This window comes from Moorena sp. SIO4A5, from assembly GCF_010672005.1.
Classification (GTDB): domain Bacteria; phylum Cyanobacteriota; class Cyanobacteriia; order Cyanobacteriales; family Coleofasciculaceae; genus Moorena.
The window spans coordinates 1-45218 of the sequence record NZ_JAAHHZ010000052.1 but is presented as its reverse complement, the minus strand read 5'-3'; the positions used below and the strand labels follow the sequence as shown (position 1 = coordinate 45218).

The following is a 45218-nucleotide window of genomic DNA, read 5'->3' as shown; positions in this document are numbered from 1 at the left end:
TACCGACAGAAGGTCGAGTCTATGCTAGCTCAAGTGTTGCGGAAATTGGAGGCAACTCAGCAACCAGGCTATGGTGTGGGTCATGACCTATTTGGGGTGATGTGGTTAGACGCAACCAGACTCTAGCTTTTGTAGCTTCTTGATACTTTAAGTGGTTAGTAGGTCAGTAGAGATGGTATTTGCTCTCACTGATCTGCTATCCTCATTTTGTTTATCGGTGGAGCTGGGATTATGGCTTTTTTAGTAACCAATGATGATGGGATTGATGCTCCCGGCATTCACGCATTGCACAAAGCATTATTCCAAGTAACAAGCGATCGCATTGCGGTAGTTGCTCCTAAATACCACCAGTCCGGCTGTGGCCATCGGGTCAATATTCGCACAGTGATTCCAGTGGAATGGCGATCGCAGACTGAGGTGAGTGTAGACAGTACGCCCGCTGATTGTGTGCGTCTGGGAGTCAACTATCTCTACGACGATATCGAGTTTGTTGTCTCTGGGATTAATGGGGGCTGCAATCTGGGCTCGGACATTTATCCCTCAGGAACCATAGCGGCGGCTAGAGAGGCCACAATACACCGTCTGAACGCGATCGCTTTTTCTCATTTTAAGAGAACTGACTGGGAGATAGACTGGGAGCTGGCGACGGAATGGACGGTTCGGGTGTTGCACAAGTTATTAGACCAACCGTCTGACCCTGGCACCTTCTGGAGCGTCAACTTTCCCCACCTAGAACCAGACGCACCCGAGCCAGAGATAGTCTTTTGTTCCCTCTGTACCCGTCCTCTACTGACAGAATTTGTAAAGCAAGAGGACGGATATCTTTATGTGGGAGATGACATCAACCGCAAATCTGATTCAGGAACAGACGTTGATGTGTGTTTGTCAGGAAATATTGCGATCGCTCAGGTTAGTTTATGGTAAATTTTGTCAAATAAGCCCGTTATAACATTTATCCTAAGGTCAGGGAAAACCCATTCAACATACTCTTCAAAGGCTTTTCCTGCCTAGATTCTGCGTAAGCATATGCCCTACTTCACAGGCTAGAAGCCTGTGCCACGCACGCTACTTGAGGTGCAGTCACCCCTCAGCCGTTGGCCTTGGGCTTTTCTCTAGACTTTCAATTCTCTAAAATCTCGAAGTATAAAATTCTCTCGCAAGAGATTTATTTTCAGCCCTTAGCTGTCAGCTATCATGCTGTCAGCTAAGGGCTAAATGCTTACAAACCAACCCATTTTTTTTGGTGAAAAAAGTACCCTTGTGGGTACTGCCAGAGTCATAAATTACTTTGTACATTTGAATAGACATCTTCAAAACATATCAAAATTCTTTTTCCTAAGGAGATTCCCATGGCAAATCGTTCAGAGAAGTCCTTTGAGGTTCGCCTTGACGCTGCAAAACTAGCCAGAAGTCGAGACTATCCTACCCATAAAGCCAATGGGGATGAACAGCGACATGCTGATGATCAGTATTTTATGTCCTTTACCAAAGGGCTACCTCACAACCCTGATACAGGGCTACTACAAGACCCACTGGATTTTGTCAAGTTTCGCCGTGCAGTGGATGATGGCTTTATTGATCCCTTCTCTGATCGGGTACGTCATGGTGCCAAATTTGAGGTAGTATTTACAGGTCAAGACTACACTATTAAGCCTGAGACTGACCCTGATCTGCTTGAGCAATTTAGACAATGGGAAGCACCAACTGCAGGGGTTGTCTTTGAGCTAAACGGACCAGATCCACAAGCAGTTACCATGCCTCCGGCACCACCGTTAATCGATGCTAACGGTAAGGCTAACCCAGAGCTAATTTTTGAGATAGCAGAAGTCTACGAATTAGCCATACTGCGGGATCAGCCCCTCAATGACTTTGAGAAAAGAGGAGCGAATAGCAAAATCGAGAGTTCAATCAATCGTCTCAATGCCCTCGACTATATTCGCAACCAAACTGGACGACCTCGGAAGGTGAATTCCAAAGGCAGGCTTGATGAGCAAACCGTATTCCGAGGCTCTTCTCCAGGAGTGGAAGTCGGTCCCTATCTCTCTCAGTTTCTACTGATAGGTAATGTTGATCTCAATGGTGGTGGCAACGTTGCAGAAGGGAAAATTACCTATGGTGCTTTGCAAATTGATCAAAAGGTTCCCATTGCAACACCTAACCTAGATTACATGACCAACATGGAAGACTATGTCTTGGTTCAGCGTGGGATTAAGCAAGACAGAGAAAGCTATGTTTTAGAGAATGATCAAAACCCTAAGCTACCAGATCGTCCAGCTCGTCGGTTTATCTCCACTCCCCGAGATTTAGCTACTTATGTTCATTACGATGCTCTCTATGAAGCGTATCTCAACGCTTGCATCATTCTCCTGGGGATGCAAACACCCTTCGATCCTGGTTTTGATCATCTTTCTGGGGGTGGTGTGGCAGCAGGTAATCCAGCAACCCGTCGCAATGCCGCTGGTTTTGCCCTCTACGGCGGTCCACACATCTTAACTTTGGTTACTGAAGTAGCCACACGAGCACTCAAAGCTGTTCGCTTCCAGAAGTTCAATAACCATATTCGCCTGCGACCAGAGGCATTGGCAGCCCGGATTGAACTATTACGGCGATTTCAAGAGCTACCTAATGAAGCTAAAGCTAGTGTACCCAGAGCATTAATCAAGTACATTAGAAGGTTTGAACGTGAACTAGAAAGTAACGGTACTCTCAAGTCGATTTTGGAACTAGCCAATCAAAATCGCTCTAGATCACAGACTTATCTACTACCAATGGCATTTCCTGAAGGGTCTCCCATGCACCCTGCCTATGGTGCAGGACATGCCGCTGTTGCTGGGGCATGTGTGACCATGCTTAAGGCATTCTTTGATACCAGTGCAGTTTTAGTAGAAACACCAGTCAAAAACTCAAAACCGGGACAACCAAGGACACAGATCAGATTTAAACGCTATAGCCCCAAAGATCAGGGAATTGTGTTCCGTGCCCCTGATCTGTCTGCCTATAAGAAAGGTGAGGCGACACTTGTTTCAGAGCGTACGAGGGATTTTTTGACTCTGGAGGGTGAGTTGAACAAGCTGGCTGCCAATATTTCCATTGGTCGCAATATGGCTGGCGTTCACTATTTTACTGACTACTATGATAGTTTGCGCATGGGTGAAGAAATTGCCATCGGTATGTTAGAAGAACAAGCATTGACCTATTCCACTGATCCCTTTGTGCTGTCTCTGCCAACCTTCGATGGAGACGTGATTCGGATCGGTGCCCGTTAAGCTATCCCTTCCTTAATGAATGATGGGGATTTCTTTGAATACCCATCATTAAGGAGATGGGGAGATGGGGAGATGGGGAGATGGGGAGATGGGGAGATGGGAAGATGGGGAGATGGGGAGATGGGGAGATGGGGAGATGGGGAGATGGGGAGATTTGATTAAGGGTAATTATGTTGGCGTTGCTGAATAATGGAATGATTTTAAGAGTTTTGTGGAATGGGCATCTTGCGTGGAACTGGCATCTTGCCAGTTTCAATATATTTCCGGGCGGGCAGGATGCCCACTCTACTCATATTCATTCAAACATTCAGCAACGCCATTATCCTGACACAATATTAGAAACGCTTTAAATTTGTCCGGATTTCCTCCATTGCTTGATGTGAAAAGAGTATAGAGAGGAAAGTGGGCAAATTATGAGCAATTTATATCTGTTAACAACAAGTCTATTGACTGGAGGAGCAATGTCTGCTCCACCACCACCACCCCTACCTGCCAATCCCTCAGATAGCCTCTCAAGCCTGTTAGTTTCAACAGCTAATAAAGCATTGCAGGCTGGGGTTAGTCATAAGATTGTCCCTACTGTAGAAACCACTGTAGAAAACTCCTCTCCTCAATTTAGTAGTCAATGGCAGAAACGTAGCCCTGCTAAATTATTAAAGTATCAGCAAATAAAGTATCAGCAACGTTTACCCAACTATCGACCTGCTACTCCTTCACCAAAGTCGGGAACGGAACTGTATTACCAACGATTAGCTGCCCTCAGAGCTGGCAAACTTTATACTCGCTTACCTGCTCATAGTTTCTCATCGTTTTGGGCAAAGGGATTAAATCACAAAGGAGTCCCTCTCACAAAACCTACCTATCAGCAATGGAAACAACTCCTGGCACAGGAAGCCAGAGCTGTTACCTACGGACAGGGTAACAATCGTCTGTCTATGGTAGTGGGAGATTCCCTAAGTTTGTGGTTACCCGCACAGGGATTACCTAACTATCAACTTTGGCTCAATCAAGGTATTTCTGGTGAGAATACCAGTCAAATTTTGAGTCGATTATCGGCATTTTCCCAGACTCGTCCTGATACAATTTATGTGATGGCAGGTATCAATGATTTGCGTCAGGGGAAAACCGATCAAGTTATTCTCAACAACCTGCGCCAGATTACTCGTCAATTGCGGCAAAATCACCCACAAGCTCAACTGATTATCCAATCGATTTTACCGACACGAGCTACTGCTATTTCTAATCAGCGCATTCGTAATCTTAATCAACAAATTGCTAAGATTGCTCAACAAGAAGGAGCAGCCTATCTCAATCTTCACAAGTTGTTTACTGATAGTAAAGGTCAGATGCAGCACAACTTGACAACCGATGGCATACACTTAACGCCTCTTGGCTATCAGGTTTGGCAAGAGGCGCTACAGTATACAGAATCGTTGATTGCTGCAAATCGAGCTAAGGCTTTATCACTGTGAACGGGATTGTCGGGAAACTAGTTTTTCAAAATTAGCTTGGGTTTGCTGCAATAGTTGCTCTCTACTATCTGCTGCTTTAGTGAGGTTAGGAACTAATTTGCGGGCGTGGAGTGCCATGTGAAACTGAAGCTCCGCGACATAATCGCTAATGCCTTCACAAGCATGATCATTGTGGGGTTGAGTAGAATGCAAATCCAAAGTGTCCTCCTTGTCTAACTTAACCATTAGGTAGTTCGAGAGCGGGAAAGCTGCGTGTCCAATCAGCCCATAGGAACCGCGACTCGATGTATGTTACAGAAGATATCATGGTATCCCAACGGCATATCTGATTTTGTAATGAAGTTTAAAATATTTGTTACGATTTATATAGTTTAGGTAATTTATACAAAGTTGTTGTCGATTTTGTGGTATTGCAATTCTTATATCCATGAGGTACAAATATCTGGGTTTTAGGGAGCAGGGAACAGGGAACAGGGAACAGGGAACAGGGAACAAATAATGTGTACCTCATAGCTATGAGAAACGCTATATATTTTTATGGGTATAAATGATTTAAAATGATAAGTCTAAGCCTTCAGCGGTCAGCTTATTTTATTAAAAAGCACCTCTTGTACAGTGGCACAGGCTTTGGCCTTGGCCTTTGGCCACGCTACGCGAATGGCCACGCTGTGCGAACGACGCTGTGATCAATAAGCTGATAGCTGATAGCTGATAGCTGATAGCTGATAGCTGATAGCTTAAGACTCAATTAAAGCGATTGACCTTTGGTCACGCTACGCGATGAAGCGTTCGCGAAGCGTGGCCAAAGGCCTCAGCTTCCGCTAAGAGCGATCGCATTACCTGTAGCTGCGGACTGACGTAATGCATCTGCCACTTTGAGAGTATAACAACTATCTACGGTCGAGACATACAGGGGTGTTCCTTTAACTAGATGGTCAATGACCATAGCGGTATCTTTCAGAAACAAACCCCGTCGCCCTGCTACTTCAATTGGTTTGCTTTCCTCTGCCTTAATCAGATTTCCTTGGTCTCCCTCAAACAGCAGTGTGCCTTGGTCTCCATGGACTTCAAAATTCCGTAACCTCTGCCAGAACATTTCCCCTTTACCATAAGTAATATCTGCGATTAGACCACTAGTAAAGCGCAGTTGGGCATTACATAGACAGGCAGTAAAGTACTGATCACCAGCATCCCAAAACTGGGATTGACAATACACAGAAGCGACTTCACCAAACAAGTCTGTAAAGCGGTGAATGCGAGAAAGAGCACCAATGAAGGGAAAGCCAAATAGTTCCAGATTGTATGTCCAGCTGCGGGGTGCAGGGTGTTTGGGGGCAATAGTTACGTAACGGGCATAAACCGGTTGACCAATTTTGGGCAAGGATTGGCGCAAGGCTTGATGCAAGCCCCCTAAAAGCTCAATATGTTCTACATGGAGGAGCTTGCCCTTAGCGTTGGCAAGGGTAATCAGGGATTCGGCATCTTTGGGGTCAAGGGAAAGGGGATATTCAGTGACAACATGTTTCCCGGCATTAAGGGCAGCACGGGCAATTTTGCCATGATCCCGATTAATCGTGCTAATAAATACTAGATCAAGCTCCGGGTGTTCTACCAATTGCTGCCAGGAATCCACCACTGTAGTGCCGTGGGTTTCAGCAAACTCTTGGGTTTTGGCAGGGGTATGACCACAGACAGCCACTAAATGCGATCGCGAATCCGTTTGCAATGTCTGCGCTCGTAGCTTAGCCGCAAACCCAGTACCAACTATACCAGCTTTAATTGGGAGATTAGTAATAGTTTTTATCACAAGAAATGAATTATGAAGGGTTAATGGTTAATGGTTAACGACGAAATAACTGTCAGAGAAATCAAGAGCACTTATGGTATAGTTTTCCCCATCTCCCCATCTCCCCATCTCCCCATCTCCCCATCTCCCCATCTCCCACACCGATTGCTAGATCAGGTGGCGGGAGCTCCTGGTGGTTGGTGCTGGGTATATATATTTGTTTGGGTGCCGTTGTTAGCCCATTGACGATAATCCAATAACAGCTGGTTCATCAACGTTTGCTTAATCCTGACCAAAACGCTTTTGAGCAAACCATTGCCAGTGGTTTCTAAGATTGGCTTGGGAGTAAGGGAAAAAGGTAAGGGCACATCAACCTTGACAGTTAAATCCGCTCTACCGGTGAGCTTAGTCACTCCGTGATCTTCCCAAGGATGCAGTTTTCCGGTTAATTGCAGTGCAAAGCGTTGATTGATGTAGTCCAATCCTATAATTTCACAACCGACAGACCTCAGATGAACAGTAGCGTCAGATTCTGCCCACACTTCTAGATCTACCGTGGGCTGAAATGTCAAGGACATAAAGTGTAATGGATTCATTTTCAGGCGAAAACGCTTCTGAGTCAGTTGTTGGATGCGATTCAGGTCTGCGATCGCATAAACTATCCGTTCCGGCTGACGCAAGTAGTGCTGAATCGGCACAGATTCCTGTGGCACAGTCATTTCCACACACTGGGAAGCAAAAAACTGGGTGGTCATAGAGGAAAAAACACTCAATCGATGTATGGCTTTACTTAATATTAGTTTACAATTCTTCAGTTTTGGTATTATACTTTTCATTTTACCGGAGTATGCTACCCCAGAGAATACTTTTTTTTGTTTTCTAGAGATTTTTCTATCGATTTTTAATCGTCTTTTTCTGCTTCCACGATTCCCTCAACGGTTACTGATACTCTGACCGGTGGGGATAGTAACGATACTATTAACGGTGGGGATGGTAATGATCTAATTGATGGCAAAAATGGCAATGATTTGCTTAACGGCAACGCAGGTAATGATGCGATCGCTGGTGAGCGTGGAGATGATAGACTAATTGGTGGTAGTGGCGATGATAGCCTTTACGGAGAATTAGCTATTACTATCAACCCTAAAAATGATATGATCGCCATTGCATTTTCGTCTTCCTCGACAACAGAAGGTAATAATTATCTAGATGGCGGAGATGGTGATGATATTCTTGGTGGTGGCGGTAACGATGTGATTTTCAGTATTAATAGTTAGTAGTTATCTAAGCATTCAGCTATCAGCCATCAGCTTTCTGTAATAGAGATTAAACGAATGCTTACCTATGTAGACTGTTCCCGTTTGCCTAGGGTGCGCCGTTCGCGTAGCGTGCGCCAATGCGCAATGCGCATAAGCTGAATGCTTACACAAAACTACATAAACATTAACTAACTTTCTCAACTAACCCTAAAGGCAACTCCCCTAACTGTTTCAACTCCAATCCTCCCTCAAATATCTGATCAATTGCCAACATTTGACCATCAATCGTCATAAATTTATGATCGTTTGTGGCTCGAATCACTGAGCCATCTTCGAGAATATATTCAAACACCTCTTGCTCTCCCCGGTTATGCCACTGAGCAATAGGTTGGGTATAAACATAGCCATTACTATCAACGCTATAAACAGTACATAGGATACCTTTTTCGACAATCTCACCAATCGCCATCGGCCCATACTCTACTGTTATAATTTCGGTATCATAGCTGAGACAATATTCAGCAAATTTAATCATTTGGTCAAATAACTCTTCAGCTATGTCTTGAGTCACGCCATTTTTGGTTGAACCATCAATAAAAATTTCCCGATGCTTCTGCATCTCAGCCACTTTCTTCTTACCCATACAATTGTGAGCAATAAAGTCATTGGCAATAAAGTTATGAGTTTCAGCAATACTTAAATCAAAAACCTCCTCTTGGCCAAGATACTTCAGTTCAACAATCTCATCCCATAAAATATCTGAGTCAGCAATGCCTTGGTGACGTGCTAAACTCCGAGTCGCAACTGTTTGCGTTAATTCTTGTCCACTGTTCCCTGTTACCCTTTCCCTGTTACCAACTTCTGAAAGAAGTCTAATGATATTATCAGTTAGCTTACCTTTACTATTCGATAGTTCACGAGTATAGCTAATTGGTAATGTTTTCGCTAAACCGATCGGGCTTCCTATGGTAAACTCCTTCAGAGGCTTCCATCCTAGAGTGGTGTAGAAAAGATGATCATCCGTTGCGCGAATGTGGCGGTTAGTTTTGGTAGTAATCTCCCAAACATCACGAATCCCATTAGGATGAATTTCGATAATTGGTCGTTGGGTAATTTTTTTGGTCTTTAAATCCAGGGAAAAAACCTTTCGTCCCAACCAGTAACTAGATTTAGAAGCAATCTCCCTCAGGGAAACTAAACGACCGGTTGCTGGATCCACGATCTCAGTTGATCCACTCAAACACCGCCTCAGTAAATCCGCTTGACCTAGAGAATAACCGGCCAAATCCTGGGCCATCCGCATGATGCTTTCCTGAAAGCAGTTATGAACTACTACGCCATGAGCCAGAAAGTATGGGGAAGATTGTTCCTCCATTTGTAGATCAAAACACTCCTGTTGCCCACTCTCTTCAACAGCAGTAACATAAACTATCCGAACATCCCAAGTCTTGTAATGTGACTCTTTCGGTCTGGCTAGCGTTGCCTGTAGAGTTCCGTAGGGTGCGTTAGGGACGGGGTCGCCCTGATTTTCCGCCTCGTAGCCAGCTTTGGAACAGCCCGTCCCGTAACGCACCACCGGGTCTAAACTCTTGCTAGCTCCAGGGAATTTTTCATAAACTTGAGAAGCCAAACCATTAGCATTCTTGACGACTGGGTTTACTGGTTTCAGCTCATAGGCAAATTTGTCTCCATCTGGTGTTAAAAAGCGATGGTTTTTACTGGAATAGATAACTGTACCACTAGATAACGTAATTTTCAGGATGTCTTTGATACCACTGCGCCATTGTTTGGCTACCCTTGCTGGCCAAACTTGTTTACCATCAGAGGTTAATACTAGGTCGCCAGATTTAATTTCCTCAATGGGCACATAAGACCCATCGGGCTGATCAATTAACGTACCTTTCGGTAAACATAGAATTCCATAAGTCTCCCTTAAAATAGGCTCTAATAGAGGATGTTGATACTCTACTTTTTCTCGACCATGTTTACGATTAATAAACTGAGGAATCAGACCAGCATCCAGAGGACCAGGGCGATAAAGAGCTAGAATTGAAGAAATATCTTCAATACTGTCAGGTTTCAGGTCTCGCACCACCTGACGCATTCCCGAAGATTCTAATTGGAATACTCCTTCTAACTGGCCTTTTTCTAGAAGGTCGTAAGTTTTTTGAACATATGGGGGTTTTTTCTTCTGTTCACCTTTGGCTAAAATTTTCCTAGATTTAATTTCTTCTAGGGGAATCTCATCTAAATCGAGTTCAATATTTTTAGTCTTTTTAACTAACTCTTTGGTTTTCTGAATAGTCGTTAGGTTCTTCAGTCCCAAAAAATCCATTTTCAGGAGTCCCAGAGCTTCCAGGTCTTCCATAAAATACTGGGTGATCACTGCACCATCATTATTCAGCTGTAATGGCACAATTTCATCTAAAGGGTCTGCTGAAATAACCACACCAGCAGCATGGACACCAGAGGTTTTATTTGTCCCTTCAATCCGAATCGCCATATCCACCCAGCGACGAACTTCCGGATCTTGATCGTAAGCCTCTTTAAACTCTGGTGTTGGTGTCTGATCAGAAATCATCACTGAGAGTTTGGCTGGCTTACCTCGCGCCACTGGAATCATCTTAGCCATACGATTAGAGTCTTGGTAAGCAATTCCTAACACTCTCGCTACATCTTTTAATACCGCTTTAGAGGTCATGCGGTTAAATGTAATAATCTGGGCTACTCGGTCTTCACCATAAAGATGAGTGACATATTTAATCACCTCATCCCGTCTTTCAATGCAGAAATCTGTGTCAATATCTGGCATTGATTTCCGCTCTGGATTGAGAAAGCGCTCGAACAGTAGCCCATGATGTACGGGGTCAATGTTGGTAATTTCTAAGGCATAAGCCACTAGAGAACCTGCTGCTGAACCACGACCCGGACCAACGGGAATATCATTGTCTCTGGCATATTTGATGTAGTCCCAAACCACTAAAAAGTAGGTAGAGAATCCCATCTGCTGGAGCATTTTTAACTCATACTCCAGCCGGGCTTTATACACTGGATCAATTTCACTACGAGAGCGACACTTTAGCCGCTTCATCAGTCCGTTCCAGGTAATTTCTTCTAAATAGGTGTCAGGGGTATAATCCTTGGATACCTTGTAGTGTGGGATGCGAGGTTCCCCCATAATATTGTAGTGCTTGACTTTATCTGCCACTTCTAAGGTATTTGCGATCGCATCCTCTATCACCTGCGACGGTAAATGATCTCGAAACAGCCGTTTCATTTCCTCTGCTGACTTGAGATACTCCGTGCCACTATAGCGCATCCGTTTCTCTTCCGTAACCAGTTTAGCGGTTTGAATACACAGCAAAGCGTCATGAGCTTCTACGTCATAGCAGGAGATAAAGTGGGAGTCATTAGTCGCAATAATTTTAATACCTAACTCATTAGCGATTTTGACAATAGCAACATTAACCACTCGGTCTTCTACAGAGCCGTGGTCTTGAATCTCTAAATAGTAATCATCCCCAAAAACCTCTTGGTACCACTTAGCTACTTTACGGGCTTGATCTAAGTCACCTTTTAGGATAGCTTGGGGAACTTCACCCCCCAAACAAGCACTAGTAACAATTAACCCTTCGTGATATTGCTCCAGTAATTCTTTATTAATACAGGGACGAGCAAAAATTCCTTTTCCTTGCATCCCTTTCAGGTTAGAAATAGTTGTTATTTTTACTAAATTTTTGTAGCCTTGGGTATCTTTAGCTAAGACTACTTGATGATATTTTCGGTAACGCTTCTTGACCTCAATATCCCCATTAATCACATACATTTCGTTACCGATTATCGGCTTAATGCCCTTTTTTAGGCAAACTTTAATCAGTTCAATAGCACCATACATCACACCATGATCTGTCAGTGCGATCGCAGGCATTCCCAACTCAACAGCTCGATCCACCAGTGCTGGTAGCTGAGATGCTCCATCTAGTAGGCTATAATCACTGTGAATGTGTAGACCAACAAAAGACATAGTTACTGTTAATTATAAACCGATGTTGCTGATTAAGTTAATGATTAACGGACCTACGAGCCACGTCTAGTACCCAAAAAAACTAGTATCAAAAAACTAGGACTTATCTTAAGCACGGAAATCAGTTAAACGACTTCCGACCCTTCTCAAATCCGATGGTGCTTTTTTAACCTGATCAGCATTCAAATTTCTGTTAAGTTCGCGAATACGGCGGGACAGCATACGAATAATCTTAATTGCAAATTCTGGTGTCTCATCAATGGCATCATAGAGTTGTAGCTGTGTCAACATCAAACAATGGCAAGGTTCGATGGTGGTCACAGAAGCGGAACGAGGTTCTGCATCAAACAAGGACATCTCCCCAAAGCAGGCTCCTTGCTTGAACTGTGCCAAATTCCGCTCACCAATGTGAACTCTTACCAAACCTGAGACTACAATATAAAGTTCCCTACCCTCTTCCCCTTGAGCAAAGATGGTATGGTTAGAAGGAAAGTCTAGCTCGTCCATCACAGAGGCTAGTCGCATCAGAAAATCGTCCCGCAATTCGTGAAAAATTGGGACACCCCTGATAAAAATTAAACGATCAATGCTAGATAACATTGGTTAGCGGTTAGGTTAGCGGTTGGCTGCTAGGGATTAGCCGTTGTGTAGTAAAATACAAGTTTAACCCATACCGCTAATTGTTGATAGTTAATGGTTAACTAGACCTAGACGTGGAATTAAGATTCAACCACTGTACTGTGGTAATTTCAGACATTATTTCACCCCTAGGTCTACTGTCCACTGCCATCAGAGATTAGAGATGATGCCAGCAAAGTGTACAAACAATAGGCAACTATACTGATCAAACTATCCGATAATCTCTTGTGCTTGAGCAGCTACCAAGGGATCTGGGTCATTCCTAAGCACTGGCAACAACTCTGCACAAGCACGAGGTGACATCTCTTTGAGATAAGCCACAACCGCTTCCCGCACAAAACCGGTAGGATGACGTAGGCAACTCAGAGCCGCTGCTGGTGCTAGGGAGCAGTGTGCTGCTCTGGCCACATGAAAACAACAGGCTAGGGGCCAATCTGACAAGAAATGTCGTAACTCGATTAACCGACGTAAGCGATCGCTTACACTCATGGGTTGATAAGGCACTAAATCCACTAGGGCAGCTAATTTTTCTTTCAGAGAACGCCGGTCTAAAATTGACAAAAATACTTTCTTATTAGGAATATCTAGGGTATTATCCAAAATTTCTAACCCTAGGGCAATGTTTGACCGAGAATGGGATGCTAGATTAAACTCAGCTGCTTTGATGGCACTCGATGGATAAAGAAACTTCATGAGTAAGAAACACACATCCACCAGATCTTGTTGAAGATCATTAAGCCCCTGCCGCAGCAAATCTGCCTCCAGTCCAGCTATTTTCTTTGAGGTCAAATCCAGCAGTGCGCCATAAATTTGACCCAAAAACATCAATTCTTGCTCAATTAAGGCTTCTACGACCCTACGCCCTAACTCGTTCATCACCGCTTCAATCCCAACTTCCCCTGGAATCTTCAGCAGGATCGTGAGAATATTACGACGGGTTGTCCCCCAACTACTCATCAACTGTTGTACCAAATGCTTCATAGCTTCAGGAGTACCCTTCTGAGTTATAGCCTGGAGTCTGCCAATCTCACCGAGAGCCATCCAAGCTTGCCGCCTGACTGGGTCTGGCTTGTGAATATCTTCAGACAAAACCCTCAATAAAGGAATGGCTTCATCCCCTTGCTTGACCAACGCCATACGAGCAGCATTGCGGGTAGAGGTGTAGTAGAGTGCCTTGACTAAAGACGGATAGTACTTTTCAAATCTTTTAGCAGCAATCACCTCTAAACAAGCACAGCGTACCTTTAATGACTTATCCCTTAACAGGTCATCAATATAAACCACCAAGGATTCCAAGTAATCCATCTCTGCCAAAGCTCGGGTACCCATCAACCGTTCTTGCTCTTTTTTTGAGGTGAGCATCCGCCGCAGGGTTTTGACGGCTTCAAATTTCTCTTTTGGTGTACCCCGACCCATAATTAATGCAGCTGCTGTAGCTCTTACAGTTGGGTCAACAGCCGGTTGTAGATAAGGCTTAATTGTCCGAATATTCAGGTCTTCCTGAGCCAGCCAAAGATAGCGCAATGCTAAGGCCAGGACTTCTACTGGTGGTCTTTGATCAATCAACCCAGACACATCTTTTAGACAATCTGGGTTGGGATAGGGCAACATCACCTCTAAACTCTGGCGCTGCAAATCTGTAGACATTTCTCCCAGCAAGGGAGAAAGAACCTTACTCGCTTTTTCCGGAGCCATTTGATACAACAGTTGAATGTAAGCAGAGCGGTTCTTCGGCTCAGTTTTCAGTCGCTTTACCGCTTCCTCAAAGACGGTCTTAGTATCCAGCAAATTGGTATTGGCAGAACCCAAACGTCCTTGCTCAGCATTGATCAGCAGCAATGAACCATAATTAGCCCGCATCAACCAGGTACTCAGCAGCCATAATAGGGCAAAAATCACTACCATTAGAATAAACACCCAATGCCGCAATGGCTCAAAATTGGGGAAAGCCCAATCCAGCAGCCCAATGGTAGCTAAAATCCCAAGACCAGTAATGCCAGTAGTCATGGGTTTGGCAATCCCTTGTACAGTAGTCTGCACCACAGAGCGTAACCCTGATGGTAAGGCTTGGAAGAGTACCGGTTGAACACTAGCAATTAAAGTAAAGCGCAATAGTTCATCAACGAATCGGAGTAAGACTACACTAATAAATAGCCCTGTTATCCAGCTAGGCAACAACCCAATATTAAAATTTAGCCAACTTGCCATGTTAGCTAGGGTAACTAAGCCAATCACAGATAAAGAACCAGGTAATACCATAGCGCTTAGGAAAAGACCAAAGCGATCAATCACCCGACTAGAGATAAACCATTGGGTCACCAGTTCAAAAAGTCCCAAAGTGCCACTGAATATACCCAGAAAACCAGCAATGGCTGAACTATCCAGTTTGTCCTCCAATTGACCCATATACTGAAATTCAATTAGGAGGTACAGGGCTTCCCCTAAGATAAAAAAGGCAAATAAAGGGATGACATACCGTCTGAGGGATTGACTCGGCTGACGCACAGCAAAGTCTGGCTCCATTTCTTCCCACTGTCGTGCTGGGGAGTTAGGAAAGGCTTGCTGGTAGTGCTGACATAGATAAACCAAGATCAGTGCTCCGAGGAGCATCATGCCAGACCCAAAAGCCACCACATTGTTGAGTCCCACTAACAGCAATAATAGAGGTAATGAGAAGCCAGAGAGGACATCAGCTACCAAAAGTCCACTGGAGATGAGGGGATAAGTACGCTTAATTTCCCGAATGTTGAATAATTGATTAGCCGCTACCTGGGAATTAAGGTCATTGAGGATGTACACCGCATCCATCCACAATCGCAATAGAAAGATAGTGACTACAGTAATATAGCCATACTCAATCTCCAAGCCTAGGCGGAACACTAACAAGGGTAAGGCAGCTAGGATTGCGATCGCTACCAAGACTGACCTCAGGGGTAAAATGCTCTGCAACCAGGAGTATAATACTCCCAACCCAGAGCAGATCACGGAACTAGCAATATAAATCACCGGTAACCACTTCGCGCCATATTTCTCTAGAAACAAGGCAATGGCACTGTACTCTAACCAAAGCAGTCCAATGGAAGTGGTGGTATGGAAGGCGAACATCAACAATGTCCGCTCGCCTTCTTCTGGGCGAAGATTCACCCACTCTAGGATTGTTCTAACCCAGTCACCCTTCAGGCGAGTCGGAGATGGCAATTTCATAGAGTCCTTCGTCCTTCGTCACTAGTCCTTCGTCACTAGTCCTTGGTATTTTAAGCTGCTTGCTCCGTGCATACGTATTCAGACATGAATTCCAGGCACCTGCACATGTGGCTACCAATGACTAATGACCAATGACTAATGACCAATCACTAATGACCAATCACTAATGACCAATCACTGATGACCAATCACTATAACCACTATTTTTTGGGGGAGAGCAACATCATCATGTTGCGACCTTCCCGCTTAGGGGCTTGCTGGACTTCTGCCAATTCCTGTAAATCATTAGCCATGCGCTCGAGTAGTGCCATAGCTAAATTACTGTGTTGGATTTCTCGACCTCGGAAGGTAATGGTAGCTTTGACCTTATCGCCAGATTTCAGGAAGCGCTCCGCTTGATTGACCCGCACATTGTAGTCATGGTCTTCTATTTTGTAGCGCATCTTCACTTCTTTGACATCAGCCGTGTGCTGCTTCTTCTTGGCTTCACGGGCTTTCTTCTCTTGTTCAAATTTGTACTTGCCATAGTCCATGATGCGACAAACTGGCGGATCTGCCTTGTCACTAACCAGGACAAGATCTAACTCCTTTTCCTCAGCAATCCGCAGGGCATCTTGAGGTGTGATTATACCCAGCTGTGCCCCATCGGTATCAATGGCTCTAATCTTGGGAAACCTAATTCTTTCGTTAATTTGGGGTAGATCGCGTTGGCGTCTTCTATTATCACTCACAGGCGTTTGTTTATTTTCTTAAGTGGATTAATCAAAAAATAGACTTACTACATACACTTGCCATTTTACTAATTCCTTTCTTGTTTCTGTTCAAATTATTAACATCACGTAGGAAACTAAGGCCGATGGAATAGTTATAACTTACTCCTTTGCCTGATAGGGAAGGCATAATGGACACAAGAAGCTTTGTAAATATTTTTGAAGTTGAGGCAGTTTGTGACCAAATCTTTGCATTGGCAGCAACGAGTTGGTAGTCAAAGGGATTGGGTCTGGCGGGGTTGGCCGATCCGTTATACCTATTTTCGCCCACCCCAACCCCTAACTGTCCAGCCGACAACACCAGTTATTCTGCTTCATGGGTTTGGTGCTTCGGTCGGGCATTGGCGTAATAACCTAGACGTAATCGGTCAACATCATACCGTTTATGCTTTAGATCTGCTGGGTTTTGGGGCATCCCGGAAAGCTGCGGTTGACTACACCATTGACCTTTGGGTAGCTCAGGTTTATGAATTTTGGCAAACATTTATCCAAAAACCCGTAGTGTTAGTAGGTAACTCCATTGGTTCCCTAGTTGGTCTAGGAGCAGCAGCAACCCATCCAGAGATGGTTAAAGGTCTGGTGATGATTAATTTACCAGATTTCCAAGCCCGAGAAGAAGCCATTCCTAGTTGGCTCGGACCGATAGTCTCAACAGTTGAGAATCTAGTGGCATCACCAGTGCTACTCAAAGCCCTATTTTACGTAGTACGACGTCCAACGGTTGTTCGTAAGTGGGCAGGGTTAGCTTATGCTAATCCAGAGGCAGTTACAGATGATTTAGTAGAAATTCTGAGTGTACCTGCCACCGATCCCGGAGCTGCGGCAACCTTTAGTAGACTTTTGAGAGGGATGAGTGCTCCTAACTTTAGTCTACCGGTCAAATCCCTATTACCTACATTAGATATTCCTATGCTATTGATGTGGGGACTAAAAGACCGAATGATTCCCCCCATCTTAGCTCGCAAGTTTGTTAAACTCAATCCTAATTTAGAGCTATTGGAGTTAGATCATGCTGGTCACTGTCCCCACGATGAATGTCCGGAACAGGTGAATCTGATCCTGTTAGAGTGGCTAGGAGCTAAGGTTTGATTATACCCAAAATCCCTATTAGCCGACGCTCACTTGATCAGTGTCAACCTCCGTGCAACCATCTACACCTGAGGCAACATCAACCATCTTATCTAGAACCTCCTGGCTAGCTACTTCTCCTTTCAGCACAACTTTACCGCCAGTTTGAGCAACCCAGAGCCTCTCCTCGTCATCCAGGTCGTTGTCTTGGTCAAAAGCCCAAACAACTCGCTTGGCAAGGCCGCTTTGGTCGTATTCTCCATTTAACCCCAGTCGTTCTGGGGGAATGTCATCTCCTGCTGGTGCATCTTCTGAAGGGGTACTAGCTGCGGCAGCTTCCTCTGGGCTTCCAAATCCAAAAAGTCGTTGTAACCAACCCATAAATATTGTGTTTCACTCCAATCAGTTTTTATCGATTTTTATGTTACCGAGGAATTTGGCAATTAGCTGCCTAGTTTCAGAAAAAATATATCTTTAGATACAGCACACTGTTACTAGAGTTCTTGGTTACTCAAAACCTGGATAAAATGGTAGTTGGTTTACCGTTGACCGTTGACGCTTAGCTTCAAAAAACTTAACAGTTAACCGTTGCTCATCCCTTATCCCCCCTTAAAAAAGGGTTAGTAAACAGCTAGAGAAAATGTCGCAGAGTCTCCCAAAAACTCTTATTATTTGTTAGAATTAAATTATGGTAACACCGACAGGGATTATTATGTAACTTAAATTAAAGCCGAAAACCAAGGGTTTAATAGTTGCGCTCTCTATCCCGGTGGAACCAGCTTTTTTGACATTTTTATGGCGCTCGCGGGATATTCCGTCAGAGAAGCGCGGAGATACCCCCTGGATGTGAAAGCATCTTGCATTGGCGGGCAAAAGTCTATCTTGGTAGACTTTGGTAGCTAAAAAGTATCGGGCTAGTCAACACTTAACCACTCAACAGTCTCACCAATAAATCACGTTGATAGCAATTTAGGCAGCACACGCCCCCACCACTCCCAAGTCAAACTATGAAACATACCCTTTCCGTTTTAGTTGAAGATGAAGCCGGTGTTCTAACTCGCATTGCTGGTTTATTTGCCCGTAGAGGCTTCAATATCGAAAGTCTTGCCGTTGGACCAACTGAGCAGGTTGGTATATCTCGAATTACGATGGTAGTACCTGGAGATGACAGCAGCATTGAGCAGCTGACTAAGCAACTCTATAAGCTAATTAATGTCCTCAAAGTACAGGATATTACCACAATTCCCTGTGTCGAAAGGGAGTTGATGCTGCTCAAGGTTAACACTACTAGTTCCACCCGCTCGGAGATTCTTGAATTAGCCCAGGTGTTTCGTGCCCATATCGTAGATACATCTGAGGAGTCACTAACTCTAGAAGTTGTGGGAGACCCAGGTAAAATGGTAGCACTGACCCAAATGCTGAATAAGTTTGGTATCCGCGAAATTGCCCGGACTGGCAAAATCGCCCTAACCCGAGAATCGGGAGTCAATACTGAATATCTCAAGTCTTTGGAGGCAAAAGTTTAATTAGTCATTAGTCATTAGTCATTGGTCGTTAGTCATTGGTGATTGGTTCGTCTGTTTTGCCTGCAAGCCTTTATGATATGAACCTACAGGAATTGCGATCGCAAATTCTGTTCCCTTACCGGGATTAGAGGTACATAGGATTTGACCGCCATGCTGTTCAACAACGATTTTCCGGCAGATATCTAGCCCTAAGCCAGTTCCCTTGTCGATTGATTTGGTGGTGAAGAATGGTTCAAATATCTTCTGTTTAACCTCTTCTGTCATTCCCGGACCATTATCGATGATTCTGATCACGACCTGTCCACCAGAACTGTCCCCAAGATCACCATTGCTGCCTATAAATTCTGTCCGAATGGTGATATTAGGCAGTGCTGGTGTCTTTTGATTTACACCTTGCGGGGAATCAGAAGACTGAGGGGAAACTCGAACCTTAAACCTGTCTACCTGAACAGGTGAAGAACCTCTAACAAAGAACCTATTAACCTGTGCCTCTTCTAGAGCATCAATGGCATTGCACAGCAGGTTCATCAACACTTGGTTGATTGGACCAGAGTAGCACTCCACTAAAGGGAGTTTTCCATAGTCCTTGGTCACGGTAATCCCGGGATTGTTTCCTTTGGGCTTTAAGCGATTATGGAGGATAGTCAGAGTACTATCAATCCCTTGATGAATATTCACGCGCTGCTTTTCATCGGTCTGCTGTCGGGAAAAGTGGCGCACTGACTGCACAATCTGTTGCAAGCGTTCTGCACCTAATCCCATGGATGATAGGGCTTTGGGAAAATCTTGGATTAGGAAATCTAGGTCAATTGCATCGGCGTACTGTTGAATTTCGGCTACAGGCTGGGGATAGTGTTTGACATATAATCCCAACAGTCTTAATAAATCTTCGCTATAGTCCCTTGCTGGAGTCACATTTCCACAGATAAAGTTAAGTGGATTGTTGATTTCGTGAACAACACCAGCGCATAACTGTCCTAAGGTGGACATTGTTTCACTTTGCTTTAACTGCTCTTGAGCCAGTTGCAGCTTCTTTAAGACATTCTCCAGTTCCTGGCTTTGGGCTTCTAATTTTGCTTGTGCTGCTTGTAAAGCTGCTTCAGTTAATTTTTGTTTAGTAATATCTTTTACAAAACCTTCGTAGTATAGAATGTAACCAGTAGCATCACGCACTGCCCAAGCACTTTCGCAAATCCACATTAGGGTGCCGTCTTGGCGATAGACCTGGGATTCAAAATCCTCTACCAAACCCCTCAAGTGCAGTAGTTCAAGGAATTGATAGCGTCGCTGGGGATCTTTGTGAAGGTACTCCCCAACACCAGTTACATGACTGAGGAATTGGTTAGGTGATTCATAGCCATATAGTCTAGCTAGTGATGGGTTGCAGGCTATATAGTAACCATCAGGGGTAATTTTAAAGATACCATCAGTGGAGTTTTCAAATAGAGACCGATATCTCTGTTGGACTGCTAAGAGAGATTTTTCCACTCTTTTACGGTCAATTATTGGCTCAGCTAGTGTCTGATTGGTAGGTTGCCAACTAGTTTTCCACTTGGTGAAGTTTTTATGAACCGTTGGATTAGGTTTGACCCGCTTGCCAGAGCTAGGGGGTAAAGTTCTGCGACTGATTAACATAGATTGTTGCCTCACCTTTTTCCCTCACGACCATTACTATTGAGCATTTTAGCTGCCTGTTGAAGGATGGGTTTCCGCTACAGACTATAGTATTTGCTGTTGGGGAATTGTGCCATCCCTGAGCGGTTGTTTAAAAAAATATTAACTAAACTGCTCCGAATTTAAATAAATTTAACATACATCTCCCCTTGACAACAGTCAAATTAAGAAGGTTTTTTTCCCAAGTTACGCACTGTAGTCAAATATTGTCCTAGAAAGGGTAATCCACCAATGGCGGGAAGTAGGTAGCGGGAAGTACACAGCAACCCTAAGGCGGCAGCTGTAGCAGCCGGAAAATAGGGTTGGTAGAAGAAAATTAGCGCAGCGTCACGGGTGCCAACCCCCGCAAAGGTTAGTGGTAACAATCCCGCTAAAATGGCTAGGGGGGACAGAGCGAGATTGGTTAAAAAGGGTGTCCAGGCGTTGAGGGCGAGGATAAATAACCAAATTTGCAATAAGTGTAAGAACCAGATAAAAATTGAAGTTAGGGTAATTTTGAATAACTGCTTGGGGTCATGCCAGAAGTAGCCGTGCATTTCCCCCCAAGAAGTTTGCATTTTTTCTAGCTTTGAGCGGAATTTTTTGGGTGCAATTTTTTTTGTCAGCAAGAAAAATAAATGGGCAAATTTGCGGGAGCTTAGCAGGAATAGCCCTAGAATTAACCCGAAAATTATCCCAGCGGTCATCAGCCAAAAGAAGTCATTTTTGCCCGGATATAGTAATAAACCAAAGACACACCATAGCAGTAGAGACAGCATGTCACAAGCTTTTTCGAAAATCACGATGGCTAACGACAAGCTCCCAGCTAAATTACCCCGCTGCTTCATAAAGTAGGCTTTAGCAATATCTCCCATTTTGGAGGGCAAGACCATATTCAGGGTACTGGCAGCTAAAATCAGGCGATTGGCTTCCCAAAATCGGAGTTGGGAACCCGTCGGCATTAGTTGTTGCAGTCGCCAAGCCGTAAACAGGGTGATCGGAATCACCATGCCCAGACTAATCGCCATCCACATGCGATCGCATTCTTTAAATACAGCGATCAGTTCGGGAAAGTCAATTTTGGTATAAATTACCCCTAGGATGATTAGGCTGATGGCAATCGAGATTAGTCGTTTCATGGATTAGCAGCAAAAGGCAAAAGGCAAAAGGCAACCGGCAACGGTCAACCTTCAATCTACCCTAGGGGAACGCCAAAGGCGAACAACCTTCAACATCTGATGCTAACCAAAAACTTTAGTCAGAATTTCAACAGCTGGGTCAACTTCTAGCCACACCGTAGCCCCACAATGCTTAGGACAATTGGGTTGATAAACTAAGCGAGATGGGCCTTTGATTTCTACATAATGACCGTAGGTGTTGCGGTTGCCTTGTTTGACGGTCAGGACAGGCTTGTAAGTATCGTATTTTCTATTTTCCTTAATAATTTGCTGGTTGACGTGGATGTAAGTCGCCACCTTTTGAGCAACTTTTTTCCAGGTTCCTTTTGGTCCACGCTTACCAGGAATGACTCTGGGCATGCCGTTAAATAGGGGAATTTGCCAAAATCTGCCAACTTTTTGAGCGCCTTTAATTCTGCCGCTTTTGAGGAGTTGGCGAACTCGTTGGACACAAATTCCTAAAAGATAAGCTGCTTGAGTGGTTCCAATTGTAGTTATCTGTTGTGCTGCCATGTCTTTGCCTTTTAGTCTAGCGCTATTGTTTGTTCATGATTTTAATATAACACAGATTTTTAAATAGCGCTAGTGTTTTGGTAAAAAATGTTACATAATTTAATACTATGTTGTTTATATAGTGTTATAGGTTTGAGTTTAGAGTGGGAAGTAAAGTACTAGATCGTTGATGTAGTTTGATTAATCTTATTAGTCAAATTACTATAGCGCTATTGCTTTTTGGGACAGGTGATTTAAACAGTATTGGCAAGAAATTAAATAGCGCTATAGTTTAATCATCAGAGTGTTAGCTAATGAATTAATGTAGCGTTATAGTATCTTGGCCGTTAGCTTAATAAGCGCGCTAGCTTTATTCAGTGTTGTTAGTGGTTTTATATAGCGCTATGTTTATTGTTCCAATTCATATAGCGCTATTAATTTCACAGCAAAGGTGATCTAATTACCAACAAATTTTATAGCGCTATAGTTGGGATAAGCATTGATCACACAACACTTGACCACTGAGGCACTCAGAACTATTTTCCAAGTTACCTGATCTCAAAAACGCTGCTCGAACTTCAACCATTCATAATCATCCAAGGTTTGCACCTCATCACTTAGGTCAACCCAGGGTTGTAATTGTCCTGCTTGAAAGGTACGACTCATCACCACATAAATCGATGTCTGGTCTCCACCAATTCCGACACTTTGTACCGATTTCCAAGACTTAGCTTGTAACTCATCAATTACTAACCATCGCTCACCTTGCCAATAAAAATATCGGCGAAAGCAGAAGGGAGCGTCTTTTTTACCAGTAATTAATAATTAGGGTTAGTCAAACTCTTTTCTAAGCTGGGTTATGAGGATTAGATGGGTTTGCCCTAGCTGCCCACCTACTTTATTTCGTCATTGGGCTTTTGTATTAGCTTGTAAAGGCTTTCGCTCTGACCCTCAAAAATTATTTCTATTGTTGTGCTTGGCATGAATTGTGAATAATGTGCTTCGTTCAAGGGGCTACCCTGAAAAATAATGCAATTCTTCTCTATAAGATTACTTAAATCTAATTCTTGATTAAAAGATTCATATTTACGAGACCAGATATTGTAGAAAAATCCATCAGGAAAACTATATTCTAAGACCTTAGAAAACCGATTTGAAGCAAAATCGTTACCAAACTTGAGTGCATATTGTCTATCGCTAGACCGATAATATCTTACGTGAATACAATTATTGTAATTTTGCTTAATCAACTGATTAATAGTTTTAATTTCACCCCTATAAGATTGATGACTATTTTTATCCTGTAACATTAGCTGATAAGTAACTGCGGCACTTGCTGTCACATACACCGTTAACACAAGTAGACTTAGTTTTGCATAAATACTTGGTTGTAAAAGAGTAGTCAGTTGTTGTTCAAATAGAGTAACTTGCACCCAAATCAGCAGACTACATAACCCCATAGATGGGATTAAATAATGAGTAGCAGGGTGTTTTAACGTAAGCATTATTTGAAACCCAATAATCAACAAAAGACATAAGTACAATAAATAAAGCTTTTGAACGGGGACGATAGGAGAGTATTTGTGTTGTAAATCGAAATTTTGTAAGGTCGGTCTAGCCAACCAAAACCAAACAGTAACAATGAAGAAATTTAATACCGATAAGCCAACAGTATAAAAGAAAAATCTATCCTGGGGAATCAAGTTAATAAAGGTGCTTGGTAAATTTGAAATATCAACTAAACCTGGATTACCACTGCCATAGTGTCCTGTATGGGTCGCAATCGACGTCAACCAATTAAAAAGACGAGGGTATTGGGAAAAAATAGGAGATGTTGTAATAAAAAACGTGACTATTGTTGTAAAAATTGCTAATCCTTTCTGAAACCAACCAGGAAGCAGCATAATCACCAGTATCATGGGGATAAATGTGACTTTTGTGGATATCCCTAATCCCAAAACTATACCGATAGCTAGGGCAAATTTAGGCAATCGGGCTCTCTCTGAGTAAAGATAAAATAGCAGCAGAATCACCAACACTTGAGTCAAAGAAAGTAGTAGGGTTTCCGGTCTCACACGGGTGGATTCTTGTAGGGGAGTCCACAAAAAAGGTCCTAACTGTAATAGTAAACTCAACGCAATATTCTGAGAGAATGCAAAAGCAACTAAACCCACCAGCAACAAGCAAGATGTTATGATAAGAAGCAGGATGGTGTTGACAGTGATCAAATAAAACTCAGGATTTTGCAGTACAGATTCTGTAATATTAGAAACAACAGAATTCGTCAGGTACTGAATAAAATAAGTGATTTGAATAACAATAGCACCAAAAACTTGTAGAGTAGTGCCCGGATGATCGGTATGACCAGGTGTTTGGAATTGGATGATATTTAAAAAATTTAGGAGATAAGCATACTCAGGATCAGAGTTTATTCCAAGCCAATATGGACCGAATTCCTGTCTAATAATCAGAGAAATAACAGCGAAGATAACCGGGATAATAAATAAATAAACAAATTGCTTTTTTTTAGATACTTTCTGCCGGAAATGACTGATGTTCATAGAAGCATTAACGTAGTTGTTTTAATATAATTATCCTTATTATTAATTTAAGCATTAGCTATCACTTAAATTACTTTTTCTAGTTCAATCGTCATGAACATTCCCAAGTGAGGATTAAGGGGTGATAGAAGCCATTCCATAAATTGCACTAGACTAAAAAGGGCTGATGGGAGAAGTTGTCTCATAGACAATCCTCCACTAATCAGATATCTTAAGGGTGTATGATTTTTTATACTTCGTACTCTTAAACGAGGAAATTCTTCCCGAAAAAGTTCGCTATCTCGGTTAAAAATAATCCAAGGAATAGCCATATTTGCTCCTGACAATGGTCCCCCTTCTTCAAAACCCCAATACCCCCGTGGATTAAATGGTTCATGGTGAAAATTCTTATAAATAAAGTTAGACCAACAAGTATTTGCTGGTTCGATCATGACAAGTTTTCCACCAGGCTTAAGGCAACGATCTGCTTCCCGAAAAAATTGTCGCGAATCTTTAATATGGTGCAATACATCAATCATCAGGATGGCACTAAGATCGTTGTCTTCAAAGGGCATATCTAAAGCAGAAAAAACTAGATCAACACCATCATAGGGTAAGACATCTGAAGTGATAATTTGAGAATTGTATTCTTTTAAGAAACTAGCACCACTACCAAGCTCCACAATTTTACCATCTGGTGGAATTGTCTTAATTCTCACTAATAACTGATTATAAAAACTATTATAAGTTTTTATAAGAAAGGGTTTGCGCTGAATTATTGCCCTTAATACATGGATGTTGTTTGGATTATCTAGATTGGTCATCTTAGATAACTCAGGAAGTCTTAATAAGTTAAGCATAGTAATCACAGAAGTCAGCTATATAATTAGGAAAACTTTATCTTCTTGGCTGCATAAGCACACATTTTAAAAAGTACCAACCCCTCCTTAAAGTGCTGAATATTTGAAGCGCCATAGGTTCTGGGCATATAACGGACGGGAATATCATTTATTTTTAATCCTAACTTCGCAGCGCCGAATAACAAATCAAAATCGCCAAAAGGGTCAAAATCACCAAAGTAACTCCGATTTTCCGCAATGCGGCAATAATTCTCTTTTGAAATTGCCTTGGTTCCACAGAGAGAGTCTTTGATTTTAGTATTAAGAAGATAGGATAGTAGCCAGGCGAAGAAACGGTTAGCCATTCGGTTCAACCAGGGCATAGTAGTAGCATTTACTGGGTAGATGAGGCGGCAACCGTTAGCAAATTCACAGTATCCAGAAGCGATCGCCTCGAAAAAGTAAACTAAATCTTCTGGCTTAACGGTTAAATCGGAATCTAAGATAATAAAAACGTCTCCTGTTGCCATGTTAAAGCCTTGGCGAACTGCGTCTCCTTTGCCTATCCCTGATTGTTGGGCAACTTTTATATCCCATCGATCTTTGTACTTTTCCTGAACCCGTTGAATTTCTGACCAGGTGTCATCTCTAGAGTTTCCTTCTACAAAGATGATTTCAGTATGTCGGCCCAATTTTGGCATCCGGGTGACGCAAGCTTCGATATTCCCTGCTTCGTTTCGTGCTGGAATAATCACTGAACAAGTCCTTTGCTGAATTTGGGTTTGAGCATCAGCATCTTTAGGCTGTAATCTGGCAATAATATACTCACATAAACAAAGTTGGTTGATAAAAGGCAAGGGTGCTAGGAACCGATTTATAAAATAGCTTATTAGTGGCACTCGCTTTGGAAAGAGTAATCTTTTTCCGTGATAAAGGACTTCAAAACCAGTTAGTTGTAATAAATTTTGAATATCTTCCAGACTCAACCAGTTGAGATCTGATAAGGGCATGCGTTGCCCGATCAAGGTGGCAAATTGTAGAATAGGTTCCCATACAGGGTTTTGAAACGTCATGACCAAACGGCTATTATTATGGCAGGCTTTTTCTATAGAATGTAATGCCTTCTGTATATCCTCTATGTAGCTGATTGTATTGGCCAATAAAATATAATCAAATTTCTCTAGGGGTTGAAAATATTCTATATTCTCTACCTGAAACTCCAGTCCTGGAAAACTTTTCTGACTATCTTCGACGGCCTCGGAATTTCTATCAATTCCGAGGCCATAACTTGGATTAACAGCCGCTAATAAGTACCCCAAACGTGAACCAACCTCTAAGACAGAATAGCCAGGACGTGTTGAAAAGCGGAAAAACTTTTCTAAGTCTTTATAGTAGTAGAGATTTCGATTTCTCCATTTTTCCATCCAATTTTTATAGTTCATATCATCTAATAAAAATTATGGGCAGTTCTGTAGAATTAGTGATGTTATGATTTACAACCGGTCTATTAAGCAGTGCCTAAGGCAGCGCTAAATTATAATTGTGAATAAAATTCCAAATAGCACCAATTTGAAGACATTGTCAAAACGCTGACACCATCTCTCTCAGCAGGTGGGCATTGCTATCGAAACTGTTTCTGTGATCGGATTGAGTCGCGAAAGAGACTAACCTAAAAACCTTAGCCTATATAGATTACCCTCAGATTCTTCCTAAAATTCCACTATGTCTTTTGCTACCATGCCTTTTCCTCTTTACTATAGCGCTCTTGTATAGTTTATATCTGAGGTTAACACAAATTTTTAAATAGTGCTAGTATTTTTTGGTAATTGTTACATAATTTAATATCTTGGCTATCGTTATAGTTTTAGGAAGTTAGTAAGCTGATTAGATTAGCGCTATATTTAGTAGCTTGAATTGAACCCAATTACTATAGCGCTATTACTTGACCGGCGGAGGCAAAGGATACTCTTAATTAAATAGCGCTATCTTTACTTAAGAGTAGGAGCCTATCAAAACTATAGCGGTATAATAATTTGGTTGGGGAGGATTAAATATAGCCCTAATTTTTTTGGCGTTGCTGAATTAAGGAATGAATGCGCAATCATCTGGTTTTGTTAAAGCCCCCTAAATCCCCCGAGCGAGGGATTGCTCGCTCGGGGGACTTTGAACGTCTTATTCCCCCCAGAATTGGGGGGTTAGGGGGGCAAAACCATACCCAGAATCAGCAACGCCATTTTTTTGATAAGACATGATCTAATCACCACAAATTTAATAGCGCTATAGTTGGGATAAGCATTGATCACACAACACTTGACCACTGAGGCACTCAAAAATATTTTCCCAGTTATCTGATCTCAAAAACGCTGCTCGAACTTCAACCATTCATAATCATCCAAGGTTTGCACCTCATCACTTAGGTCAACCCAGGCTTGTAATTGTCCTGCTTGAAAAGTACGACTCATGACCACATAAATCGATGTCTGGTCACCACCAATGCCGACACTTTGTACCGATTTCCAAGACTTAGCTTGTAATTCATCAATTACTAACCATCGCTCACCTTGCCAATAAAAATATCGGCGAAAGCAGAAGGGAGCGTCTTTTTTCCCAGTAATTAATAATTTCTGCAATAATTTCCGAATTAAATTGGGAAAGAAGCGTCCTATCGTTAACATCACTCCCCGCAGAATTAGTAAATTCATTGGAGTCATTTGCTTCTGTTTCGCCCATCCCAAGTTTCCCTCAATCAGAATTTCATCTTCACTGACTTTAACTTGATAGTCATCAATCAGATGACCAACAGCATTTTTTAATTTACCTCTGTTTTGTACTAATATAGAAAAATGGGTATCTGAAGCAATTAATTGATTGTCTCGAAATATCTTAAAAACGCCTCCTTTATTCAAAGCTAAATAAAGTTCTGTACCTCGACGGCGGTCAATTAGGATGTTGGCGTCTTTCAACCATACGCGACCACTGCGACGGGGAGTTGGTTTGGGTCGGTTGCTGACAAAATCCCGCCAAGATAGGAGATAATTCCATGTATGGTGACCAATAATGTGATCATCGGCGTAACAGGGACCAAGACCATTAGCTAATCCCACCAAGAAGCGGTCATTAATCTCTAGGGCTTCTGGAAACCAGCGTCCTACTAATTCAAAGCCATGGGGAAAAAAGTTGTAAGTGTTACGGCTAGTGTATTCTCCGCCATAGGAACCATCGGGATGGATGAATTGTGCGGCTAATTCGACAGCTTTGATCAGAGCTTCTTTTAGGCGTGGGTCTAATCTCAACAGATAAATCCTGGCTAGACAGGAAATCGTTAAGGTGTGGTAGCCTGGGTCGCAGCCTTCGTATTCTATAAACCAACCTTCGGGACTTTGCCAGGATAATACTTGCTCTAGTCTTTGCGATCGCGCTCTATCCCATTGATTGGTATGCAACAGTTCCGATAGCAGGTCTAAACATAAGACAATCAAGGCTTGGTGGTTGCTGAGCTGTCCACTTTCCATGTGATGGGCTAGCCAATCTGCTCGTTTTTCAAAGAATTGTAAGGCAATGGGGTTATGGAGTCCCATGGCTTTGTAACTTTCGATGCTAGCCAATAAAGAAAAGGCGGCGGCTCCAGCAGCACGCTCAAAAGGGAAATAATCATCACAGGAGCCATCGGGATGGGAACTGGATGCAGCAAAAAGTATCCCTGCTTCGACCCAATCGAGAATTACTGGTTGCTGGTAGAACGGGTTATCTGGCAAGTGGGTATGATAGGCTAGTGCTAGGGGCCAGACAAATTCCTGTGCCATCCCACTAGGAAAATCAATTATTTTATAGTGCCAGAAGTTACGGTCAAAGCAGCCGTAGGTGGGACTGTGGGGATTGCGGTCTAGGAGGGTAAGGATTTTAGGGATTTGGTTTAGGGCTTGACGGGCGAATAGGTCTCTGGTCATTATTTACTGCTGAGTGCGTTAGTCCGAGAGTCCGAGAGTGATTAATTCTTTTCAGCCAAAAGTAGTCTTAAGAGCTTCCCACTATAACAAGTAGTCTTAAGAGCTTCCAACTATAACAATGGGAGTCTCAACGATTCAAGAAACTATTGACAAATTCTTCTCCTTCTCCCCCCTCATCACGGTTTTCCCGCTGTTGATGATTTCCGGTTGATGGCAAATGGGGAGTGTGATTGGAGTCAACTTCCAATCGACGTAGTCGTAGTTGGATGTCTTCTAGAAGTTGACGATTGACTGCCATTAGGTCTGCCACTAAACCAAATATCCACAGTTGAAAGCCCATTAGAATCAGAATAGCAGCTAAAACTAGGCTGGGTACGTGAGCTTTGGGAGTACCAGCGAAGTATAGGATTAACCAACGAATCCCCAGTAAGGTTCCTAGGGTAAATGGAATTGTCCCCAAGGTGATAAAGAATCTCAGGGGGTTGTAGGTCATGGAGATTCGCAGGATAGTGATTAGCGATCGCTTAACATAGGCACTGATACTCTTGACTAGACGGGACGGGCGTAAATAGCGATTGGTGCGGATTGGTACAGACGTAATAGCGATGCCTTTTTGTCCAGCTTGAATAATAGTTTCTAGGGTGTAAGTGTATTCATTAAAGACATTTAGCTTTAAGGCGGCTTCTCGGCTAAAGGCTCGGAATCCACTGGGAGCATCAATGATATTAGTATTGCTAGCAATTCGGACTACCCAACTACCGAATTTTTGTAGACACTTTTTAATAGGGGAGAAGTGCTTAATCTTCTGAATCGGTCGCGCCCCGATCACTATTTCGGCTCGACCTGATATAATAGGTTGTATGAGTTTGGGAATGTCATCAGCGCAGTACTGATTATCCGCATCGGTATTGACAATAATGTCCGCATCTGCTTTCAAGCAAGCTTCGATTCCTGCCATGAAAGCTTTGGCTAGTCCCTGATTGTGTTTAAAATTGACAATGTGGTCTACGCCATAGGAGCGGGCTACGTCTACGGTGCGGTCTGTACTGCCATCATTGATAATTAGCCACTCAACGGTATCTACACCCCTCAGTTGACGGGGAAGCACCGAAAGGGTAATCCCTAGGCTGTTTTCTTCGTTGTAGCAGGGGATTTGAATAATTAGTTTCGTCATCGATGGTGACGGGTTTTGCTTCAAGAATGGGAAAAACTCCGGTGCCTTTGATTATCGCAGACCCAGGCAAAAGAGTTTTGGTTTCTTGATTATGGTAGGTTATTGAGGATTATACCAGTTGTTAATGGAGAGTCAAGGGAGTCGGGAGTCGAGAGTAGGGAGTAGGGAGTAGGGAGTAGGGAGTAGGGAGTAGGGAGTAGGGAGTAGGGAGTAGGGAGTAGGGGAAGCAAAAGTTGTGTTTTTTACATATTTGTGATCATAAAGCAAATTAGAACAATTTAATATAGCGCTATAGTTAACTAAAAATTATGCGATCGCAGAACTGCTGATGATAGTTTTACCACTATCGAATTTTGTGCTATCGATTGGTTTAATGGAAATTACGCGATTGGCCTACGGCCACGCTACGCGAACGAATTGCTAATCATGACTTGAGCAAAGCACAAATTTTGCGAAGCACGAATTTATGCGATTGGCCTACGGCCACGCTATGCGATCGCAAAACTGCTGATATGAGGGGGGTATGACAACCGGATTTAGTTTAATTATTAAAGTCGCCACGGGTCGCACCTAAAAGATACATGCTGTTTTGGACGGGACCTTAGACGTAGTTATAAGGGCTTGAGCTTCCAGAAAATCATTCGTAGGGTCAATTTGGGAGTTTATCTTCCCTAAGATCATTGGCATCAAAGCCTTATCTAGTAAGCTTTTCAGGGCTCATGTCACCCCCTCAGATAATTTCTCCTATCCACTCTAAGAAACCCACAAGAGAATCCATAACTTCAGGAGTGACTTCACCAGCATCTTCTAGTAATTCAATTGTCTCATCTCGGACTTCTCCTATTTCAGAAAAATTTTCAATAGTGACTTCACCTGTCTCATGTAGGACTTCAGATCCTATGTTAGTAAAATTTTCAATAAAATTATTTGCATTGGCTAATAAATCCCTTAGATAATACTCTAAAGTTTTTAGATTATCGTGTTCCATACTAAACATATCATTATTATTTTCAAAAACAATTTTTAGTGAATTTGTCATTATTTGATTATAACGTTTAGCCATAGATAAACCAATTTTTCGAAATTTTTGGCGTAACTTATTATCAAGATTACTTACACCTTTTTTAAACTCATCATTATTACTTACATCCACAACTGTATTAGCAATTTCAGGCTCTTCCAGGAGTCTAGCGACAACTCTTGCAATAAGTTTAGGATTACCATTAAAATTTTTGATTATATTCTTCAATTCTGGAGAATTTTGCATTATATCTCCTATTACAATAGTTCCTGCAATACCTAAACCTGCGGCCTCAGTCAAAGTTTGATCTTTGTTCAACATGTTTTTGTTTGTATGGTTCTTCAGTACCTGGTATGCTAAATTTCCAGTTAAGAAACTTATAAAGCTTACTGTATAAGGATTTTTAGGCTATTCAACTAACAAAATTTTCCTTTATACGGCCTCTGACCCCAGATCCGCTGTTCCCAGATCCGCTGTTCCCTCTTACATACTGTTTATTTAGCATAACAAGTACGGAAGAGCCGTTTGTATAAGCATTTAGAGACCGCTGCCACGTGAATACATCCATAATTCAACCTACCTATTTATAGTCCTTAATTACATATCTGCTTAATTTAGAATTTTTATGCTAAGCAGGTACACAAAATTAATTATAGCGGTTTTTAGCCTAATGAGGTACACAGGATTTTTTACCTGTCCCATCAAACCAGGTAATCTGTACCTCACCAAATTTAAAACCGCTATACACATTTCCAAAAAACTCAAACCATTACAATGTAAGGGTTGCAGAGATTGCGAGTAGGTAATTAATTATGGGATCGGTGCTTATAATTTCAAGCCTAAGGGGGTGACAACATAGCTAGAATGTCACCAATATATTCAAGGGTGGGTTTGATTTAGTTTCGTACTTCTGTTAGGGCTGCTTGGCCTAGAGAACAGGGTAAACGCATCTAATTTTTTTATTTCTACATATAGTGTTTATTGAATTGCATGAAAACTATATATAGAAAGTATATTCTCAATAAGCACAATAAGACCGGGTTTATTGAGAAATACCCCCGGTTACCCAACAAGATGCGCTTACCCTGCTACTTATCGGGTTTTACTATAGCGCTAGTTTTAATAAAAATTATCCAATTGCAATTGCATAACTGATCAGAGTTTTAGCCCTATCGAATTGTACTAAGCCCGCTATACTCAATTCATTATTAAGCGATCGCATTGCTAATCATTATTTGAGCGCTATCAGATTTTACACTACTATATTATTATGTGATCCCATTGTTTCTAATGAGTTTCCTAAATATCCGCGTTTACTAAGACCGCTAGAATTACTCCCAATTAAGGGATCACAGGGTGCATCTCAATCCATGCTGTTTAACACGGTGGGTGGAATGGGCATCTTGCCCGTTACAATCGGACGGACTGTTCCAAACTGGCTACCGCGAAAATCAGGGCTAGTCCATCCCTAACGCACCCTACTGGCGTGGCAAGCTTAATTTGATGCATTAGAAACAGATGGGGGAGTGTGGGGAGTGTGGGGCGGGGGCGCGGGGAGTGTGGGAAGATGGGGAGCAAAAATCTATTGCACTATTTTAAGCTTGCCACGCCACTACAGAACATTTTCAAACAAAATAATAACGCCTGGGCATCAATTATTATTAAATAATCATGGGAGTTGTCAACAATAAACACTCATCTTTGCTTCAGGCTTAAATAACTAAATAATTCATCGGTTGTTTTTCCCAGACTTATTCAGCAAGCCCTACCTAGGCATCGACTCTAACCATACTTGTGGATGCTTGGATGTCAGCCTTTTTCCTAGACCGGTAAATCCTGGCGAGGATTAAAATTATCAATCTGCCGTAGTTTTTCGTACAGTTCTCTGACCTCCTCAGTGACTTCGGTGGGCACAACAATCTGAATTTCTACTACCTGATCCCCTCGCACCCCTTCTTGATTGGGATAACCCTTATTGGCCAAGCGCAATTTTTGTCCTGACCTCACCCCACTAGGAACATTAATTTGCACTATACCATCCAAGGTGGGAACTTCTATTAAGTCACCTAATACTGCTTCAGCAGGCGTTACTGGTACTACACAAATCACATCAAATTCCTCTAATTTAAAGAAGGGATGAGGTGACACAGTGATTTTTAAATTTAAACATCCACCATCAATACCTTGACCTTGGAGCCGCACCAGGGCACCGGTTACCATCCCAGCAGGTAGCTCAATTTCTAAACCCCGTCCATCTTCTAGGCGAATTCGCTCTCGACCCCCCTTATAGGCTTTTTCCAAAGGTAGGGTTAATCGAGCGTCAATATCTTGAGGTTGAGGTTTGGGATAAGGTTGAGGCTGAGGCTGGGATTTCGGTTGAGGTCTCAGACGAGAACTAACCGTGTAGGCTGTTTTAGTTTTCCCTGGTCGAAACGCACTGTCGGAACTTACCCGAGTCCCTGGAGGTGGGGTTGATGTTGCCTTTCTAGTAGAGCGGCGTCCGAGTAGTTGATCAACGAAGGTGTTAAAGTCCCGGTAATTGCCATAATCCTCTGCTTGGTATGAACCACGACCATTGCCGTTCCAGCCTACATTTTTAATCAAACTAGCCGCTTTAGCCGCTTTTCTACCAAAATTCTTCTGCCAATATCGACTAAATTGGTCGTACTGCGATCGCCTATTCGGGTCAGAGAGAACTTCATATGCCTCACCAATATCCTTGAACTTGTCTTCTGCTGTCTTATCTCCAGGATTCAGGTCAGGGTGATACTGTCGAGCTAACCGCCGATAAGCCTTTTTAATTTCCTCGCTGGATGCCTCTGTGGGTACACCCAACATTTCATAGTAATCTCGATAGTTTTGCATAGTCATTGGTCTTAGTCATTGGTCATTAGTCCATTGTCAGTGTCTTAATGCATTCCCTCATCGGGGAAACCCCCGTATTAAGGGGCTGCATCGCTTTTTTGATCTATTCTTGATTAATGGTCAATTGTCAGTATTTTTTGAAGCGAAGAGCCCAGTTTGCTTTTACCTAAACACTAATTGCTAATTAGTTGTGGCTACTGACTACTGACAACTAACTATTGACTAATTTAGAACCAATCATCATCCTCATCCCAATCATTTTCAAGGGGATTTCTGCGATAGCGATCGCGACTGGATCTCGATGAACTAGCCCCATAGGAGTCATAGGAGTCCCCCCCCCGGCGGTAATCCCGTTGAGAATATCTGTCTGTGTCACTATCTCCGGTAAAGGTGCGACGAATTGAGCCAAAGAAGTCATCATCCTCTTCTTCCTCATATTGCAGCCGTACCTCTCGCTTGAGCTCATAGAGGGCATCTTGTAGATCACCTTGAGCCCGATCAATAGCCCGGTCATCATTTTGGGCAACGGATTGACGCATCTCCTGAATTAAGCCTTCAATCTGACGCCGATAACCACTAGCAAACTGTCTACCAAAATCTAGGGCTACCTCCCTCAGTTGCCGTTCCGCTTCATTAGCCAAACTTTCTGCCCGATTGCGCTTTTCTACTCGTTCCCTTCGTTCCCGGTCAACCTGGGCGTATTCTTCTGCCTCACGAATCATTTTGTTGACTTCCGCCTCACTCAGGGTAGAAGCCCCTTGAATGGTAATGCTTTGTTCTCGACCAGTAGTTTTATCCAGTGCCAATACCTGCAAAATTCCATTGGCATCAATATCAAAAGCCACCTGAATTTGGGGCACTCCCCGTGGTGCTGGGGGAATACCAGTCAACTTAAACCGACCCAAGGACTTATTATCTGTTGCCATATCCCGTTCCCCTTGCAGCACATGGATTTCCACCAAAGTCTGATTATTTTGGGAGGTGGAAAAAATATCAGACCGCCGGACTGGGATAGTCGTGTTGCGAGGGATTAATTTTTTCATCACCCCACCAATAGTTTCCAAACCCAAGGACAACGGGGTTACATCCAGCAATAGGATATCTTTGACTTCACTGTTGAGAATTCCTCCTTGAATTGCAGCTCCTACTGCCACTACCTCATCAGGATTAACGTTCTGATTTGGTGCCCGATCGATTAAGCTGCGCACCAATTGTTGTACCATAGGGGTGCGGGTCCCCCCTCCTACCAAGATCACTTCATCGATTTCCATAGGAGTTAAGCCAGCATCTTTGAAAGCTCGTTTTAGGGGTCTGCGCAAACGACTAACTAGATCCACACATAGCTCTTCAAACTGGGAGCGCTTCAGCCTAGTTTCTAGGTGTTTTGGACCATCTTCTGTAGCTGTGATAAAGGGCAAATTAATATCAGTTACACCCACCCCAGACAGCTCGATCTTGGCTTTTTCTGCAGCTTCAGTCAGCCGTTGTAGGGCTTGGCGATCGCGTCGCAGATCAATTCCCTCTGATTCCAAAAATTGCTCTGCCAACCAGTCAACAATTTTTCGATCAAAATCATTGCCCCCCAGTTGAGTATCACCACTGGTGGATAGGACTTCACACACCCCATCCCCCACCTCTAGGATAGAGACATCAAAGGTACCCCCACCCAAATCAAATACTAGGATTGTTTGACTTGCCTCAAGATCCAAGCCATAAGCCAAAGACGCTGCTGTTGGTTCATTAAGAATCCGCAGAACCTCTAACCCAGCAATTCGTCCAGCATCTCGTGTGGCTTGCCGTTGAGAATCATTAAAGTAAGCCGGGACTGTTATTACTGTCCCTGTTACCTCCTCTCCCAGGTAGCGGCTGGCCTCATCCGCCAACTTCCGCAGAATCATCGCAGAAATTTCCTCTGGGGCAAAGTCTTTTTTCAAGCGGGGGCACTTAATTCTCACATTACCACTTTCATCCCGGCGAATGGTATAGGCAACCCGCTTCGACTCTGGATTCAGTTCAGCATACTTACGTCCAATATACCGCTTCACCCCATAGAAAGTATTTTGGGGATTAAGCACAGCTTGGCGGCGTGCCAATTGTCCTACAACCCTTTCCCCATCCTTACTAAAGCCAACCATTGACGGAGTTGTGCGCATACCTTCCGCATTAGCAATTACCACCGGCTTACCGCCTTCGATGACAGCCACCACGGAGTTTGTTGTACCCAGGTCAATGCCGACTACCTTGCCCATGCGTCCTTTATTCTCCTCAAGATGAATGCTGTCAACTCGTTCAATGAATTTCAACTACTATATATATAGATGATATTTTGATTAAAATTGTATATAGCCAGTGGTTCGGTTTTCCGAAGCGTAGTCACCCTAGACCCCTGACGCTTGCAGTTATGCTAAGGGATGCCCCGAAGTGCTGAATCTATTCTATCCCTTGAGTTATGCTCAAATTGAGCATAATTTTAAAATAAGCATCCTATCATAATAGAGATTATGTTAGCAAACTCGAACATCGGGTTAAGTAGTAGATTCAATACTATTGATTAGCGCTACCACAGCTCAATCTGCCCGACTTACCTGAGGGAAACTTCCCTGTGCATAATCATTCGAGGGCTCTGGCAATGCTAGGATCACAGTAGCCCCCTATATTGAATTATTAATGGCAGAAACACTATTCTTTAATGCTCTGCGTGAAGCCATAGACGAAGAAATGGCACGGGATGAGACAGTATTTGTAATCGGTGAAGATGTTGGTCACTACGGTGGTTCCTACAAAGTTACCAAAGATCTGTGTAAAAAATACGGTGACTTGCGGCTTCTGGATACCCCCATTGCCGAAAATAGCTTTACTGGTCTAGCTGTGGGTGCAGCAATGACAGGTTTACGACCAATTGTCGAAGGCATGAATATGGGGTTTTTACTCCTGGCATTTAACCAAATTTCCAACAATGCTGGGATGCTGCGTTATACCTCTGGTGGTAATTTTAAAATCCCGATGGTGGTTAGAGGTCCTGGTGGTGTCGGACGTCAGTTAGGAGCCGAACACTCCCAGCGTCTAGAAGCCTACTTTCAGGCAGTTCCTGGTCTCAAAATCGTTGCTTGCTCCACCCCCTACAATGGGAAAGGGTTGCTGAAATCTGCCATTCGAGATGATAACCCAGTACTGTTCTTTGAACACGTCCTGCTCTACAATCTCAAAGAAAATCTGCCAGAACAGGAGTACTTGGTACCCCTTGATAAAGCTGAAGTTGTACGCTCCGGTAAAGATGTTACCATTCTCACCTACTCCCGGATGCGTTACCACGCCATGCAAGCGGCTAAGCAGCTGGAAAAAGAGGGGTATGATCCTGAGGTAATTGACCTGATTTCCCTCAAGCCTCTAGACTTTGAAACCATTGGTGCTTCACTGGCCAAAACCCACCGAGTCATTATTGTAGAAGAGTGCATGAAAACCGGTGGCATTGGGGCAGAATTAACAGCATCGATTAACGAGCGCTGGTTTGATGAACTCGATGCACCAGTGCTTCGGCTTTCATCTCAAGATATTCCCACTCCCTACAACGGGACTCTGGAAAATCTCACCATTGTCCAACCCGATCAGATTGTCGAGGGTGTGAAAAAGATGATGGCTTTGCGGATTTAATTTAAAGCTTGGCAAATAAAGCTTAGGCATTAGCCATGCAGGGGGCGTTGCTGATCTTTGGATGCTGGAGGTTAAAAAGATCCCGATTGGTGACTAACTATACTAAGTAACCAATCGATGGAATACTTAAACCTCCAGCCTTCAGACTTCAGAGTTCAGACTTTAGACTTTAGACTTTAGACTTTAGACTTCAGACTTCAGACTTTCTCAGTTACTACACTCGCCAAAACAGATTATCATAGCATTTGTTGCGGCGGGTCGTAGTCATGCAAAAACAGCGTTCACTATTAGCCTTAATCCTAGTACTTGTAATTACAGCAATCATAGTACTGGTGCAAATTCCGATCCGGTTAGGACTGGACTTGCAGGGAGGGGCTCAACTTACAATTCAGATTAACACTACCGAAGAGATTACGGAAATCACGGCTGAGCAATTAGCCGCAGTTAAAACGGTTATAGAAGGCCGAGTCAATGCCCTAGGGGTTTCTGAGTCGGTAGTGCAAACCGTTGGCAAAGACCAGCTTTTGGTACAGCTACCTGGTGTCAATGACCCGCAACAAGCGGAACGGGTACTAGGGGGAACAGCACAGCTGGATTTTCTCAATCAAAAGATTGGTACAGAAGCACAGCTGCGGGTTGAACAGCAAGTGCTACAAGAACAACAATTCAACCAAGAAGTATTACGCAACAGTGGTGATGGAGATGCGATCGCAGAAAATCAAGCTGCTATCAATCGTAGTAACCAAGCCATCCTTGAACTATTTGAAAGTACTGGTCTGACTGGCAAAAACCTCAAAGATGCTCGTCCCCAACCTCTTCAAAGTGGTAGTGCTTGGGAAGTAGCTATCCGATTTGATAGTGAGGGAGCTCAAAAGTTTGCTGAGCTGACCAAGAACATTGCCGGTACAGGACGCAGCATTGGTATTTTCCTCGACAATTTACTAATTAGTGCTCCGAGTGTGGCAGCGCAATATGCTGAAAATGGCATCAGTGGTGGTGCAGCAGTGATTACGGGTAACTTTGATGCCGAAAGTGCCTATGAATTTGCTGCCCAGCTGCGGGGAGGTTCCTTGCCCTTGCCAGTGGAAATCGTGGAGAATCGCACCGTAGGGGCAACCTTAGGACGAGATAGTATTCAACGTAGTATCTATGCTGCTGTAGTGGGTCTGATTTTAGTATTAATCTTTATGGTGGTCTATTACCGACTCCCTGGCATCATTGCTGATATTGCTCTGAGTATCTACGCTTTACTTACCATCGCAGCATTTGCCCTACTAGATGTTACCTTAACCCTACCCGGAATTGCTGGTTTTATCCTTAGTATCGGTATGGCAGTTGATGCCAATGTGCTGATTTTTGAGCGGACACGGGAAGAATTACGTGCTGGTAAGACCTTGTATCGCTCAGTGGAGTCCGGGTTTTACCGAGCATTTTCTAGTATTGTAGATGCAACTGTGACCACATTAATCGCTTGTGCAGTACTGTTTTGGCTAGGCTCAGGTCTAGTCAAAGGCTTTGCTGTCACCCTAGGCATTGGGGTAGGAATCAGTATGTTTACCGCCCTTACCTGTAGTCGCACGCTGATGCTCGTGACAGTTTTAGGACTTCCAGGGGTACGTCAGAAACCAGAACTCTTCTGCCCTAATTTACCAACCTAATAGTTTAGAAATTAGCAACTAGGAAGTAGGAACTAGGAAGTAGAAACTAGGAAGTAGGAAGTGTAATTCAAGGGTTTGGATAAAGCGTTTATTTCACCATGATCCGGTTTAACTAAAAAACCTATTTCATCCTTCATCCTAGTTGTAGATAAAGTGGTGAATAGAGTTGTGGATAAAGTGTTTAGTTGACCATGATCAGTTTCCATCAACAAACCCATTTCATAATTCATCATTCATAATTCCTAGGTTATAGCAATCCTAAATTAAATTAATTGTGATAATTTTGTTCCCTACTCCCTACTCCCTACTCCCTACTCCCTACTCCCTTTGCTATATCAGGATTTACTAATAAAAAAGTCAATATGAAACTTAATGTAATTAAAACGCGATCGCTTTGGTGGAGCATCTCAACCTCCCTGATTACCGTCGGTATCATTGCCATGGTGATTTCTTTTCTCCAACTAGGAGCCCCTTTACGGTTAGGTCTGGATTTCGTTGGTGGTACCCGCCTACAGCTAGAGAGAGACTGTACTCAACCTGGAAACTGCGACCAACCCATTGATGTGGCTATGGTACGGGAGGTGATGACAGTACAAGGTCTTGGCAATAGCAGTATCCAAATTCTAGGGGAAGAAAAACAAGCCCTAACAATTCGGACTAAAACATTAGATGTTGAACAACGCACCCAGTTGCAAACTGCCCTAACCGAGCGTCTTGGTGTTTTCAATCCCAAATCTACTCAGATTGACACCGTTGGTCCGACCTTGGGCAGACAACTGTTTGTTTCTGGCTTAATCGCTTTGTTTATGGCCTTTGTGGGCATCTTTGTCTACCTTACCTTCCGATTCGAATTTGACTATGGCCTATTCGCTTTCGTTGCCCTGTTCCACGATGTCTTAATCGCCATTGGTCTTTTCTCTATCCTAGGTTTGGTGCTAGGGGTAGAAGTCGATACCTTGTTTGTGGTTGCCCTATTGACAATTATTGGTTTTTCGGTTAATGATACTGTGGTGATTTACGACCGGGTGCGAGAAGTAATTAAACTCAAGCCAGGTCAACATATCAATCAAATTGTAGAGGATGCTGTTAATCAAACCTTAACCCGTTCCATCAATACCACCTTAACTACCTTGCTACCCCTGTTAGGAATCTTGCTGTTCGGGGGAGAAACCCTAAAATTCTTTGCCTTAGCACTGATTATTGGTTTTATAGCAGGGTCTTACTCCAGTATTTTTATTGCCAGTACCCTCTTAGCTTGGTGGAGAGAGCGCACTGGTAAAGCTCAGTCTGTAGTAGAGGTTCCGGTTAATCCCGAAAAGGAGGGGAATTCAGTGATTGAAGCAGAATTTTCTGATGAAGTTTAGTTCTAATTTTCAATAGTTTTCTGATTATGGAGCAGCCAGGTAGCCAAAGAAGAAAAATTACCCTTGACCCCATCTTTAAGGCCAGGGTAAAACGATTACATCAAATAACTGTTTATGGTAGGTGGGTTTTCGTAGGCATCCTCTGGATAACTGTTGCTCCATTAAGCCTGTGGGGTTGGCACTATGAAATTTCCCTGATGCGATCGCATTTTACCTGGGCGGCACTCCGGTATAGTATTATCTACAACCATGTGCCTGCAATAGGTCTGGCTATCTGTATTGGCACAACCTTAGCCGTCTTAGTTTGGCAAAGTCGCAATATTTTATTTGGATTACCACCCTTAGAACAGAAACGCCTGGAGCAACAAGTACAGAGGATTTGTCAGCAAGGACCAACACACCCACTCTGGAAGTGGGTGTGCGGCTCTTGAATTAAATAAAATCTGCCTCTGTGAGCTGACTTGCGGATATCCCTAACACCTGTGCTAAGACTTCGCCAGTGTCATCAATACTAATAGTACTCTGGACAATATTACCAGTAATCTCCAGGTCAGCAAAGGTCAGACCTCCACCTAACTTGAAGAAATCGATTCCATTTTGAAAATCATTCACAGTATCTGTTCCCTCACCAGGGTTCAAGACATAGGTGTCAGAGCCGACTCCTCCAGATAAGATATCATTCCCTAATCCGCCTTCTAAGGTATCATCACCGTTATCACCAACAAGGATGTCATCACCCTCACCACCGATCAAGGTGTCTGAGTTTTCTCCCCCAGACAAGGTATCATTACCAGCTCCACCTTTGAGTAAGTCGCCATTAGTCCCACCATCAAGGACGTCATCACCGTCACCACCGTGCAAGGTGTCTGAGTTATCTCCTCCAACCAGGGTATCATTACCAGCTCCACCGTCGAGTAAGTCATTGCCTGAGCTACCTTCTAGGCTATCGTTGCCATTACCCCCAAGCAAGGTATCATCCTGGAAAGTACCAATCACCGTCGAGTCATTATCTTGGATGGTAATCAGAGTAGCTACCTCACTGACGTTGTTGAAAGCTAAACCATCATCAACCACAAACTGGATAATGCGACCAGAGGCATTAGTCACACCAGATGTGTTCTCATACTCTAGGGTGTTGAGGACTTGCTGGTAATTTTGGATGGTATCTACCCCATCTAAGGTAAGGATACCATTGGTGGCATCGAAGCTAACCGCTATCGAGGTATCAGTGTTGTCAACACTCAGCAGTTCCTGTGTGGGATTCAGCAGATTGGCAATTTTTACTGTTGCGCCAACCAGAGTGGTGTTATTAGCATCACTCAGAGTCAATTTGTTATCTGGGAACAGTGCCAGCTGATTACCGGTAAATGTGATAGTACCATCAATCCCTTCGGTATCTACAATAGCTGGGGCAGCAGCTGCAATAGCTGGGGCAGCAGCAATAATTGGTTCGGGTGCTGGATCAGTATCAGTCGTGGTATCAGTCGTGGTATCAGTCGTGGTATCAGTCGTGGTATCAGTCGTGGTATCAGTCGTGGTATCAGTCGTGGTATCAGTCGTGGTATCAGTCGTGGTATCAGTCGTGGTATCAGTCGTGGTATCAGTCGTGGTATCAGTCGTGGTATCAGTCGTGGTATCAGTCGTGGTATCAGTCGTGGTATCTGTGACCGATACACCATTGAGGTCTATCACTGGGGCAACATTACCGAATAGGACATAGCTATTCCCTGAAGTGTTGCCATTGGATGTACTCAGCTCAAGACCAGGTGCTCCGATAACTAGGTCATCAATGCTATCACTATTAACGTCTTTTGCTCCACTTACTGAGAAGCCTAGGGAGTCAGTACCTTCGATAACTAAGCCATTTTCCCCGTTTAGGGTAGAAAGGTCTACACTGCCAGTAGTTCCCAACTCTTCACTGCCGAATAGCACATAAACTTTGCCTGCACCTTTAGCTCCAATCGCAACATCAGCATACCCATCATAGTTGAGATCCCCAGCATAACTAACTGACGAGCCCAGGAGACCATTCGCTTCAATCCCTGTGATGGCAAAGCCGTTGGTACCGTCGAGGCTGGCAAGGTCTAAGTTCCCTGTACCAGCAACATCTGTGCCGCCAAAGATTACGTAAGCCTGGCCAACATTAGTCTGGTCACCGGCGTCAACAAAGGGAGCCCCAATGATTAAGTCACTAACACCATCACCATTGACATCGCCAGCATCACTCACGGACCAGCCTGCCCTGTCACCGAGATCAAGGGTGGAACCTTCATCAATACCATTAATGACGAAGCCAGTTTTGGGGTCGGAGGAGGGTATCGATGAGAGGTCTAGAGTTCCAGTGGCACCCAAACCTGAACCACCGAAGACTACATAAGTCTTGCCAGCAGAACTGTTGTCAGTAAGAGGAGAATCACTACCAGGAACACCGATAGCGAAGTCTTTGATGCCATCACCATTGATATCCCCAGCACTACTGACTGAGAAACCTGCTAAGTTTCCGGCAACACCACTGGTGAGGAGGAAGCCATTAGTGCCGTCCAGAGTGGAGAGGTCTAGGCTACCGCCAGTACCTACTGTGCCACCAAATACTACATAAGCCTTGCCAGGATTAAGACCCGGAGAAGCAATAGGCAACAAGGCATGAGGAGCACCAATCAAGAGGTCATCTTTACCATCGCCGTTAACGTCCCCTAAATTGCTGATGGAATAACCGGAAAATTCTGCAGGATCGACGCCATTGATAGCGAAGCCATTGGTACCGTCTAGGGATGAGAGATCTACGCTACCAGTAGAGCCGACAGTGGAACCGCCAAATATCACATAGCTCACGCCATTGTTGTTGGGACCAGCACCGGGAGCACTTACCACTAGGTCATTCGTATCATCACCATTGATATCTCCACCACTGCTAACCGAGAAGCCTAAGAATGCAGCCTCATTCAGACCTCCAATCACAAAACCGTTAGTACCGTCTAGGTTAGCGAGTTCGATGCTACCACCAGCACCCACACCTGGACCACCGAACACCACATAGCTTGTACCTGAAAAATCGCCATTGGGATCAGCTCCTGGGGCTCCGATAATCAGGTCAAGATTGCCATCACCGTTGATATCTCCGGCGCTGCTGACTGAGTAGCCGGAGCGGTCACCTAATGTAACACCATTAATAGAGAACCCAATTCTGCCGTTAAGGTTTGAAAGATTAAATAGTTGATTTGACATAGTTAAGTTGGTAGATGTATATATCCTTTCGATTTGCCATCATCTCAGTTAATCCTAGTGATTGGGACTAGGATTGTGATAAATTAATCAAAATTTTACGTAATTCTGAGGCAGTCTAGGGGAAATCTTTATATGTTGATGGGAAATAATTAATTACTTTAAAATATCTACTACGCCGTTTGAGGTATTAAGTCAGTCAATATAATTAGAATTTATGGAATTTTCATTGTTGGTAGGTAATTGGTGTTGCCGAAAATTCCGCTAATCAAGGGATAACCTTCCTAGACAATCCACCACTCAAGCTTCTTGGTTTTGTTCAAATATTTATGCACTAAATAAAATTAGTTATGTAAAGATTTGGCAAAACCGCCAATTTGGCCCGACACTATTATTGAATTGTGCTATTCACCTGTGTTTGTTTACACCTAATTTCTCCATCTCCCCATCTCCCCATCTCCCCATCTCCCCATCTACGATGGCGAGAATAATTCTAAATTTGGCAATCCCAAACACTTAGCTAAATACGAAAAGAAATTAGCTAAAAAACAACGTATCGCAGCCCGTAAAAAGAAGGGCAGCAATGGTTGCAAAAAAGCG

At 43.3% G+C, this 45218-nt stretch carries 34 protein-coding genes and 1 pseudogene; 13 read left to right on the top strand and 22 right to left on the bottom strand.

Annotated elements, in window-relative coordinates; genetic code table 11:
* Nucleotides 1-231: 231 nt before the first annotated feature.
* The 4 genes from surE (at nt 232) to F6K57_RS17570 (ending at nt 4738) form a co-directional block, all read left to right on the top strand.
* Complete coding sequence (gene surE / locus F6K57_RS17585) at nt 232-924, top strand: 5'/3'-nucleotidase SurE (RefSeq protein WP_293069565.1); 693 nt, start codon at nt 232-234, stop codon at nt 922-924.
* A gap of 425 nt (nt 925-1349) precedes the next feature.
* Nucleotides 1350-3266, top strand: a complete 1917-nt coding sequence (locus F6K57_RS17580; protein ID WP_293069563.1) for a bromoperoxidase — start codon at nt 1350-1352, stop codon at nt 3264-3266.
* Nucleotides 3267-3330: 64 nt separating this feature from the next.
* Nucleotides 3331-3456 carry a hypothetical protein gene (locus F6K57_RS17575; protein ID WP_269087049.1) on the top strand — a complete coding sequence of 42 codons (126 nt, stop codon included), beginning with the start codon at nt 3331-3333 and terminating at the stop codon, nt 3454-3456.
* Between the two features lie 223 nt (nt 3457-3679).
* Complete coding sequence (locus F6K57_RS17570) at nt 3680-4738, top strand: GDSL-type esterase/lipase family protein (protein ID WP_293069561.1); 1059 nt, start codon at nt 3680-3682, stop codon at nt 4736-4738.
* Here F6K57_RS17570 and F6K57_RS17565 read toward each other — a convergent pair.
* Both F6K57_RS17565 and F6K57_RS17560 read right to left on the bottom strand, forming a co-directional pair.
* Nucleotides 4730-4930, bottom strand: a complete 201-nt coding sequence (locus tag F6K57_RS17565) for a hypothetical protein (protein ID WP_364303343.1) — start codon at nt 4928-4930, stop codon at nt 4730-4732. The two genes, F6K57_RS17570 and F6K57_RS17565, sit on opposite strands and share 9 nt — an antisense overlap.
* 163 nt (nt 4931-5093) lie before the next feature.
* On the bottom strand, nt 5094-5249 hold the full coding sequence (locus F6K57_RS17560) for a hypothetical protein (RefSeq protein WP_293069559.1): 156 nt from the start codon (nt 5247-5249) through the stop codon (nt 5094-5096).
* Between the two features lie 46 nt (nt 5250-5295).
* Between F6K57_RS17560 and F6K57_RS17555 the strand changes: the two genes are divergently transcribed.
* Nucleotides 5296-5424: a hypothetical protein gene (locus tag F6K57_RS17555; RefSeq protein WP_293069557.1), complete on the top strand. Its 129-nt coding sequence runs from the start codon at nt 5296-5298 to the stop codon at nt 5422-5424.
* A 125-nt stretch (nt 5425-5549) separates the two neighbouring features.
* Here F6K57_RS17555 and F6K57_RS17550 read toward each other — a convergent pair whose 3' ends face one another.
* Both F6K57_RS17550 and F6K57_RS17545 read right to left on the bottom strand, forming a co-directional pair.
* A complete protein-coding gene (locus F6K57_RS17550) occupies nt 5550-6545 on the bottom strand; it encodes a Gfo/Idh/MocA family oxidoreductase (protein WP_293069555.1) in 996 nt (331 codons plus the stop codon).
* A gap of 152 nt (nt 6546-6697) precedes the next feature.
* Complete coding sequence (locus F6K57_RS17545; protein ID WP_293023514.1) at nt 6698-7279, bottom strand: DUF1997 domain-containing protein; 582 nt, start codon at nt 7277-7279, stop codon at nt 6698-6700.
* Nucleotides 7280-7450: 171 nt separating this feature from the next.
* On the opposite strand from F6K57_RS17545, the pseudogene F6K57_RS42020 reads away from it, so the two are divergent.
* Both F6K57_RS42020 and F6K57_RS17540 read left to right on the top strand, forming a co-directional pair.
* Nucleotides 7451-7546 (top strand): annotated as a pseudogene (locus F6K57_RS42020) (calcium-binding protein); the annotation flags it as partial.
* 6 nt (nt 7547-7552) lie between these two features.
* Nucleotides 7553-7801 carry a hypothetical protein gene (locus F6K57_RS17540; RefSeq protein ID WP_293037844.1) on the top strand — a complete coding sequence of 83 codons (249 nt, stop codon included), beginning with the start codon at nt 7553-7555 and terminating at the stop codon, nt 7799-7801.
* Nucleotides 7802-7967: 166 nt separating this feature from the next.
* Here the strand turns inward: F6K57_RS17540 and dnaE are convergent, their stop codons facing one another.
* The 4 genes from dnaE to infC form a co-directional block, all read right to left on the bottom strand.
* The gene (dnaE, locus tag F6K57_RS17535) at nt 7968-11807 is read right to left on the bottom strand and encodes a DNA polymerase III subunit alpha (protein WP_293069553.1); all 3840 of its coding nucleotides are present in this window, start codon (nt 11805-11807) and stop codon (nt 7968-7970) included.
* Between the two features lie 108 nt (nt 11808-11915).
* A complete protein-coding gene (locus tag F6K57_RS17530) occupies nt 11916-12407 on the bottom strand; it encodes a cyclic nucleotide-binding domain-containing protein (protein ID WP_293023467.1) in 492 nt (163 codons plus the stop codon).
* A 249-nt stretch (nt 12408-12656) separates the two neighbouring features.
* The gene (locus F6K57_RS17525) at nt 12657-15650 is read right to left on the bottom strand and encodes an MFS transporter (RefSeq protein WP_293023470.1); all 2994 of its coding nucleotides are present in this window, start codon (nt 15648-15650) and stop codon (nt 12657-12659) included.
* 200 nt (nt 15651-15850) lie between these two features.
* The gene (gene infC, locus F6K57_RS17520) at nt 15851-16381 is read right to left on the bottom strand and encodes a translation initiation factor IF-3 (protein WP_075901071.1); all 531 of its coding nucleotides are present in this window, start codon (nt 16379-16381) and stop codon (nt 15851-15853) included.
* Nucleotides 16382-16597: 216 nt separating this feature from the next.
* On the opposite strand from infC, the gene F6K57_RS17515 reads away from it, so the two are divergent.
* A complete protein-coding gene (locus tag F6K57_RS17515) occupies nt 16598-17509 on the top strand; it encodes an alpha/beta fold hydrolase (RefSeq protein WP_075901073.1) in 912 nt (303 codons plus the stop codon).
* Nucleotides 17510-17527: 18 nt separating this feature from the next.
* On the opposite strand, the gene F6K57_RS17510 is transcribed toward F6K57_RS17515, so the two are convergent.
* On the bottom strand, nt 17528-17869 hold the full coding sequence (locus F6K57_RS17510; protein WP_075901075.1) for a BON domain-containing protein: 342 nt from the start codon (nt 17867-17869) through the stop codon (nt 17528-17530).
* A gap of 626 nt (nt 17870-18495) precedes the next feature.
* On the opposite strand from F6K57_RS17510, the gene ilvN reads away from it, so the two are divergent.
* The gene (gene ilvN, locus F6K57_RS17505; RefSeq protein ID WP_075901077.1) at nt 18496-19014 is read left to right on the top strand and encodes an acetolactate synthase small subunit; all 519 of its coding nucleotides are present in this window, start codon (nt 18496-18498) and stop codon (nt 19012-19014) included.
* An 18-nt stretch (nt 19015-19032) separates the two neighbouring features.
* On the opposite strand, the gene F6K57_RS17500 is transcribed toward ilvN, so the two are convergent.
* From F6K57_RS17500 to dnaK, 12 genes are all read right to left on the bottom strand, one after another.
* Nucleotides 19033-20649 carry an ATP-binding protein gene (locus F6K57_RS17500; protein WP_293023475.1) on the bottom strand — a complete coding sequence of 539 codons (1617 nt, stop codon included), beginning with the start codon at nt 20647-20649 and terminating at the stop codon, nt 19033-19035.
* Between the two features lie 203 nt (nt 20650-20852).
* A complete protein-coding gene (locus F6K57_RS17495; RefSeq protein ID WP_075901081.1) occupies nt 20853-21806 on the bottom strand; it encodes a lysylphosphatidylglycerol synthase transmembrane domain-containing protein in 954 nt (317 codons plus the stop codon).
* Nucleotides 21807-21908: 102 nt separating this feature from the next.
* Entirely contained in the window at nt 21909-22358 is a 450-nt protein-coding gene (locus F6K57_RS17490) for a helix-turn-helix domain-containing protein (protein WP_075901083.1), read from the bottom strand.
* Between the two features lie 872 nt (nt 22359-23230).
* Complete coding sequence (locus tag F6K57_RS17485; RefSeq protein WP_293069548.1) at nt 23231-24898, bottom strand: hypothetical protein; 1668 nt, start codon at nt 24896-24898, stop codon at nt 23231-23233.
* Between the two features lie 65 nt (nt 24899-24963).
* On the bottom strand, nt 24964-25701 hold the full coding sequence (locus tag F6K57_RS17480) for a class I SAM-dependent methyltransferase (protein ID WP_081431501.1): 738 nt from the start codon (nt 25699-25701) through the stop codon (nt 24964-24966).
* A 62-nt stretch (nt 25702-25763) separates the two neighbouring features.
* The gene (locus F6K57_RS17475) at nt 25764-27140 is read right to left on the bottom strand and encodes a glycosyltransferase (RefSeq protein WP_198954313.1); all 1377 of its coding nucleotides are present in this window, start codon (nt 27138-27140) and stop codon (nt 25764-25766) included.
* A gap of 930 nt (nt 27141-28070) precedes the next feature.
* Nucleotides 28071-29663: a hypothetical protein gene (locus F6K57_RS17470; protein WP_293069545.1), complete on the bottom strand. Its 1593-nt coding sequence runs from the start codon at nt 29661-29663 to the stop codon at nt 28071-28073.
* A 127-nt stretch (nt 29664-29790) separates the two neighbouring features.
* Nucleotides 29791-30837 carry a glycosyltransferase family 2 protein gene (locus tag F6K57_RS17465; protein WP_293023494.1) on the bottom strand — a complete coding sequence of 349 codons (1047 nt, stop codon included), beginning with the start codon at nt 30835-30837 and terminating at the stop codon, nt 29791-29793.
* An 89-nt stretch (nt 30838-30926) separates the two neighbouring features.
* On the bottom strand, nt 30927-31067 hold the full coding sequence (locus F6K57_RS17460; protein WP_293069543.1) for a hypothetical protein: 141 nt from the start codon (nt 31065-31067) through the stop codon (nt 30927-30929).
* Nucleotides 31068-31567: 500 nt separating this feature from the next.
* Nucleotides 31568-32179 carry a hypothetical protein gene (locus tag F6K57_RS17455; protein WP_293069541.1) on the bottom strand — a complete coding sequence of 204 codons (612 nt, stop codon included), beginning with the start codon at nt 32177-32179 and terminating at the stop codon, nt 31568-31570.
* A gap of 1500 nt (nt 32180-33679) precedes the next feature.
* Nucleotides 33680-34723, bottom strand: coding sequence for a DnaJ C-terminal domain-containing protein (locus tag F6K57_RS17450; protein WP_293069567.1), 1044 nt, complete (start codon nt 34721-34723; stop codon nt 33680-33682).
* 227 nt (nt 34724-34950) lie between these two features.
* Nucleotides 34951-36972: a molecular chaperone DnaK gene (gene dnaK, locus F6K57_RS17445; protein ID WP_293037892.1), complete on the bottom strand. Its 2022-nt coding sequence runs from the start codon at nt 36970-36972 to the stop codon at nt 34951-34953.
* A gap of 418 nt (nt 36973-37390) precedes the next feature.
* On the opposite strand from dnaK, the gene F6K57_RS17440 reads away from it, so the two are divergent.
* From F6K57_RS17440 to F6K57_RS17425, 4 genes are all read left to right on the top strand, one after another.
* A complete protein-coding gene (locus F6K57_RS17440) occupies nt 37391-38374 on the top strand; it encodes an alpha-ketoacid dehydrogenase subunit beta (protein WP_293023500.1) in 984 nt (327 codons plus the stop codon).
* Nucleotides 38375-38640: 266 nt separating this feature from the next.
* Nucleotides 38641-40032, top strand: coding sequence for a protein translocase subunit SecD (gene secD / locus F6K57_RS17435; protein ID WP_293023503.1), 1392 nt, complete (start codon nt 38641-38643; stop codon nt 40030-40032).
* Nucleotides 40033-40394: 362 nt separating this feature from the next.
* On the top strand, nt 40395-41396 hold the full coding sequence (gene secF / locus F6K57_RS17430) for a protein translocase subunit SecF (RefSeq protein ID WP_293069538.1): 1002 nt from the start codon (nt 40395-40397) through the stop codon (nt 41394-41396).
* Nucleotides 41397-41422: 26 nt separating this feature from the next.
* Nucleotides 41423-41827 carry a hypothetical protein gene (locus tag F6K57_RS17425; protein WP_293023509.1) on the top strand — a complete coding sequence of 135 codons (405 nt, stop codon included), beginning with the start codon at nt 41423-41425 and terminating at the stop codon, nt 41825-41827.
* 1 nt (nt 41828) lies between these two features.
* Here the strand turns inward: F6K57_RS17425 and F6K57_RS17420 are convergent, their stop codons facing one another.
* Nucleotides 41829-44621: a hypothetical protein gene (locus F6K57_RS17420; protein ID WP_293069536.1), complete on the bottom strand. Its 2793-nt coding sequence runs from the start codon at nt 44619-44621 to the stop codon at nt 41829-41831.
* Nucleotides 44622-45218 lie beyond the last annotated feature (597 nt).

What these genes read in the sequence shown, in the direction of transcription:
- surE (WP_293069565.1), top strand. Translation starts at nt 232, where the DNA reads ATGGCTTTTTTAGTAACCAATGATGATGGGATTGATGCTCCCGGCATT.
- F6K57_RS17580 (WP_293069563.1), top strand. Translation starts at nt 1,350, where the DNA reads ATGGCAAATCGTTCAGAGAAGTCCTTTGAGGTTCGCCTTGACGCTGCA.
- F6K57_RS17575 (WP_269087049.1), top strand. Translation starts at nt 3,331, where the DNA reads ATGGGGAGATGGGGAGATGGGGAGATGGGGAGATGGGAAGATGGGGAG.
- F6K57_RS17570 (WP_293069561.1), top strand. Translation starts at nt 3,680, where the DNA reads ATGAGCAATTTATATCTGTTAACAACAAGTCTATTGACTGGAGGAGCA.
- F6K57_RS17560 (WP_293069559.1), bottom strand. Translation starts at nt 5,249, where the DNA reads ATGAGGTACACATTATTTGTTCCCTGTTCCCTGTTCCCTGTTCCCTGT.
- F6K57_RS17555 (WP_293069557.1), top strand. Translation starts at nt 5,296, where the DNA reads ATGATAAGTCTAAGCCTTCAGCGGTCAGCTTATTTTATTAAAAAGCAC.
- F6K57_RS17545 (WP_293023514.1), bottom strand. Translation starts at nt 7,279, where the DNA reads ATGACCACCCAGTTTTTTGCTTCCCAGTGTGTGGAAATGACTGTGCCA.
- dnaE (WP_293069553.1), bottom strand. Translation starts at nt 11,807, where the DNA reads ATGTCTTTTGTTGGTCTACACATTCACAGTGATTATAGCCTACTAGAT.
- F6K57_RS17530 (WP_293023467.1), bottom strand. Translation starts at nt 12,407, where the DNA reads ATGTTATCTAGCATTGATCGTTTAATTTTTATCAGGGGTGTCCCAATT.
- F6K57_RS17525 (WP_293023470.1), bottom strand. Translation starts at nt 15,650, where the DNA reads ATGAAATTGCCATCTCCGACTCGCCTGAAGGGTGACTGGGTTAGAACA.
- F6K57_RS17510 (WP_075901075.1), bottom strand. Translation starts at nt 17,869, where the DNA reads ATGGGTTGGTTACAACGACTTTTTGGATTTGGAAGCCCAGAGGAAGCT.
- ilvN (WP_075901077.1), top strand. Translation starts at nt 18,496, where the DNA reads ATGAAACATACCCTTTCCGTTTTAGTTGAAGATGAAGCCGGTGTTCTA.
- F6K57_RS17500 (WP_293023475.1), bottom strand. Translation starts at nt 20,649, where the DNA reads ATGTTAATCAGTCGCAGAACTTTACCCCCTAGCTCTGGCAAGCGGGTC.
- F6K57_RS17495 (WP_075901081.1), bottom strand. Translation starts at nt 21,806, where the DNA reads ATGAAACGACTAATCTCGATTGCCATCAGCCTAATCATCCTAGGGGTA.
- F6K57_RS17490 (WP_075901083.1), bottom strand. Translation starts at nt 22,358, where the DNA reads ATGGCAGCACAACAGATAACTACAATTGGAACCACTCAAGCAGCTTAT.
- F6K57_RS17485 (WP_293069548.1), bottom strand. Translation starts at nt 24,898, where the DNA reads ATGAACATCAGTCATTTCCGGCAGAAAGTATCTAAAAAAAAGCAATTT.
- F6K57_RS17480 (WP_081431501.1), bottom strand. Translation starts at nt 25,701, where the DNA reads ATGACCAATCTAGATAATCCAAACAACATCCATGTATTAAGGGCAATA.
- F6K57_RS17475 (WP_198954313.1), bottom strand. Translation starts at nt 27,140, where the DNA reads ATGGAAAAATGGAGAAATCGAAATCTCTACTACTATAAAGACTTAGAA.
- F6K57_RS17470 (WP_293069545.1), bottom strand. Translation starts at nt 29,663, where the DNA reads ATGACCAGAGACCTATTCGCCCGTCAAGCCCTAAACCAAATCCCTAAA.
- F6K57_RS17465 (WP_293023494.1), bottom strand. Translation starts at nt 30,837, where the DNA reads ATGACGAAACTAATTATTCAAATCCCCTGCTACAACGAAGAAAACAGC.
- F6K57_RS17455 (WP_293069541.1), bottom strand. Translation starts at nt 32,179, where the DNA reads ATGTTGAACAAAGATCAAACTTTGACTGAGGCCGCAGGTTTAGGTATT.
- F6K57_RS17450 (WP_293069567.1), bottom strand. Translation starts at nt 34,723, where the DNA reads ATGCAAAACTATCGAGATTACTATGAAATGTTGGGTGTACCCACAGAG.
- dnaK (WP_293037892.1), bottom strand. Translation starts at nt 36,972, where the DNA reads ATGGGCAAGGTAGTCGGCATTGACCTGGGTACAACAAACTCCGTGGTG.
- F6K57_RS17440 (WP_293023500.1), top strand. Translation starts at nt 37,391, where the DNA reads ATGGCAGAAACACTATTCTTTAATGCTCTGCGTGAAGCCATAGACGAA.
- secD (WP_293023503.1), top strand. Translation starts at nt 38,641, where the DNA reads ATGCAAAAACAGCGTTCACTATTAGCCTTAATCCTAGTACTTGTAATT.
- secF (WP_293069538.1), top strand. Translation starts at nt 40,395, where the DNA reads ATGAAACTTAATGTAATTAAAACGCGATCGCTTTGGTGGAGCATCTCA.
- F6K57_RS17425 (WP_293023509.1), top strand. Translation starts at nt 41,423, where the DNA reads ATGGAGCAGCCAGGTAGCCAAAGAAGAAAAATTACCCTTGACCCCATC.
- F6K57_RS17420 (WP_293069536.1), bottom strand. Translation starts at nt 44,621, where the DNA reads ATGTCAAATCAACTATTTAATCTTTCAAACCTTAACGGCAGAATTGGG.